The organism is Pseudoalteromonas sp. S8-8 (genome assembly GCF_000497875.1).
In the GTDB taxonomy this organism is placed as follows: Bacteria; Pseudomonadota; Gammaproteobacteria; order Enterobacterales; family Alteromonadaceae; genus Pseudoalteromonas; species Pseudoalteromonas arctica.
Genome location: NZ_AUTR01000026.1, coordinates 1 through 41,120, shown reverse-complemented (window position 1 = coordinate 41,120; position 41,120 = coordinate 1). Strand labels below are relative to the sequence as shown.

At 39.4% G+C, this 41,120-nt stretch carries 47 protein-coding genes; 23 read left to right on the top strand and 24 right to left on the bottom strand.

All coding sequences use genetic code 11. The annotated features are described in order from the left end of the window. Window positions 1-137 precede the first annotated feature (137 nt). Complete coding sequence (gene rsmI, locus L659_RS0108230; protein ID WP_010554279.1) at window positions 138-995, bottom strand: 16S rRNA (cytidine(1402)-2'-O)-methyltransferase; 858 nt, start codon at window positions 993-995, stop codon at window positions 138-140. Between the two features lie 61 nt (window positions 996-1,056). On the opposite strand from rsmI, the gene L659_RS0108225 reads away from it, so the two are divergent. The 4 genes from L659_RS0108225 to dolP are packed head-to-tail and all read left to right on the top strand — an operon-like array spanning window position 1,057 to window position 4,510. Continuing rightward, window positions 1,057-2,934 carry a penicillin-binding protein activator gene (locus L659_RS0108225; protein ID WP_024590202.1) on the top strand — a complete coding sequence of 626 codons (1,878 nt, stop codon included), beginning with the start codon at window positions 1,057-1,059 and terminating at the stop codon, window positions 2,932-2,934. Between the two features lie 19 nt (window positions 2,935-2,953). Beyond that, window positions 2,954-3,325 carry a YraN family protein gene (locus tag L659_RS0108220; protein WP_010554278.1) on the top strand — a complete coding sequence of 124 codons (372 nt, stop codon included), beginning with the start codon at window positions 2,954-2,956 and terminating at the stop codon, window positions 3,323-3,325. A 32-nt stretch (window positions 3,326-3,357) separates the two neighbouring features. Continuing rightward, entirely contained in the window at window positions 3,358-3,951 is a 594-nt protein-coding gene (locus L659_RS0108215; RefSeq protein WP_002957968.1) for an SIS domain-containing protein, read from the top strand. Then, window positions 3,944-4,510: a division/outer membrane stress-associated lipid-binding lipoprotein gene (gene dolP / locus L659_RS0108210; RefSeq protein ID WP_024590201.1), complete on the top strand. Its 567-nt coding sequence runs from the start codon at window positions 3,944-3,946 to the stop codon at window positions 4,508-4,510. Before L659_RS0108215 ends, dolP begins: the two co-directional genes overlap by 8 nt. A gap of 220 nt (window positions 4,511-4,730) precedes the next feature. On the opposite strand, the gene L659_RS0108205 is transcribed toward dolP, so the two are convergent. The 8 genes from L659_RS0108205 to zapE all read right to left on the bottom strand — a co-directional run bounded on the left by L659_RS0108205 (window position 4,731) and on the right by zapE (window position 11,260). Further along, window positions 4,731-5,168, bottom strand: a complete 438-nt coding sequence (locus tag L659_RS0108205; RefSeq protein ID WP_007580339.1) for a ClpXP protease specificity-enhancing factor — start codon at window positions 5,166-5,168, stop codon at window positions 4,731-4,733. Further along, window positions 5,168-5,794, bottom strand: coding sequence for a stringent starvation protein SspA (gene sspA, locus L659_RS0108200; protein WP_002957965.1), 627 nt, complete (start codon window positions 5,792-5,794; stop codon window positions 5,168-5,170). Before sspA ends, L659_RS0108205 begins: the two co-directional genes overlap by 1 nt. Before the next feature lie 80 nt (window positions 5,795-5,874). Further along, window positions 5,875-6,624, bottom strand: coding sequence for a cytochrome c1 (locus L659_RS0108195; RefSeq protein ID WP_007580337.1), 750 nt, complete (start codon window positions 6,622-6,624; stop codon window positions 5,875-5,877). Beyond that, window positions 6,621-7,886, bottom strand: coding sequence for a cytochrome b (locus L659_RS0108190; protein WP_007580335.1), 1,266 nt, complete (start codon window positions 7,884-7,886; stop codon window positions 6,621-6,623). Before L659_RS0108190 ends, L659_RS0108195 begins: the two co-directional genes overlap by 4 nt. Beyond that, window positions 7,886-8,476: a ubiquinol-cytochrome c reductase iron-sulfur subunit gene (gene petA, locus L659_RS0108185; RefSeq protein WP_007580333.1), complete on the bottom strand. Its 591-nt coding sequence runs from the start codon at window positions 8,474-8,476 to the stop codon at window positions 7,886-7,888. Before petA ends, L659_RS0108190 begins: the two co-directional genes overlap by 1 nt. A 581-nt stretch (window positions 8,477-9,057) precedes the next feature. After that, entirely contained in the window at window positions 9,058-9,450 is a 393-nt protein-coding gene (rpsI, locus tag L659_RS0108175; RefSeq protein WP_024590200.1) for a 30S ribosomal protein S9, read from the bottom strand. A gap of 8 nt (window positions 9,451-9,458) precedes the next feature. Then, complete coding sequence (gene rplM / locus L659_RS0108170) at window positions 9,459-9,887, bottom strand: 50S ribosomal protein L13 (protein ID WP_007378318.1); 429 nt, start codon at window positions 9,885-9,887, stop codon at window positions 9,459-9,461. Window positions 9,888-10,171: 284 nt separating this feature from the next. Next, window positions 10,172-11,260 carry a cell division protein ZapE gene (zapE, locus tag L659_RS0108165; protein ID WP_010554277.1) on the bottom strand — a complete coding sequence of 363 codons (1,089 nt, stop codon included), beginning with the start codon at window positions 11,258-11,260 and terminating at the stop codon, window positions 10,172-10,174. 134 nt (window positions 11,261-11,394) lie between these two features. Between zapE and L659_RS0108160 the strand changes: the two genes are divergently transcribed. The 3 genes from L659_RS0108160 to L659_RS0108150 all read left to right on the top strand — a co-directional run bounded on the left by L659_RS0108160 (window position 11,395) and on the right by L659_RS0108150 (window position 14,507). Then, window positions 11,395-11,838: a YhcB family protein gene (locus tag L659_RS0108160; protein ID WP_007580324.1), complete on the top strand. Its 444-nt coding sequence runs from the start codon at window positions 11,395-11,397 to the stop codon at window positions 11,836-11,838. Between the two features lie 131 nt (window positions 11,839-11,969). Further along, on the top strand, window positions 11,970-13,322 hold the full coding sequence (locus L659_RS0108155) for a Do family serine endopeptidase (protein WP_010554276.1): 1,353 nt from the start codon (window positions 11,970-11,972) through the stop codon (window positions 13,320-13,322). A 102-nt stretch (window positions 13,323-13,424) separates the two neighbouring features. Further along, window positions 13,425-14,507 (top strand): trypsin-like peptidase domain-containing protein, encoded by a 1,083-nt coding sequence (locus L659_RS0108150; RefSeq protein ID WP_024590199.1) that lies wholly within the window; start codon window positions 13,425-13,427, stop codon window positions 14,505-14,507. 100 nt (window positions 14,508-14,607) lie between these two features. On the opposite strand, the gene murA is transcribed toward L659_RS0108150, so the two are convergent. The 7 genes from murA to L659_RS0108115 are packed head-to-tail and all read right to left on the bottom strand — an operon-like array spanning window position 14,608 to window position 19,272. Then, window positions 14,608-15,867 (bottom strand): UDP-N-acetylglucosamine 1-carboxyvinyltransferase, encoded by a 1,260-nt coding sequence (gene murA, locus L659_RS0108145; RefSeq protein ID WP_007580318.1) that lies wholly within the window; start codon window positions 15,865-15,867, stop codon window positions 14,608-14,610. Between the two features lie 13 nt (window positions 15,868-15,880). After that, complete coding sequence (locus tag L659_RS0108140) at window positions 15,881-16,138, bottom strand: BolA family protein (RefSeq protein WP_024590198.1); 258 nt, start codon at window positions 16,136-16,138, stop codon at window positions 15,881-15,883. A 5-nt stretch (window positions 16,139-16,143) separates the two neighbouring features. Further along, the gene (locus L659_RS0108135) at window positions 16,144-16,437 is read right to left on the bottom strand and encodes an STAS domain-containing protein (protein ID WP_010554274.1); all 294 of its coding nucleotides are present in this window, start codon (window positions 16,435-16,437) and stop codon (window positions 16,144-16,146) included. Further along, entirely contained in the window at window positions 16,430-17,110 is a 681-nt protein-coding gene (locus tag L659_RS0108130; RefSeq protein WP_007580315.1) for an MlaC/ttg2D family ABC transporter substrate-binding protein, read from the bottom strand. The genes L659_RS0108135 and L659_RS0108130 overlap by 8 nt, the downstream gene beginning before the upstream one ends. 5 nt (window positions 17,111-17,115) lie before the next feature. After that, the gene (gene mlaD, locus L659_RS0108125; RefSeq protein WP_024590197.1) at window positions 17,116-17,664 is read right to left on the bottom strand and encodes an outer membrane lipid asymmetry maintenance protein MlaD; all 549 of its coding nucleotides are present in this window, start codon (window positions 17,662-17,664) and stop codon (window positions 17,116-17,118) included. A 13-nt stretch (window positions 17,665-17,677) separates the two neighbouring features. Continuing rightward, window positions 17,678-18,457 (bottom strand): lipid asymmetry maintenance ABC transporter permease subunit MlaE, encoded by a 780-nt coding sequence (gene mlaE, locus L659_RS0108120; protein WP_024590196.1) that lies wholly within the window; start codon window positions 18,455-18,457, stop codon window positions 17,678-17,680. Beyond that, on the bottom strand, window positions 18,457-19,272 hold the full coding sequence (locus tag L659_RS0108115) for an ATP-binding cassette domain-containing protein (protein WP_081709149.1): 816 nt from the start codon (window positions 19,270-19,272) through the stop codon (window positions 18,457-18,459). The genes mlaE and L659_RS0108115 overlap by 1 nt, the downstream gene beginning before the upstream one ends. Before the next feature lie 255 nt (window positions 19,273-19,527). Here L659_RS0108115 and L659_RS0108110 point away from each other — a divergent pair, with 255 nt between their 5' ends. The 13 genes from L659_RS0108110 (at window position 19,528) to L659_RS0108050 (ending at window position 29,446) form a co-directional block, all read left to right on the top strand. After that, complete coding sequence (locus tag L659_RS0108110; protein ID WP_024590194.1) at window positions 19,528-20,496, top strand: calcium/sodium antiporter; 969 nt, start codon at window positions 19,528-19,530, stop codon at window positions 20,494-20,496. Window positions 20,497-20,499: 3 nt separating this feature from the next. Continuing rightward, window positions 20,500-21,471, top strand: coding sequence for a KpsF/GutQ family sugar-phosphate isomerase (locus L659_RS0108105; protein ID WP_024590193.1), 972 nt, complete (start codon window positions 20,500-20,502; stop codon window positions 21,469-21,471). After that, window positions 21,472-22,023, top strand: coding sequence for a 3-deoxy-manno-octulosonate-8-phosphatase KdsC (gene kdsC / locus L659_RS0108100; RefSeq protein WP_007580311.1), 552 nt, complete (start codon window positions 21,472-21,474; stop codon window positions 22,021-22,023). Beyond that, window positions 22,020-22,574, top strand: a complete 555-nt coding sequence (gene lptC, locus L659_RS0108095; protein ID WP_024590192.1) for an LPS export ABC transporter periplasmic protein LptC — start codon at window positions 22,020-22,022, stop codon at window positions 22,572-22,574. Before kdsC ends, lptC begins: the two co-directional genes overlap by 4 nt. Next, window positions 22,564-23,109: a lipopolysaccharide transport periplasmic protein LptA gene (gene lptA, locus L659_RS0108090; RefSeq protein WP_024590191.1), complete on the top strand. Its 546-nt coding sequence runs from the start codon at window positions 22,564-22,566 to the stop codon at window positions 23,107-23,109. The genes lptC and lptA overlap by 11 nt, the downstream gene beginning before the upstream one ends. After that, complete coding sequence (lptB, locus tag L659_RS0108085) at window positions 23,106-23,831, top strand: LPS export ABC transporter ATP-binding protein (RefSeq protein ID WP_007580304.1); 726 nt, start codon at window positions 23,106-23,108, stop codon at window positions 23,829-23,831. Before lptA ends, lptB begins: the two co-directional genes overlap by 4 nt. 69 nt (window positions 23,832-23,900) lie before the next feature. Continuing rightward, window positions 23,901-25,400 (top strand): RNA polymerase factor sigma-54, encoded by a 1,500-nt coding sequence (locus L659_RS0108080; protein WP_007580303.1) that lies wholly within the window; start codon window positions 23,901-23,903, stop codon window positions 25,398-25,400. A 25-nt stretch (window positions 25,401-25,425) separates the two neighbouring features. Then, the gene (hpf, locus tag L659_RS0108075) at window positions 25,426-25,713 is read left to right on the top strand and encodes a ribosome hibernation promoting factor (RefSeq protein ID WP_007580301.1); all 288 of its coding nucleotides are present in this window, start codon (window positions 25,426-25,428) and stop codon (window positions 25,711-25,713) included. 4 nt (window positions 25,714-25,717) lie between these two features. Continuing rightward, the gene (gene ptsN / locus L659_RS0108070; protein WP_024590190.1) at window positions 25,718-26,170 is read left to right on the top strand and encodes a PTS IIA-like nitrogen regulatory protein PtsN; all 453 of its coding nucleotides are present in this window, start codon (window positions 25,718-25,720) and stop codon (window positions 26,168-26,170) included. Window positions 26,171-26,188: 18 nt separating this feature from the next. Next, window positions 26,189-27,034: an RNase adapter RapZ gene (rapZ, locus tag L659_RS0108065; protein WP_024590189.1), complete on the top strand. Its 846-nt coding sequence runs from the start codon at window positions 26,189-26,191 to the stop codon at window positions 27,032-27,034. 42 nt (window positions 27,035-27,076) lie between these two features. Next, complete coding sequence (locus L659_RS0108060) at window positions 27,077-27,349, top strand: HPr family phosphocarrier protein (RefSeq protein ID WP_002957937.1); 273 nt, start codon at window positions 27,077-27,079, stop codon at window positions 27,347-27,349. A gap of 130 nt (window positions 27,350-27,479) precedes the next feature. Beyond that, window positions 27,480-28,838, top strand: a complete 1,359-nt coding sequence (gene mgtE / locus L659_RS0108055; RefSeq protein WP_010554268.1) for a magnesium transporter — start codon at window positions 27,480-27,482, stop codon at window positions 28,836-28,838. 56 nt (window positions 28,839-28,894) lie between these two features. Further along, on the top strand, window positions 28,895-29,446 hold the full coding sequence (locus L659_RS0108050) for a protein disulfide oxidoreductase (protein WP_024590188.1): 552 nt from the start codon (window positions 28,895-28,897) through the stop codon (window positions 29,444-29,446). A 457-nt stretch (window positions 29,447-29,903) separates the two neighbouring features. On the opposite strand, the gene L659_RS0108045 is transcribed toward L659_RS0108050, so the two are convergent. Next, on the bottom strand, window positions 29,904-32,081 hold the full coding sequence (locus L659_RS0108045) for a YgiQ family radical SAM protein (protein ID WP_007580292.1): 2,178 nt from the start codon (window positions 32,079-32,081) through the stop codon (window positions 29,904-29,906). 130 nt (window positions 32,082-32,211) lie between these two features. Then, window positions 32,212-34,401, bottom strand: coding sequence for a bifunctional diguanylate cyclase/phosphodiesterase (locus tag L659_RS0108040; RefSeq protein WP_024590187.1), 2,190 nt, complete (start codon window positions 34,399-34,401; stop codon window positions 32,212-32,214). Window positions 34,402-34,512: 111 nt separating this feature from the next. Here L659_RS0108040 and L659_RS0108035 point away from each other — a divergent pair, with 111 nt between their 5' ends. After that, window positions 34,513-35,094 (top strand): SRPBCC family protein, encoded by a 582-nt coding sequence (locus L659_RS0108035; protein ID WP_007580289.1) that lies wholly within the window; start codon window positions 34,513-34,515, stop codon window positions 35,092-35,094. Further along, window positions 35,063-35,950: a TIGR03899 family protein gene (locus L659_RS0108030; RefSeq protein WP_024590186.1), complete on the top strand. Its 888-nt coding sequence runs from the start codon at window positions 35,063-35,065 to the stop codon at window positions 35,948-35,950. Before L659_RS0108035 ends, L659_RS0108030 begins: the two co-directional genes overlap by 32 nt. A 33-nt stretch (window positions 35,951-35,983) precedes the next feature. Here the strand turns inward: L659_RS0108030 and L659_RS0108025 are convergent, their stop codons facing one another. The 6 genes from L659_RS0108025 to L659_RS0108000 form a co-directional block, all read right to left on the bottom strand. After that, complete coding sequence (locus L659_RS0108025; protein ID WP_024590185.1) at window positions 35,984-36,751, bottom strand: TIGR04219 family outer membrane beta-barrel protein; 768 nt, start codon at window positions 36,749-36,751, stop codon at window positions 35,984-35,986. 3 nt (window positions 36,752-36,754) lie between these two features. Next, window positions 36,755-37,741 (bottom strand): DUF2333 family protein, encoded by a 987-nt coding sequence (locus tag L659_RS0108020; RefSeq protein WP_007580283.1) that lies wholly within the window; start codon window positions 37,739-37,741, stop codon window positions 36,755-36,757. 8 nt (window positions 37,742-37,749) lie between these two features. Continuing rightward, entirely contained in the window at window positions 37,750-38,259 is a 510-nt protein-coding gene (locus L659_RS0108015) for a copper chaperone PCu(A)C (protein WP_024590184.1), read from the bottom strand. 79 nt (window positions 38,260-38,338) lie between these two features. Further along, window positions 38,339-38,665, bottom strand: a complete 327-nt coding sequence (locus L659_RS0108010; RefSeq protein ID WP_024590183.1) for a hypothetical protein — start codon at window positions 38,663-38,665, stop codon at window positions 38,339-38,341. A gap of 172 nt (window positions 38,666-38,837) precedes the next feature. Continuing rightward, a complete protein-coding gene (locus L659_RS0108005) occupies window positions 38,838-39,044 on the bottom strand; it encodes a PspC domain-containing protein (RefSeq protein WP_010554259.1) in 207 nt (68 codons plus the stop codon). A 9-nt stretch (window positions 39,045-39,053) separates the two neighbouring features. After that, window positions 39,054-39,734 (bottom strand): PspA/IM30 family protein, encoded by a 681-nt coding sequence (locus L659_RS0108000; protein ID WP_024590182.1) that lies wholly within the window; start codon window positions 39,732-39,734, stop codon window positions 39,054-39,056. A 307-nt stretch (window positions 39,735-40,041) separates the two neighbouring features. Here L659_RS0108000 and L659_RS0107995 point away from each other — a divergent pair. Continuing rightward, window positions 40,042-41,120, top strand: a 1,079-nt coding sequence (locus L659_RS0107995) for an IS4 family transposase (protein ID WP_024589926.1), incomplete at its 3' end; no start/stop codon positions are given.

The following is a 41,120-nucleotide window of genomic DNA, read 5'->3' as shown; positions in this document are numbered from 1 at the left end:
CCCCCCAGCCGTTAGCTGGCACTCTGCCCTATGGAGCCCGGACTTTCCTCCCCCTGATCATTTTCGTCACAGGCAGCGATCATCTTGGCTGACTCGGCGCGCAGTATACATGAGGCTAATACCAAGCGCAGTAAAATTTACTCTTTTTCTTCAATAATTGTTTTATATAAAGCGTTTTTCTTCATACCAAAGTATTCAGCAACCACACCACACGCCTTTTTCATTGGCATTTCACTTTCAAGAAGTGCCAGCATTTTGCGCGCTTCAGGCGGAACATCGTCTATTTGCTTTGGTTTGCCCGGAAGCATAAGCACTATTTCGCCGCGCTGCTTGGTAGGATCATCAGTTAAAAACTGTTTAAGCTCACTTACACTACCATTAAAAAATGTTTCAAAGGTTTTGGTTAGCTCTTTAGCAAACACAACTTGCTGCTCATCACCAAGGGCTAGTGCTAAATCATCAAGACTTGCCATAATACGGTGCGTACTTTCGTACATTATGCTGGTAATACCTGAGTTAACAGCTTCGGTAAAAAAGTCTTGGCGAGCTTTACTTTTAGCTGGCGTAAAACCAATAAACTGAAAGCGGTCGGTTGGTAAACCTGAACAACATACGGCTGTAATTGCAGCACATGCACCTGGAACAGGTGTAACATGAGCGCCTTGTTCGCGACATAAATTTACAACAGCGTAGCCTGGATCACTAATTAGCGGTGTACCAGCGTCAGATACTAAAGCAATATTTAAACCTTGATTAAGTTGATCAATAATTTGTTGTGCTTTTTGCTTTTCGTTGTGGTCGTGTAATGCAAACGTTTTTGCCTTAATTCCAAAGTGGCTAAGTAGCTTGCCGGTATGGCGAGTGTCTTCAGCAGCTATTAAGTCAACTTGCGATAATGTCGCAATGGCACGGTGACTTAAGTCGTCATAATTGCCAATTGGGGTGGCAACAATGTAAAGAGTGCCAATTTTCTGTGAATTCTCCTCATTTAACATTGAGGTCTCCTGCGTCAGTCAGTAATATAAGCAAATCGCGTTAACGTATTGGGAAATCATTGTGCGACTTAAACTAGTTAGTCTATTAATTATATTGTCAGGGTTATCGGCGTGTAGCACAACCGAAAAACCAACTAAAAACAGCGATAACGTAAGTAACCGCACTAATGCACTGCAAAATCAGGCAACCAGTGCGCAATCTATCTATCAATTGGCGAAAAACCGCCAAGGTGCCGATAAAATACAGTTATTGTATAGCGCCCGTGATGCAGCAATTAGTGAGCAAAACTGGCCTTTATTGGAGATAATTGGGAATGAGCTTGAATTAACCGCAAGTGTTGATCAAATCCAGAACCGTCTTTATATTGCATTTGCACAAAAACAACAGAATAAAAATGATCAAGCTTTGGTTATTTTACAGTCGCTAGACGGACAACTGACTCAACCTGAGCATTTTGCTTGGCATCAGTTTTTAACGGCCAGCATTTACGCATCGCAAAATTTTTCTAAAAAAGCTGCACCCTACTTTTTTAGAGCCTCTGAAACAGCAACAAAAAATAATATAGAAATCCCTCAACTTAATCAAAATTTGTGGGATAACTTAAAGCAACTTTCTTCTTACGCGCTTGAACGCTTTAACCGTGGTTCGGTTATTCAGCAAGGGTGGGCTAACCTAGCGTTATATCATCAAGTATATGCAAGTAGTGGCGTAGAGTTAGATCAAGCGATCAACAATTGGCGCAGACGCTATATTGGGCATCCGGCTTTTACTGTATTACCTGAACAAGATGAAATGCTTACTGAACTTGCTCCTATCAATATAGAGCGCTTAGTTGTGCTGTTTCCACAATCGGGCCCTAACGAACGTTTAGGTGATGCCCTTAAAGCTGGCGTATTAGCTGCACTTGATACGCAAAATATCAACGACACTATTTTTATTGATGAAAACCTAAGTACAGAAGAAATTGCAGCGCAACTTGAAGAAATAAAGCCTGACTTTGTAATTGGTCCTCTACTTAAAGCAAATATTGATAAACTTGCCAATGCACAAACTCTTATTGATACTCCGGTACTACATTTAAACACCTTTGATGGTGAGCGAATTTCGCTTCAGCATTATTACTTTGCACTAAACCCTGAGCACGAAGTACAACAAGCCTTAGAACACTTTTTAACTAAGGGCTATCAAAAACCTATGTTGCTTGCACCAAATAACGCAAATGGCCAACGCTTGGTTGATTACTTTAACTTACAGTGGCAACGCTATAGCGAAACCAAGCCGCAAATAGGTTTTTATAACGATAAAAAAGATATGCCCAATACAATTAACAGCTTGTTAGAAGTTGATAAATCAAAAGAGCGCATAAAAACGATTAAAGCACTATTTAAACAGGAAGTAGAAAACGAAACCCGTTCGCGTAGTGATATAGACGTTATTTATATTTTGGGTGATGCAATAGAAACACGCTTAATTAAACCCTACCTCGATGTAAACGTAAGTACATTTGCAGATCGTATTCCACTTTATGCCAGCTCTAAAAGTCATAGTAAACAAATTGACAGTACTGACAAAGGCGACTTAGACGGCCTATACTTCACTGAATTGCCGTGGATGCTCGATTCGCAAATTAAACAACATAACTTACGCCAGCAGTATGATTCGTTATGGCCAGAGCAAGTAGATATTAGCCAGCGCTTATTTGCAATGGCGTACGATGCTGTATCAATATTACATGACATCAGGCAGTTAAGCGTAATGCCAGGCAATCAATATAGTGGTTTAAGCGGTAAGTTATCTGTTAATACCAGCGGCCATATAGAACGCACGCTCGACTGGGCTCAATATACAAACCGTCGCATTAAGCCTGTGCAATTAGAAACACAACGCCCTGTTCCATTGTTTATGCAATCAGCGGGTGACATACAAACTATCAATTAAACTTAATTAAGGGGGCGGCATGTCGTGGTTTAAAGAGCTGTGGCACAATAGTCGCGAAAAAGGCCAGTATTATGAGCTTGAAGCGCAAAAATACTTAGTTACTCAAGGGCTAACACCCATTGAACGTAATTATTACTGCCCCTTTGGTGAGCTTGATGTCATTATGAAAGAAGGCGATACCCTTGTATTCGTTGAGGTTAAGTTTCGCAAAAATAATGCTCGTGGCGGTGCCAACTATGCGCTTAGTCCACAAAAACAAGCTCGATTAAAACGTAGTATTTATCATTACTTAGCAGCTAAAAATTTAACTAACCAAGCTCTAAGAATTGATTATGTAGCCATTACAGGAGAAGCATCTCCTAATATTAATTGGCTTAAAAATGTATTTTAAACGCAAATACAAAGATAAATTATTGGTAGGCTATGCAAGACACAATTAAAGAAATTTTTACAGAAAGCATTCAAGTTCAAATCGCTGCTGGTGAAGTGCTACCTAGTGCTCTTGAGTCAGCTGCATTTACTATTGCACAAAGTCTGATCAACGGAAATAAACTCATTTGCTGCGGTACTGCAAATTGCCACATGCTCGCTCAGCATATGGCGGGTGTATTGGTTAATCATTATGAAACCGAACGTCCCTGCTTACCTGCAATTGCTCTATCGCAAGAAAACGTTAATCTTGGGCAAAGTACTCAAGTAGACGATCACGATACATTTGCTCGCCAAGTCCGCGCTTTTGCCCAGCAAGGTGATTTATTGCTTGTACTGGCTATAAACGGTAACGAAAAACATGTTATTTCTGCCGTTGAAGCTGCACTAACTAAAGATATGAAGGTCATAGTTATGGTTGGTGATGATGGTGGCGAGTTGGTAGGCCTACTTGGACCTAACGATGTTGAAATTAGATCGCCATCTAAACGCCCTAGCCGCATTATCGAATCCCATTTAGTTAACTTACATTGTTTAAGCGAACTTGTTGATTTAACGCTTTTCCCTCAGGATGAAAATTATGTTTAAACGCTCTCTTATTGTTTTAGGTACTGTTGTATTACTGCAAGGCTGCGCAGCCGCTGTTGTTGCAGGTACAGCCAGTGCAGTAACTGCAGCGAACGACCGTCGTACTATTGGCTCTCAAATTGACGATAACAATATTGAAATAAAAGCCAGTATTGCACTTAGCGAAGTAGAACGTCTTGAAAAGTTTGCCAATATAAGCGCTGTAAGCGTTAACGGTATTGTTTTACTTGTTGGCCAAGTATCTAACGAAGAAATGAGAAACGAAGCGCAGCGCACCATTGAGGGCGTTTCAGGTATTCGTAAAATACATAACCAAATTCGTATTGGCTCAAATACTGGCATTACTACACAAACTCACGACTCTTGGCTAACTTCTAAAGTAAAAGCCCAGCTACTAACAGCAAAAGACATTAGCAGTAATAATATTAAAGTAGTGACAGAAAATGCTGAAGTTTTTTTAATGGGCTTAGTATCTGACTCTGAGTCAACTCAAGCTGTAAATATTGCCCGCAATGTTTCTGGCGTAGAGCGTGTAATTAAAGTATTTGAATATATGTAATACCAATCTGCTTATATATGGGGTCTATTTAACGTTAAGAAAATTACGCTAGAACTAGGCAAAAATTTTTATATCTAGTTGTTCTAAATAAAAAATTTTTAACGACGTTATAGTGCAATTTAATTCGTTAAATTGATCAAAGATTTATGCAGGTTGGTATAAAGTAAAATACAGACATAAAAAAACCGCTTATTCAGCGGTTTTTTTTGGCATTTACTTATTATTTAATAACGCGTAAATGAGAGCCTTTTTTCTTCTCAGGCTTTTCTGGTGGTGTTTCATCAATAAACTCAGCTGATGAATCAACACTTTCAAGCTCTGGCACAAAATCGTCTTCGTCCTCTAAAAACTCATCTGCGGTAAAGACTGTTCCTTCGCCATTTTCACGCGCGTATATTGCAAGCACAGCACCTAGAGGTACATACACTTGCATTGGCTGACCACCAAAGCGCGCACTGAAGCTAAGTTGGGTTAAGTCTAACGAAAACTGTGTGACCGCTGATGGACTTATGTTTAAAACAATTTGTCCGTCTTGAACAAATTGTGTTGGCACTTGTACATTTGCAAATCCAGCGTCTACCACTAAATGCGGTGTACACTCGTTATCGACTATCCAATCAAAAAAAGCACGTAATAAATAAGGACGATTAGGCGTCATTATAAACGGATCTCACGCTCAGCTTCAGTTAAAGAGGCTTGGAATGACTCACGTTCAAATAAACGGATCATGTACTCTTTAAGCTCTTTAGAACCTGCACCATTAAGCTCAATACCAAACTCTGGTAAACGCCATAATAGTGGAGCTAAATAACAGTCTACTAAGCTAAACTCTTCACTCATAAAGTAAGGTGCTTCGCTAAAAATAGGTGCTACAGCAAGCAATGCTTCTGTTAGCTCTTTACGAGCTTGAGCAGCGTCTGACGTGTTGTTACTGATTTTGTCAGCTAGGCTGTACCAATCAGTATCAATACGATGCATCATTAAGCGGCTACGACCACGCATTACCGGGTAAACAGGCATTAGTGGAGGATGAGGAAAACGTTCATCAAGGTATTCCATGATGATGTTTGCCTGGTATAAACCAAGCTCACGGTCAATCAGTGTTGGCACTGTACCGTAAGGGTTAATTTCGTGAAGTGCTTCTGGCAAGTTATCTTTTTCAGCCAAATGAATATCTACACTTACACCTTTTTCCGCAAGTACAATACGTACTTGGTGGCTATACATACAGTTAGCACCAGAAAAAAGGGTCATTACAGGGCGCTTATTGGCAGCTACGGCCATGCCTATACCTCCATTAAATAACTAAAACAGCAAAAGGGGCTTAAGCCCCTATTGCAAAATTACCTTTAAAAATGTTCAACCTAATGAACATCTCTCCAGTATTCTTTCTTAAGCATAAATGCCAAGATAAACAGGATAATTAAAAATCCTATTACCTTAATACCTAGCGCTTCCGATTCAAGACGTGAAGGTTCACCCACGTACTCAAGGAAGTTTGTTAAATCACGAGCCGCTTGGTCGTATTCATCTATGCTTAATTCGCCCGTACCATCTGTTTCAGTAGCAATAACTTTAGTCACAGTGTGACCATGCTCTTGTACTTCTTTAGTGATAGGTGTTGGTAAACCTTGTAGTTCTTGAAGAACGTGAGGCATACCTACCGATGGGAAAACAATGTTGTTAACCCCAAACGGACGAGATTCATCTTTATAAAACGATTTTAAGTACGTGTAAATATAATCTGGTGATTTTACACGAGCAATTAGAGTTAAATCCGGCGGAGCCGCACCAAACCATTTTGCTGCATCGTCTTTTGTAATCGCGTTAGTAATATGACTACCAACTTTAGAACCGTCAAAAATCAACTGCTCTAAACCAACCTCTGTTGGGATACCGATATCACGAAAAGTACGTTCATAACGTTGATACTGCATTTGGTGACAACCAAGACAGTAGTTCATGAACAACTTTGCACCGCGTTGTAAAGATGGTTGATCAGTAAGGTCGTTGTTCGCTTCCATTAAAGGAACCGATGGACCCGCTGCCATAACCATGTTCGGCAACAAGTTTACTGATAAAGCAAATAAACCAATAATAAGCTTCTTCATCATTTCGTTAACCTCTCTGGCAATGGCTTAGTTTTTTCGTTCTTACTGTATACAAACAACAGTACGAAGAACATAAAGTAAGTCACAGTACAGATTTGAGAAATAATCGTTTTCATATCAGTTTGTGGAGTTGCACCCACCCAACCTAGAAGAACGAAAGTTACAACAAAACCTGCAATGTTCCATTTATGGAAACCACAACGGTAACGAACCGATTTAACTCTACCACGGTCTACCCAAGGTAGTAACGCAAGTACCACAATCGATGCACCCATCGCCGCAACACCGATTAACTTATCAGGGATTGCACGTAAGATTGCATAGAATGGCGTAAAGTACCAAACCGGGAAAATATGCTCAGGTGTTTTAAGTGGGTTAGCTGCCTCGAAGTTTGGACCTTCTAAAAAGAAGCCATTCATCGCTGGCATAAAGAAAACAACCCAACAGAACAATATTAAGAAACCAACCACACCCACAATATCTTTAACTGTGTAGTAAGGGTGGAACGGTATCGCATCAACAATATCTTTTTTGTCAGTGTAATACTCATGAAATTTAAATTTAGGCTTATCTTCTTCAGCTACTGAGCCTTTCTTACGTTTAATCTCAATACCTTCAGGGTTATTTGAACCCACTTCGTGTAGAGCAACAATGTGTAAGAAAACTAAGATTACAATAACCAGTGGTAGTGCAATTACATGTAATGCAAAGAAGCGGTTAAGCGTTGCACCTGATATTACATAGTCACCACGGATCCAAAGTGTTAAGTCATCACCAATAACCGGAATAGCCCCGAATAAGGAGATGATTACCTGTGCACCCCAAAACGACATTTGCCCCCATGGTAATAAATACCCCATGAATGCTTCAGCCATTAATGCTAAGAAAATAAACATACCAAACAACCACAGTAATTCACGTGGTTTTTGATAAGAACCGTAGATCATGCCACGGAACATATGCATATATACAACGATGAAAAACGCTGATGCACCGGTTGAGTGCAAGTAACGTAATAACCAGCCATATTCTACATCACGCATGATGTATTCTACTGAAGCGAATGCGCCTTCAGAAGACGGAACAAAGTTCATCGTTAACCAAATACCTGTTAGGATTTGGTTTACTAGTACCAACATGGCTAATGAGCCAAAAAAGTACCAGAAGTTAAAGTTTTTAGGTGCTGGATACTGTGCAATATGCATGTTCCAAACACGTGTCATTGGGATACGGTCGTCTATCCAACCAATAATCTTACCAAACATTAGGCTGCCCCTTTTTCTTCGCCCACTAAAATAGTGGTCTCATCAAGAAAAGTATAAGGTGGTATCTCTAAGTTTAATGGAGCAGGTACCGATTGAAATACACGGCCAGCCATATCAAATTTAGAACCATGACATGGGCAATAGAAGCCATCATCGGTTCCTTCAACTTTCTCACTAAAGTTACCTTGGAAAAAGCCAGGTGAACACCCTAAATGCGTACAAATACCTACAGCCAGAAAGATTTCTGGACGTAATGAACGGTAATCATTTGTTGATGATTCTAATTGTTGTGGCTCTTGCGAATGCGGATCACGAAGTTGACCTTCATGTTCTTTCATTTGCTCAAGCATTTTTGGGGTCCGTGATACAACCCATACAGGTTTACCACGCCACTCGACACGTATTAATTGTCCCGGTTCAAGTTTGCTGATATCTACTTCTACAGGCGCACCCGCAGATTTAGCTCGCTCACTTGGATTCCAAGACGCAATAAAAGGAACAGCAGCCCCAGCCGCACCAACACCACCTACAACAGAGGTAGCTATGGTTAAAAAGCGACGTCGGCCATTGTCTACAGGCGCATTGCTCATCCACTTATCTCCACTATGATTCTCAACACTTGCTATATTGAGAACATCAGTTACAGCAGGTTAATTATTCGAATTTTTAAAATAGAAGCGATCATAATTAAAACCCTTGATTAAAACAAGGTTATTCAAAGCCCTATGCTCGAATAAAACTAACTTGATCAAAATTTGATTAAGTAAGCTCGAGAATAAAGCCGAACGACTATAATAACGCTTCTGTAAAAACAATATACTGACCAAGATCAACACCACTAAGAGGAAACAGTAAAAAACTGTACATAGTGCGGTTAAACTCACTCATTTTACTTCAATGCCAATTGTAGCAAAAAATTCCACCAATTAACTGATGGATTTAAACTAATTACGATAATTATTTAACTTTTTTGCAGCTATCTGAGTGTTTTTTAACTTTCGTTTGATTAATACGCAGTTATTAATCAATTTGATCATCATTAATTGCTGCAATCACCCAGTATCACCGTCGATATAAATAACTTTATATTAAGTTGCAAATGTAAACATTTTGATTTGAAAACAAAAAACCCAGCATAAGCTGGGTTTTTGAATTCTTGATAACGTATAGATTAACGTTTTGAGAACTGTGGACGCTTACGCGCTTTCTTAAGACCCACTTTCTTACGTTCAACTTTACGTGCATCACGTGTAACAAAACCTGCTTTACGAAGTTGTGAACGTAATGATTCGTCAAACTCCATAAGTGCACGAGTGATACCATGACGGATAGCACCAGCTTGACCAGTTGTACCACCACCAGAAACGGTGATGTAAAGGTCAAATTTTTCAGTCATATCAACTAGCTCAAGAGCTTGATGAACAACCATGCGTGCTGTTTCGCGACCAAAATACTCTTCTAGAGAGCGTTTGTTGATTACGATGTTACCAGTGCCTGGGCGTAAGAATACGCGAGCACTTGAACTTTTACGACGACCTGTACCGTAGTATTGATTTGCCATGATGGTGCTCCTTAAATGTCTAGAACCTGAGGCTGTTGTGCAGCATGGTTGTGCTCAGTACCTGTGTAAACTTTAAGTTTACGGTACATAGCGCGGCCTAAAGGACCACGTGGCAACATGCCCTTAACAGCCTTCTCGATGATCATTTCAGGCTTTGCAGCTTGAAGTTTATCAAAAGTAGTAGACTTAAGACCACCTGGAAAACCAGAGTGTGAATAGTACACTTTGTTTTTGAATTTGTTACCAGTTACAGTAACTTTTTCAGCGTTGATAACGATGATATAATCACCAGTATCTACGTGCGGTGTATATTCAACTTTATGCTTACCGCGTAAGCGATGAGCGATTTCAGTAGCGATGCGACCTAAAGTTTTACCTTCAGCGTCAACTACGTACCAGTCACGTTTTACTGTTTCTGGTTTAGCAACAAACGTTTTCATTTATAAAAATCCAATGTTTTTCAATTAAAACCACAAGTAGTTAATATTAACTACTGCTCTAAGTTTGCTATAACCCCTTCGAGTTTTAGACTTTTGCGCCGCTCACAAGTGGCTAGACTATATGAGGGCATAGAACGCAACGTGGCAGACGCGGGAGTATACCAGCACTTAAAACACATTGCTACTCGCCGGTTGTTTTTTCCACAAGAAATTTTAGAAATAAGAAGTACTATATATGCACCTCTTATTTTTAATGGCTACCTATTACACTTTTACCTACTTATTTAAACCAAATGCTCTCTAGCTAAATACTCTAGAGACTGCATTTCTTGCAAACGGCTTATACAGCGCTTAAATTCAAAGTTTAAGTTACCTTGGGTATAAAGTTCGGTAATAGGTTTTTCAGCCGATATAATTAAAGTTACATGGCGCTCGTAAAATTCATCCACTAAAGCAATAAAGCGTCTAGCGGCATCATCATTAGTTTGCCCAAGCTGTTTTACGTTAGAAATAATCACCGTATTATATAAGCGACTAATCTCCATGTAATCAACCTGACTACGCGCTGTTTCGCATAATTCACTAAACTCAAACATCACCACGCATTTAGCTACTTTTCGCGTTTTGATTAAACGACCTTCTATCTCTATCGGCTCATCTAATTGTCCAGGCTCTGACGATAGCTTATCGAAGTATTCAAATAGGTTTTTATCCGCTTCTTTATCTAACGGACTATGAAAAATTTCGGCTTGCTCTAAGGTACGCAACCGATAATCAATACCTGAGTCTACATTAACTATTTCTGTATTGAGCTTAACCAGTTCTATAGCAGGGACAAAGCGGGCACGCTGCAAGCCATTTCTGTAAAGCTCATCAGGCACTATATTAGATGTAGCAACAAGTACTATACCCCGTGCAAATAGCGCTTCCATTAAGCCACCTAGCAACATAGCATCGGTAATGTCTTGAACAAAAAACTCATCAAAACAAATTATGTCTGTTTCTGCTTTGAAAGTGTCGGCTATTTTTTCTAATGGATTAGCCGTATTGTTTAGTTTTTTAAGCTCATTATGCACTCGGTGCATAAATCGATGAAAGTGCACGCGCATTTTACGTGTGCCCGGTAGTGATTCGTAAAAAGTGTCAACTAAATAAGTTTTACCACGCCCTACTCCACCCCAAAAGTACAAACCTTTTATAGGCGCAGGTTCATCTTTACTAAATAACTTAGCAAAAAAACCTTTTTGTTTTGGCTTTGCCTGAGTTAGGTCATCGTATAGACGTTGTAAATGGCGCACAGCATTTTCTTGTGCTGCGTCGTGTACAAAGTCATCTCGCTTTAAGTCTTGTTGGTATGTTTGCCAAGGAGTCATATCTATTTACAGTTAAAACACAGTTTAATTTGCAAAGCATATTAACACGCATCATAACTCGGGGTATATTACACTTAGTATGATTTATAATTGAATCGGCATTCGTTAGTTATTTTCCCAAAGGGGTAGTTTTTATGGGCACAGTTATGTGGGTAGGTTTAATTGTTATTGCTGCTGTTGTAGCATTTTTTATTGGCGCATTTGTTACTAAAAAACAATTCAAACAAGATGAATTAAAAGAGCAGGCAGAGCAAGCTGAAAACGCGTTAGAGCAGTATCGTCAAGATGTCGCTGATCATTTAGCGAATACTGGCAAGCTCGTAAATAAAATGAAAGAAAACTATGACCAACTGCTTAGTCACGTTGAAGAAACAAACCAACTTCTTTTAGAAGATAGAAATAAAGCACCAGCAGAACCTTATTTTTCTAAAGAAACAACAGAACAACTACAAGCGTCTTTAAAAGAACGTCGTTCAGATCGTTCTTCAGCCGCAGCGCAACCAGCTGATTATGTATCGGGTGAATCAGGTTTATTTGCTGGTCAAAATAAAGTTTCAGAACATTCTAAAGTATCTTGATGAACTTTTTTTAGACCCCATAGTCTTTAGATATAACAGCTTTGTTGTTTTATCTTAATAAACCAAAAAGGGCTGCTTTTAAAGTAGCCCTTTTTGTTTTTGCTTTATCTTAAGTGGAGTTACCCCTGACTATGAAAATGAAATTATCACTTATCAGCGCAGCTATTCTATCTACAAGCTTATTAATGAGCCCTGTAGCGTCTTATGCAAAAATGCCAATTGCAGTAAATGGTCAACAACTACCCACTCTTGCCCCCATGCTAGAGAAAATATCTCCTGGTGTTGTAAGTATCCAAGTTTCAGGCTCTAAAGAAGTACGCCGCCGTGCAGATCCTCTCGAATATTTTTTTGGACAGCAACAGCCTCGCAGTCAAAAACGCCAATTTAGTGGATTAGGTTCTGGGGTCATTATTGATGCTGATGAGGGCTATGTAGTGACTAATAACCACGTAATCCAAGACGCCGAAAAAATGGTAGTTACTCTCGAAGATGGCCGTGAATTTGAAGCTACTAAAATTGGTACTGACACAGAATCAGACATCGCTCTTTTACAAATAGACGCTGATGACTTAACTGAAATCAAACTCGCTAACTCAGATAATTTACGAGTGGGTGACTTTGCTGTCGCTATTGGTAACCCATTTGGTCTTAGCCACACAGTTACATCAGGTATTGTTAGTGCTCTTGGTCGAAGTGGTTTAAACATTGAGGGCTACGAAGATTTCATTCAAACCGACGCAGCCATTAACCAAGGTAATTCTGGCGGTGCCTTAGTTAACCTCAATGGTGAGTTGATTGGTATTAATACCGCTATTTTAGGTGCTTCTGGCGGCAACGTGGGTATTGGTTTTGCGATTCCATCTAACATGATGAAAAATCTAGTCGATCAAATTATTGAACATGGTGAAGTACGTCGAGGCTCGTTAGGCATTTCTGGTCGTCCACTTGATGCTGGACTTGCAAAAGCACAGCAACTTGATGTCAAACAAGGTGCTTATGTAATGCAAGTAATGGACGACACTGCCGCAAGTAAGGCTGGAATTGAAGCTGGTGACGTTATCGTTAGCATAAACGGTGGCGACATTAGTGGCTTTCATGAACTACGTAGTAAAATTGCTACGCTAGGTGAAGGCCGTGAGATAAAACTAGGCATTTACCGCGATGGTAAAATTAAAACAGTGAAAGTAACTCTTGATGGTGCATCAGGTGTTACAGCGACCGGTGAAGAGCTGCATCCTGCATTCCAAGGTGCGACACTTGAAAATGTACAAAAAAACAGTAATAAAGGTGTTGAGGTTACTTCTGTAGATCCTCGCTCACCGTCTGCCCGTGTTGGCCTTGAAGAAGGCGATATTATTATGCAAGTGAATCGTCAACGAGTTGAAACGATTCGCGACATGAATAAAATCATCGACAGTACAAAAGGTAATATAGTACTTGGCGTGCAACGTGGTCGTGAGTCTATATTTATTTTAATTCAGTAATAAATAGCACTATTAATGTAATAAAAATAACAGTGGCACTTGCCGCTGTTATTTTTTTTATGTCATCATAAAGAGATTGCTCACTTACATAATAAGAAAATCGTGCTGAAACTAATAAAATTTATTCTTCCCCCTTTATTTGCAGGCCTAAGTATTGCTTTTTTAGTGGTTTTTTTCAGCCCTAATATGCGAGCTGCTTTACTTCCAAATGTTCCCCTACCAAGCGCAATGAGTTCGAGTCACCTGAGTTTTTCTGATGCAGTTAAACGAGCAGCTCCTTCTGTGGTTACTATTTTTTCAGAAAGTATTTCCAAAGAACCTCGTTATAAAAGAAAAAACACGGTACAAGAGCTAGGCTCTGGCGTCATCATGTCGCAAGACGGTTACATTCTTACCAACTACCATGTTGTTAATAATGCAGATCAAATTATGGTTATTCTAACCGATGGCAGACGCTTTTTTGATGTACAGCTAATTGGTTTTGATACTATTACTGATCTAGCCTTACTTAAAATCAATGCAGATCACCTCCCGGTAATTCCTGTAAATGATAGCTATGTATCCAATGTAGGCGATGTTGTACTTGCCATAGGTAACCCGCTTAATTTAGGCCAAACAATCACGCAAGGCATTATTAGCGCAACGGGTAAGCAAAAAATTACAGACAGTCCGTACAATAACTTATTGCAAATGGATGCGGCTATTAATGTGGGCAACTCTGGCGGCGCATTAGTTAACTCCAATGGTGATTTAGTCGGCATTACTTCTGCGCAGTTTAAAACGCGTGAGAACTTGAATATTCAAGGAATATTCTTTGCGGTTCCTTACTCACTTGCTAAAAAAGTAATGGGTAAGCTCATTCGTCATGGTCGTGTTGTGCGCGGCTATTTAGGCTTTGAAGGCACAGCAGTAGATAGTACCGGCAAGGAAGTAAACGACAGTCTGACCCCTGTTACTGGCATGCGTATTACTAATTTAGACCCTTTGGGACCAGCATGGCAAGCGGGTATTGAAGAGCAAGATATTGTTATTAAAATTGCAGGGCTTTCGGTAGCAAATCCACAAAAAGTGCTGGAAGAAATAGGTAATACAGAACCAGGTAAAGAAATAGAATTTGAGCTTTACCGGAATGGTAAAATAGAAAAAATCATGGTGGTGGTAGCTGAGCTTGAAACAAAGCTTTAATAAAAAATAATACCAACTTCCATAAATCGTCAATAAAAAGGTCGGATAGCAATTTGCGTATCCGACCTTTTTAAAATAGCTTAGCTAGTTAAATATCTACTTAACTACTTCGACGTTTAATATTTGCACCCAACGCACTTAGCTTATCTTCAATGCGCTGATAACCTCTATCAACGTGATAAATACGGTCAACAACCGTTTCACCCTGTGCCACTATACCCGTTAAGATTAAGCTAGCTGAAGCGCGTAGGTCGGTTGCCATCACTTGCGCGCCCGTTAGGCTCTCAGTCTCACCACAAATTGCGGTATGCCCTTCTAAACGAATATTAGCGCCCATACGCTGCAACTCAGGTACATGCATAAAACGGTTTTCAAAAATTGTTTCCGTAATCGTTGCACTACCATTTGCTACTACATTTAATGCTGTAAACTGAGCTTGCATATCCGTAGGAAAACCTGGGTGTGGAGCTGTTTTAATATTCACGGCTCTCAGTTCTCGGCCGCGCATATCAAGATAAATACTGTCGTTATGCACTTCTAGATGTGCATTTGTTGCGCGTAACTTTTCAATCACAGGCTCAAGAGAATGAAAGTCAGTGTTTTTACAAAGTACTTCACCGCCTGCCATTGCTGCAGCGACTAAAAATGTACCTGTTTCTATTCTGTCTGGTAAAATGCTGTGCTCGCATCCTGCTAAACGCTCAACGCCTTCAACTTCAATGCGGCTAGTGCCTGCACCCGTAATTTTAGCGCCCATAGCAATTAAGCAGTTAGCTAAATCAATTATTTCGGGCTCGCGTGCAGCATTATCAAGTATGGTTTTACCATCAGCGAGGGCTGCTGCCATCAATAGATTTTCGGTAGCGCCTACGCTTACCATTTCCATAAAGATTTCAGCGCCTTTTAAGCGACCGTTTACCTTGGCATTAATATAACCATTTTCAACGTTTATTTGTGCGCCCATGCGCTCCAAACCTTGAATATGTATATCAACAGGGCGAGCACCAATAGCACACCCACCAGGTAAAGACACTTGAGCTTCACCAAAACGAGCAACTAAAGGGCCTAATGCAAGTACTGAAGCACGCATTTGCTTAACTAAGTCGTATGGCGCTAATGTTTTATTAACCGTTGCGCCGTCAATCACTAGCGTATCGCCGTGCCAATTAACATCAGCGCCTAGAGTTTTTAATAAGGCTTCAGTGGTCACTATATCGCGAAGGCGCGGTACATTAGTAAATGTACTTTTTCCATCAGCTAATAATGAAGCAAACAAAATAGGAAGTGCGGCATTTTTAGCGCCAGAAATAGTCACTTCACCAGCAAGTGAAGTACCACCTTGAATTACAAATTGATCCATTAAGAGGCCCTATTTATTGCGGTAAAATAAATTTTTGTTCACGCTTCCACTCTACAGGAGTAAATGCACGAATAGATACTGCGTGAATTGTGCCATCTGAAATTGTATTCATTAATGGGCCATAAACTAGCTGCTGCTTTTTAACTTGGCTTAAACCGTCAAAGCATTCACCTACTGCAACAACTTCATAATGACTACCATTGGCTTTTACATGTACTTCAGCTAATTGAAGTTCTTCGCGTAATAATGTTTCGACTTGGCTAGTTTCCATAACTCTCACTCAAATAGGGTTGTAACCTGACCCAATTGCATTAAATTTTGCAATTGCTCAGGTAGGTTTTGCAACTCAAGGCGAATGCCTTGCTGCTTTAATTCTGCAAAAGAGTGAATTAACCAAGCTAAGCCCGCTGTGTCAACCCTAGATACACCACTTAGGTCGAAATAGATGATTTTATGCTTGGTTAATAGCTTGTTGTTCAGAAGCTGTTCATCGCCAATTGAATTTCGAGTAAGCTCACCGTTTACTCGAAAATGTTGCCCATCAACTTGGCTTATTGCCAATTTAGTCATTCGAGTTACTGCCTCTAAACTGAACTGGTAGCTGACTCTTTTGCTCTAAAAGGTTACTTACATTATCAATACCTTGCTGACGCAAAATACCTTGTAGCTCACTTTGTTTTGCATCTAGTAAACTAATACCTTCAGCAATCATATCGTACGCGCGCCATTCACCGTCACGGTCTTCGCGTACTTTAAAATCGATTCTGATATCAGGTTTACCATCTTCAATAATTTTAGTTTTAACGACAACGACATCTTTGCCTTTAAATGCTTGTTCTGCACCAAACTCAACTTTCTGGTTTGTATATTGAGTGAATACACCTGCATAAGTAGCAACTAAATACTCTCTAAACACACCAATAAAGCGTTGAATTTCTTTAATTGCTTTGGCTTTTTCAGCTTCGTCGGTAATTGCACGTACTTTAGATACTTCACTACCTAGTACGCGAAGTGCTGCATATTTGTAGTCGATATAAGGCATTAATTCTTCTTCAACGATTACGCGAAGATGCTCTTGATTTTTAACAATTAATGGCTGATCTTTTTTAATACGTGCGAATGTATTATCGGCAACTTGGCGTACCATTTTATTTGGATCGATTAATTTCACATCTGCTGCACTTACGCTTTGAGTTAGCGTCATTGTGCCAATTGCTACAATAGCTAAAAACTTTTTCAACATAATAATTACTCACTACCTTGGTTGAATAAAAACTGCCCGATTAATTCTTCAAGTACAATAGCAGACTTAGTATCAGTGATTGAATCGCCATCACCTAGTGCTTTGCTTTCTATGCCAAATAAGTCGTCAATTGCTTCGTCTTGCTTGTTTTCAGTCACTGTTTCGCCTAAACAACGTTGCTTAGCAGAATCTGGAGAAATTACAGGGTGAATACCTAAGTACTGCTCACCTAAAATACCCGACGTTAAAATAGAAATTGAGCTTGTGTCTGAAAAACGACATAAGTACTGTGCATCAATAGTCATATTAACGACTGGTAAAAATTCTTGTGGGTGAACATAAATTGATTCAACACGCCCAATTACAACACCGCCTACTTTTACTGGTGCACGTGCTTTTAATGAGCCAATATTTTCAAACTTGGCATTAAGCGTATATGTTTCACCCGAGCCACTAATACCTGAATTGGCGACTTTAAGTGCTAGCATCGCAAAAGCTAAAATGCCAAGTGCTACAAAAAAACCAACTAAAATTTCTAATTTCCGTGAATTCATTATCTATACCCTATTAGCTGGTAAACATTACCGCTGTCAAAATAAAGTCAAAACCTAACACTGCTAATGACGAATGAACAACCGTTTCGGTGGTTGCTTTGCTGATCCCTTCTGAGGTCGGCACACAGTCATATCCTTTATAAAGCGCAATCCAGGTCACCACTATGGCAAATACAAAACTCTTAATAATACCGTTTAGTATGTCTTGCTGAAACGACACTTGTGATTGCATGATTGACCAAAAACTACCTGTATCAACCCCCAGCCAATCTACACCTACTAAATGAGCGCCTATGATTGCTACGGCTGAAAATATCAATGCAAGCAATGGCATGCTTATAAAACCCGCCCAAAAGCGTGGTGCAATAATACGTTTTAGCGGATCGATTGCCATCATCTCAAGTGATGAAAGTTGCTCTGTTGCTTTCATTAAGCCAATTTCAGCAGTCAATGCGCTACCTGCGCGTCCTGCAAATAGTAATGCAGTAACAACCGGGCCCAGTTCTCGCAATAAACTCAGTGCCACTAACGGCCCTAAGCTATCCTCAGCGCCATAACCAACTAATACGGTGTAACCTTGTAAAGCCAATACCATGCCGATAAACAAACCCGACACCATAATAATGAGTAACGATTGCGAACCCACCATATAAAGCTGGCGAACAAGTAACGGTGTGCCTTTTTTAAAATTAGGAACATGCACTAATGCACTAAACAGCATAAAAGCCGAACGGCCAAGAGCCGCAAAGCGTCCTAGCGTTTTATGCCCTAGCTTTTGAAATAAATCCAGCATTATGCTTTTTCTCCAAGTAGTTCGTCTGCATAAGCTTGAGCCGGAAAATGAAATGGTACTGGACCATCCGACAAGCCTTTTAAAAACTGTTGAACTAAAGGGGATTCATGATTACGCATTTCATCAGGAGTACCACAACCAATTACCCCTTGATCGGCGATAATTATAACGTGCTCGGCAATACTCATTACCTCCGTCACATCGTGCGTCACGATTAAAGACGATAAACCCAATACCTCATTAAGCGACTTAATTAGCTTAACCAATACGCCCATCGAAATAGGATCTTGTCCTGCAAATGGCTCATCGTACATGATTAGCTCTGGATCAAGTGCTATAGCGCGCGCAAGTGCAGCACGCCTTGCCATACCGCCGGACAACTCAGAGGGCATTAAATCTTTAGCGCCACGTAGCCCTACTGCTTGCAGCTTCATTAACACAACTAATCGGATAAGGTCTTCGCTTAGCTTTGTGTGCTCTCTTATAGGAAATGCGATATTGTCAAATACCGACATATCAGTAAACAACGCACCACTTTGAAAAAGCATACTCATTTTAGTACGTGCTTCGTATAACTCTTTACGAGACATTTTAGGAATGCTGCCACCTTCAAATAAAATATCACCTGAATCTGGTTTAAGCTGACCACCAATTAAACGCAACATAGTGGTTTTGCCAATTCCGCTTGGCCCCATGATCGCAGTAATTTTACCTTTAGGAACGCTAAAACTCATATTTTTATATATGATTCTATTGCCTCTCGAAAAGCTAACATCCTTGACTTCTACTATTGATTGCGACAAGTCGCTCTCCATAAAAATGTTCACTAGTGCACCTATTTTAAAGCTTTTTTGTCAAAGATGGAAAAAACAATTCGTAAGATTTTGTAATACACCCATGAAAAGGATTATAAGACTCGCTCAAAACAGCTTAACCCCGGCTTAAATTTTTAAATTAGCTGTTTAAAAGCAGCATTGTTACGTAGTTGACCTTACTCTTTTATTTATACTTTCATCTTGGCTTTTGTTACTATTCGCGCCATCCGTATTTTGTATAACTGGCTTAACACAATGGTTACCTCGTTTGTTATTTTAATTCTTGGTTTTGCAGCTCTTGTTTGGAGTGCAGACAGGTTTGTTTATGGCGCTGCGGCTCTTGCTAAAAACTTTGGTGTACCTACACTTATTGTTGGTTTAACCGTGGTAGCTATGGGCTCTTCAGCGCCCGAAATGATGGTTTCAGCCTCTGCTGCTTTAGCTAACAAAACCGACACAGCCGTTGGTAATGCTGTTGGCTCTAACATTACAAACATTTTACTTGTGTTAGGTATCACAGCTTTATTTCGCCCTCTTTCAGTTTCATCAAGTACATTAAAACGCGAAATGCCATTGGTAATGCTCGTGTCTTTAGTTACTTGGTATGTGTTCTCAGATAACTACTTTTCATTTAATGAAGGTGTTGCACTTTTGGTTGGCTTTATCGTATTCATCGGTGGGTTAATTATTGTATCTATGCGTGCAAAAAACCAAGATGATCCATTTGTGTCAGAAGCCTGCGACGACGTCCCTAACGATGTACCTACGAAAAAAGCGGTATTTTGGTTAGTTGTCGGCATGATACTCCTACCTGTTAGTTCTCATTTTTTAATAGGTTCGGCTGTCGATATTGCTAAATACTTCGGCTTAAGCGACTTAGTCATTGGCTTAACAATTATTGCCATCGGTACTAGTTTGCCTGAACTTGCCGCTTCGGTTGCAGGTGTACTTAAAAATGAAGATGATTTAGCACTAGGTAATATTGTTGGCTCAAACATATTTAATATTCTAGCGGTATTACCACTTGCCGGTATTATTAACCCTTCTGCCATTGATCCATCATTAGTAAGCCGAGACGTATTAATTATGATTGCTGCAACACTTGCTCTTATTATTATGTCATTGAACTTTAGAGGTACCCAACGTATCAATAGAGTAGAAGGCGGCTTATTGCTAATAGCGTTTTTGGGTTACCAAGGGTATATTTTTAGTCAAGTAGGGTAAATAATGGCAACGCTAAATTTTATTGAACAAGGCCTTCGCGTTTTAGATGTTGAGCGCCAAGCACTTAGTGACATTGCACAATATGTAGATGAAAATTTTCATAACGCGTGCCAATTAATGTACGACTGCGAAGGCCGTATTATTGTCATTGGTATGGGTAAATCAGGTCATATTGGCAATAAAATAGCGGCAACCCTTGCTAGTACTGGCAGTCCAGCATTTTTTGTTCACCCTGGTGAAGCAAGTCATGGTGATTTAGGTATGATCACTAAAAATGACGTGGTCATGCTTATTTCTAATTCAGGGGAGACCAGCGAAGTTTTAAATATCATTCCGGTTTTAAAACGACTTGGTGCCAAAATGATATCGATGACTGGCAATACGCAATCAACCATGGCGACCCTTGCTAATGTACATGTGTGTATTAAAGTAGAAAAAGAAGCCTGTTCATTGGGTCTAGCACCTACATCAAGTACCACTGCAACGCTTGCGATGGGCGATGCCATGGCAGTTGCATTATTAGAAGCTCGCGGGTTTACAGCTGATGACTTCGCGCTATCTCACCCAGGTGGTAGTTTAGGCAAGCGCTTATTACTTACTTTAAAAGATGTTATGCACAGCGGCGCAAATACACCTATTATTGATGTTTCACAAACAGTTAAAGATGCTCTAATAGAAATGTCAGCTAAAGGATTAGGTATGACAGCCATTGTTGATGAAAATCAGCAACTCGTAGGGTTATTTACCGATGGTGACTTACGTCGCATTTTAGAACAAAGAATTGATATTCATACAACACAAATAGATGTTGTTATGACTAAGTCATGCACTACAGCTACGCAAGATATTTTAGCCGCTGAAGCGCTCAATATTATGGAACGTAAACGTATAAATGGCCTAATCGTCGTCAATGAGAAAAACCAACCTATTGGCGCATTAAATATGCAAGACCTATTAAAAGCAGGAGTGTTATAAATGCAATTTGAAGAACTCTATCAACCGCTGAGCGATGATGCAAAAGCACGCGCTAAAAAAGTAAAACTACTTATATGCGATATTGATGGTGTATTTTCTGATGGCCGTATTTACCTTGGCAATCAAGGTGAAGAGCTAAAAGCATTTAATACAAAAGATGGTTTTGGCATTAAAGCACTTATAAACAGTGGCTTTGAAGTAGCTGTTATTACTGGTCGTCATTCACAGATAGTACAACAACGTATGAGCAGCTTAACCGTACAGCATATTTATCAAGGCCAAGAAAATAAGCTCATTGCCTATCAAGAATTAAAAGATAAACTCAACCTTAGCGATGAACAAATTGCTTATATTGGTGATGACGGTCCTGACATGCCTGTTATGGAGTTAGTAGGCTTTGCCGTTGCAGTAAATGATGCCCACCCACTTATTAAGCGTTTGTCACATTATGTAACGCAAATGCCTGGCGGTTTTGGTGCAGTGAGAGAACTCACCGATTTGCTCATGCTTGAAAATGGTAAAGCATTGACTACACAAGGCACTAGTTCATGAATGCAGCGCGCATAATATTAAGCGTTTTATTCATTAGCTGTATGGTTTGGCTTTGGTACCCTTATTTTACACAAACAAATATTGTGCCTCAGGCTGAGCCTGAAGTTGTTGCTAAGCCTGATTACATAGCTATTGAGCTCAAACAGACAGCCTATGATGAGCAAGGTAAAATTAGCCACAAAGTCACTGCGGCTAAAATGGAGCTATATCAACAATTAGGTTTTACGTTTTTTGAAAAACCTATTTTTACTTTATATAACGAAAAGCAAACGTGGCAAATAAATGCAGACGAAGCAACATTATACGAAGACAAACAATTAATTTTAGAAGGCAATGTGGTTGCCAAAAACTTAACCGATAACGCCATGATAGACAAAATCAATGCTGATAATATTCAGGTAGATATAAAACTATTAACAATGCGTTCGGAGCAACCCGTTATCATCACTGGACCCAATTTAAAAATCACTGGTAAAGGCCTAGAAGCCGACTTAAAAACCGAAGTGATAAAACTAATTAACCATACGCGAACCATATATTATGACCAATAAAATATTAAAATCACTTATTATTCCTACACTTATACTAGCGTTTAATAGTAGTGCTGCAGAGCAAAACACGCAACCGGCTGCAAATCAAATTTCAATAAGCGCCGATAAGCAAGAAGGCCAATTAAAAGCTAATGTCGGGATTTTTGAGAAAAACGTTGAAATTATTCACGGTAACCGCCGTATCACAGCCGACCGCTTAGAAGTACATAAACGCGATGAACTTGGTGATAATAAACAATTATTAATTGCTACAGGTAGCCCTGCGCACTTTGAAGAAAAGCAATCAGATGGCACGACTATGAGCGCCAGTGCTGACGAAGTACGTTATGATGTATCTAAGCGTTTTTTAACGCTTGTTGGTAATGCACAAGTATCGCAAGCGGGACAAAAAATAAATGCTAAAAGCATTACCTACGATATAGAGCAGCAGCTAATCAGTGCCGAAAAAGATGAAAACTCAACTGACCGCGTTCACACAATTTTAGTGCCAATCGAGACTAAAAAAAGTAAAAAAAGCGACAAAGGTCAACCATGAGCACATTAAAAGCAGAGCTATTAGCAAAGAGCTATAAAGGCCGTGAAGTTGTAAAAAACGTCGGCCTTGAAGTCAAAGCTGGCAGTATTGTTGGCTTACTTGGCCCTAACGGCGCAGGTAAAACCACCACGTTTTATATGATAGTAGGACTTGTACCTAGCGACAAAGGTAAAATATCGATAGACGATAACGATATTACTCTTTTACCTATGCATAGTCGTGCTAGATTAGGCATTGGCTACTTACCGCAAGAGTCTTCAATATTCAGAAAGCTGACTGTTTATCAAAACTTAATGGCCATTTTAGAAACGCGCAAAGAGTTAAATAAACAAGCTAGAGAAGACACTCTCGATAAATTATTAGATGAATTTAGCATACAACACATTCGTGATAGCCAAGGTATGGCGTTGTCGGGTGGCGAACGTCGTCGTGTGGAAATAGCACGTGCGCTGGCAGCAGATCCTAAATTTATATTACTGGATGAACCATTTGCAGGTGTTGACCCGATTTCGGTATTAGATATAAAGAAAATAATAGAACATCTTAAAAATCGTGGGATTGGTGTATTAATTACCGATCATAACGTAAGAGAAACCCTTGATGTTTGTGAAAAAGCCTACATTGTTTCTCATGGGGAGCTGATTGCATCAGGTACTCCAGAACACGTATTAAATGATAAAACAGTACGCGATGTTTACTTAGGCGAGCAATTTAGGCTGTAACATTTACGCCATGTCTTTAAGCATCTGCTAGTATTAATTATAACAACATAAAAGGATTGTTAGAGATACATGAGGCAATCACTACAGCTGCGCATGGGCCAGCAACTTACAATGACTCCACAGTTGCAACAAGCTATTCGTTTGTTGCAACTCAGTACATTGGATCTCCAGCAAGAAATACAAGAAGCTCTCGACAGCAACCCGCTATTAGAGGTTGAAGAAGCAGACTATTCAGAAGACGCTGCTGGTAAAAACGAGCAAAAAGCAGATACAGATGACATAACTGTTAGCGCATCTGCCGATGATGCTCCAAGCGAATACGAACAAGATAGTGGTGAAGCACTTGCAAAAGACACGCTAAGTGACGACATGGCTATGGATGTTAGTTGGGATGAGTACATGAGTGCCGCCCCAGCAGCATCATCGGGTCCGATGCCTGAAGACGAATCAATATACCAAGGCGCCTCTACTGAAACGCTCCATGAGTATTTAATGTGGCAGTTACAACTAACGCCATTTAGCCCTACAGACGAAGCGATTGCTATTGCTATTGTAGAAGCCGTCGATGATTCAGGTATTTTAACACTAAGCTGCGAAGAGATTTTAGAAAGCTTCAATCAAGAAAACGAAGATGATAACGAAGTCGAACTTGATGAAATTGAAGCTGTATTAAAACGCATCCAACTGTTTGATCCTGTTGGTATTGCTGCGCGTAGCCTACAAGAGTGTTTATGTATTCAGCTTAACCAGTTTGATAAAGAAACACCTTACATTAATGAAACAAAAATGATTTTAACCGAGCATATTGATTTATTAGCTGCTCGTGACTATCGTACATTAATGAAGAAAACTAAGCTCAAAGAAGAAGAGCTTAAAGAAGTAATGACATTAATACATACTCTAAGCCCTAAACCTGCAGATACTATTGTAAGAGAAGAATCTGAGTATGTTATTCCTGATGTGTCAGTTAAAAAAATTAAAGGCCGCTGGGTTGTTGAGTTAAACCCAGACAGCATGCCTAAAATTCGTGTTAATAGCCAATACGCGGCAATGTCTCGCACTGTAAAATCCAGTGGTGACAGCCAGTTTATTCGCTCGCATTTACAAGAAGCTAAATGGTTTATTAAAAGCTTAGAAAGTAGAAACGACACGCTATTAAAAGTAACAAATTGTATTGTTAAGCAACAACAAGGCTTTTTTGAACACGGTCCTGAAGCCATGAAACCAATGGTTTTAAATGATGTTGCTGAAATGGTAGAAATGCACGAATCAACAATTTCGCGCGTAACAACCCAAAAGTATATGCACACACCCCGTGGTATATTTGAGCTTAAATACTTTTTCTCAAGCCATGTAAGCACCGAAAACGGTGGTGAATGTTCATCTACAGCAATCCGTGCGCTTATCCGAAAATTAATCGCAGCAGAAAACTCAGCAAAACCATTGAGTGATAGCAAAATAGCGGATATATTGGCTGAGCAAGGAATTAAAGTAGCGAGACGTACAATCGCAAAATACCGCGAATCTCTGGCTATTCCACCGTCAAATCAACGTAAAAGTTTGATTTAAGACGCAAAAAAAGAGGGTAATGCTTATGCAACTAAACTTAACTGGTCGTCACGTAGAATTAACCGATTCACTAAGAGACTATATTAATACCAAATTTGCGAAGCTAGAAAGACACTCTGATCATATTAATAATGTTCATGTCATTCTCGATGTAGAAAAATTAAATCAAAAAGCAGAAGCCACCATACACGTAAGCGGTGCTGAGTTATTTGCCTCTACAGAACATCAAGATATGTATGCCGCCATTGACTCGTTGATCGACAAGCTCGATCGACAAGTAATTAAACACAAAGAGAAGCTTGCTCGACACTAATATGATGAAATTAAGCTCACTTATATGCCAGGACTGCAGCAAAGCTGCGGTCCTTTTTAATAGCAAAAAAAGAATTTTAGAGTTCATTAGCGAACTTGCTCACGACAAACTTCCGTATTTACCGCAACAAGATATTCTTAATGCTTTAATGAGCAGAGAAAAATTGGGTAGTACAGGTATAGGGCGTGGCATTGCCATTCCTCATGGAAGAATGAGCGGTGCAGAAGAGCCTTTGGCTTTAGTACTCGTTAGCGAAACTCCAATAAATTTTGATGCAATCGATAATCGCCCTGTTGATATTTTCGTCGCACTCATCGTACCAGATGGCGATAACCAGCAGCACTTAAAGACTCTAGCAACCATTGCTGATAAACTAAACAACAAAGATTTTTGTAAACAGTTACGCAGTGCAAAATCAGATACTGAGCTTTACCAAGTTATTGTCAATCAATCATAGTTTTATAAAGGGTGTTAAATGGAGTTAATTATCATAAGCGGCCGTTCTGGTTCTGGAAAGTCGGTTGCTTTACGCATTGTAGAAGATTTAGGTTATTATTGCGTAGATAATATTCCAGTTAACTTGCTTCCTTCATTAGTTCGCAGTGTGTCTGATAGCTACGATAAAATTGCTGTTAGCATTGATGTACGGAACATCCCTAAACAACAAGATGAATTTAACGATATTCTTGAATACTTGCCAGGCTTTGCAAACCCTACGTTATTTTATTTAGATAGCGACGATCAAACATTGATAAAACGTTTTTCTGAAACTCGTAGATTACACCCACTATCAATTGACTCGTTGCCTCTTGATTTAGCCATCAAAAAAGAAAAAGAATTACTTGATGTATTAATCACCCGCGCCGACTTTATGATAGACACGACTGATTTGAGTGTTCATCAACTCGCTGAATCTATTCGTGAAAAGATTTTAGGTAAAAAAGATAAACAACTGATTGTCACTTTTGAATCGTTTGGTTTTAAACACGGCATACCAAAAGAAGCAGATTACGTATTTGATGCACGCTTTTTACCAAATCCACATTGGGAACCTGAATTAAAACCTTTAAATGGGTTAGATCAACCCGTTAAAGATTATTTGGCCAATCACAGCATAGTGCAAAAATTCACATGGCAAATTCAAACATTTGTACAAACGTGGTTACCGCACTTAGAGCGAAATAACCGCAGTTATTTAACCATTGCCATTGGGTGTACAGGCGGGCAACATCGCTCTGTATATTTAGCGCAAACTATCGGTGAAAGTTTTGCAATGACACATCCCAATGTGAAAATTCGCCATCGCGAACAAGAAAAATAATATAGCTGAATAATCACCTGTTCAGCTTAGGTAGAGTAAGTTATGCATTGTGAAGACACTTTTTTAATAAAAAACAAATTAGGATTGCACGCCAGAGCAGCCACCGTGCTTGCCCAATTGGCAGTGCAGTTTGATGCGACAATTACATTATTTCAAGATGACAAAGAAGCCGCAGGCGATAGCGTACTTGCACTAATGTTACTTGAAAGTAGCCAAGGAAAAGAAGTAAAAGTTGTATGCAAAGGCCCCGATTCTGAGCAAGCTTTACATGCTGTTGGAGAATTAATAGCACAACGTTTTAATGAACAAGAATAAACAGTTATAAAAATAATGCTCGCATTACTAATGCCCCAATTAAAACAGATATATAAAATAAATACGGTTAGTGACGCCAGTTAACTCACCTCTCCCCATAAAGTAATATAAAAATTTATAAAGGACGCCAATGCCTGAAGCTTTTGAACAAGATTACCCACTACAGCAACTAAAACAGGTGACTAAGTCACTCAATAGTGGTCAATTTGTTCAAGTTAGGCGCATGCTCGCAAAAACAGCTCCTTGTGATACCGCATTATTACTAGAATCATCACCGCATAAAATTCGCCGACTCCTTTGGCAGTTGGTTGATCCTGATGTGCAAGGTGATGTTCTTGAAGAACTATCAGAAGATGTTCGTTTAGGCATTATTGCCCAAATGGAACCTAAGCACATTGCAGCCGCAACAGAAGATATGGGCCACGATGACTTAGGTGAAGTATTACGTAGTCTGCCGGACACCGTTTATAAAGACGTTGTTAGCGCGATGGACATTCAAGACCGTGAGCGTGCAACACAAGCACTTTCGTATCAAGAGCGTTCTGCTGGCGCGCTAATGAACACCGATACGGTGACCATCCGCCCTGACGTTACGCTTGATGTTGTACTTAGATATATTAGGCTACGCGGCGAGTTACCAGAAGGTACCGATGACTTGTACGTTGTTGATAAGCATAACTGCTTTATAGGCGCTTTATCGCTGAGTACATTATTAACTAACCCGCCAGAAAAAATTGTTCGTGATTTAATGGATGAAGATTGTGAATCCATTCCAATCTCTATGGATGAAAGTGAAGTCGCGCAATTATTTGAACGTCATAATTGGATATCGGCCCCCGTAGTCGATGATAACGATCAGCTCCTTGGCCGTGTCACTATCGATGACATCGTTGACGTAATCCGCGAAGATGCTGAGCATAGTTTATTGGGCTTAGCCGGCCTTGATGATGAAGAAGATACCTTTGCGCCAGTACTAAAAAGCTCTAAAAAACGCTCAGTTTGGTTAGGTGTCAACTTACTAACTGCACTTGCAGCTGCTTTTGTAGCTAGCTTTTTTGAAGGCACTTTAGATGTTTTACCTATTTTAGCTGTACTTAACGGTATTGTCCCTTCTATGGGCGGTGTTGCAGGTAGCCAATCATTAACGCTTGTTATTCGTGGTATTGCGGTAGGTCATATAAATCAAACTAACCAACGCTTTTTAATGATGAAAGAGCTTGCTATTGGCGCGTTAAACGGTGTTTTGTGGTCGTTGTTAATTGCAGGTGTTATTGCCCTATGGCAGTGGGACTTTATGCTTGGTGGCGTACTCGCCTTCGCTATGTTTATGAACTTAGTGGTGGCAGGTGTTGCTGGTGCGAGTATCCCTATTATTCTTAAAAGAATGAATATAGACCCAGCACTTGCAGGGAGTGTGGTGCTAACCACGGTGACAGATATTGTGGGTATATTCGCCTTTTTAGGTACTGCTACTTGGTTGCTGGTTTAAATTAGAAACTTTTGCAAATAACTAAAGTAAAAAACACTTAGGGTAAAGCTGCAACTATGACAACGGATACCAAAAATAAAAAAGACACACCTAAAAAAACGCCAAAACAAAAAGGCCTATCAATATTAAAAAGTGTGTTGATATATGGTCTCATATTTTTCGTAATTTATAACGCTGTAAATTGGTGGCGACAACCTGTTATGCCAGCAAATCCTCAATTACAATTAATAGATTATAAAGGGCAAAACATTGATTTAGCAGCAATGAGCCAAGATAAACCAACACTTGTCTATTTTTGGGGAACTTGGTGCCCTATTTGTAGTATTACCTCCCCTGCCATAAACAAACTCGCGAACGAGAATAACTACCCTGTAGTGAGCATCGCAATAAAATCAGGTTCGGATCAAAAAATACATGAGTATCTAAATGATCATGGCTACAGTTTTATCACTGTCAACGATCAACACGGTGAGATATTTGCCGATTGGCAAGGGCAAGTCACGCCATCTTATATAATCTTAAAAGATAATAAAATGACGCAAGGGCTAACAGGCATTCAGCCGTTATGGTCACTTAAATTACGTTTGTGGTTATCATCAACGTTTTAAGAAAAAACTAACTGCAAGTATATAGACACTAAATACGTGCTATCTCAAGAGGGGTTTCTAAAAGCTCGCTCTTTATCACCTACAATAATATAGATAATAAAGAGCAAGGTTTACTTAATTTACGCATGAAAAGGGTTTAAAAACCCTTAGCGTAATTAAACTAATCTACTAGGGCGTGTTGATCTTTGTGGATTGAAATTTGTTCAATCTAGGGGCGATTAAATCGCGGCGCGAGGTTTGTAACCTAGTGGGCTAAGTAAAAACCGAGCAACAAAGAGTTAATCGTCCCTAGAAAGAACCCAAAGGGCAGCGCATGTTTGGTATTTATGCTGCGTTATCGCCTATTCATGGGGAATAACCACACTACATAGGCTCCGCCTTGCCTAAAAACCAAACATACTGCTGCAAATTCACCCACCAAAGATCAACACGCCCTAGTTATTAATAGATTGAATCACTAACGTGTACTTTGACGATTACCGCCTACTTTTGGTTTAGTGTTTGCCTTTTTAAATTGGCTAAAACCGGTATGTCGCGTTAGTGCCGGACGTCCGCCTTTACTGCCACCTTTACCTGCTTTTTCATCACGCCCTTCTTCAGGCACTAAACAGTTAGGCCCTTTACCAATTAAATTAGCTTTACCCATTTTACGCAGTGCTTCACGTATCATCGGCCAACCTGCTGCATCATGGTAGCGTAAAATAGCTTTATGTAATCTACGTTGACGAGCACCTTTAGGTACTGGAACAACTTCTGTATTGTTTTTTATATTACGTAAAGAGTTCATTTCTGTGTGGTAAATAGTCGTCGCATTAGCCATCGGTGATGGGTAAAAATTTTGTACCTGATCAAGCTTAAAGTCGTTTGATTTAAGCCATAAAGCCATGTTTACCATGTCTTCATCTTTTGTCCCTGGGTGAGCAGATATAAAGTAAGGAATTAAATACTGCTTTTTACCGGCTTCTTTAGAGTACTTATCAAATAATTCTTTAAATTGATCGTACGCCCCCATACCTGGTTTCATCATTTTTGATAATGGACCATCCTCTGTATGCTCTGGCGCTATTTTTAAGTAGCCACCTACATGATGCGTTACTAATTCTTTAACGTAACGCGGGTCGCGTACAGCTAAGTCGTAACGAACACCAGAAGCAATCAATACCTTTTTGATACCCTTAACTTCACGTGCTTTTTTGTATAAGTCTATTGTTGGCGTATGATCTGTATCCATATGCTTACAAATTTCAGGATACACACATGATAAACGTCTACAGGTACTTTCTGCCTTTTTGCTCGTACAACGCAGTTTATACATATTTGCAGTTGGACCACCTAAATCAGAAATAACACCAGTAAAACCGGGTACTTTATCTCTAATCTGTTCAATTTCTTCAATAATTGATTCTTGCGAACGGCTTTGAATAATACGCCCTTCATGCTCCGTAATTGAGCAAAACGAACACCCACCAAAACAACCGCGCATAATATTAACTGACGTTTTTATCATGTCGTAAGCAGGAATTTTAGAGTCGCCGTAACTTGGGTGAGGAATACGCTGATACGGTAAACCAAACACAGCATCCATCTCATGTGTTTCTAATGGGTATGCTGGCGGGTTTACCCAAATAGAACGATCGCCGTGTCGCTGAAACAGTGCTCTTGCACAACCAGGATTTGTTTCTTGATGTAGAATACGCGAAGCGTGGGCGTATAAAGGTTTGTTAACACTTACTTGCTCATAAGCAGGTAACTTAACGTAGGTTTTTTCCCACGGTTTAGGTCGCGCAGGCTGAACCATAATTGGTTTTGCAGCTTCTGCCTTTAAGTCTATACCCGCTTGTTTAAATTCAGATTTACTACAGCCAACATCATCAGCGCCGTATGGATTTGGAATAGGGTCGATTTTACCAATTTTATCTATAGCGGTGGAGTCACTTCCACGCCAACCTGGTAAAGGTTCTTTTCTGATAACAGCCGTGCCGCGAATATCTTGAATAGTATCCATTGTTTCGCCTGCGGCAATACGGTGTGCAACTTCAACTAACGGACGCTCTGCGTTACCGTAAATTAAAATATCAGCTTTTGCATCAAACAAAATACTACGACGTACTTTTTCTTGCCAGTAATCATAATGAGCTATACGACGAAGACTCGCTTCAATACCGCCAATAACAATTGGGATACCTTTGTATGCTTCACGGCATTTTTGCGAGTAAATCATTACGGCGCGATCTGGACGTTTACCACCTACGTTATCTGGCGTGTAAGCATCATCGTGGCGCATACGCTTTTCAGCTGTATAGCGATTGATCATCGAATCCATGTTGCCAGCTGTTACACCAAAAAATAAATTCGGTCTGCCTAGTTCCATAAATGCATCTTTAGAGTCCCATGCTGGCTGGGCAATAATACCCACTCTAAAACCTTGCGCTTCAAGTACACGGCCAATTACCGCCATACCAAAACTAGGATGATCGACGTACGCGTCGCCACTAATTATTATTATGTCGCAGCTATCCCAGCCAAGTGCATCCATTTCTTCACGTGTAGTTGGTAAAAATGGCGCGGTGCCATAACATTCAGCCCAGTATTTAGGGTATGAAAATAAGGCGCGCTTAGCTTTGAGTGTGCTCATAATTGTGGCCGTAGAATAACAAAAGGCGCGAATTATACCCTACTAAATTGTTTATATATACAAAGTAGTCAAAGCATATCGCGCCTTAAATTCTAAATCGTTCATTAGCTTAAATAATAAGTTAACCTTTTTAGCGTTTATTTATAAATTCTATTAATTCATTTTCAGGCATGGGTTTAGCATACATAAAACCTTGTACTTCATCGCATCCTAAATCTTTTAAGAACTGGGCTTGCTCTTGTGTTTCGACCCCTTCAGCAATCGTTTTTAAGCCCAACTTAGCACCAAGTGATATAACTAAGGCAGCAATAGCGCCAGTGTCGTCATTTGGTAAATCTTTAATAAATGCACGATCTATTTTCAACCGATCCAAAGGTAAACTTTGAATGTAACTCAGCGACGAAAAACCAGTACCAAAGTCATCAATAGCAACTTCCATTCCGAGTTCTTTTAGCTCACTTAGCGTACTAATAACCGTTTCCAGCTCATCCATTACTACGCTCTCGGTGATTTCTAATTCTATGTTTTTTGGCTTAACACCATATTTTAACAATGTATTTTTAACAGTTTGCGCATAACCTTTTACTTTAAACTGTGGAACAGACACATTAACTGCAATACAAATTTCTGTGCCCATATTTTCTAGGCGCTTTTGCTGTTGGCAAGCTTGTTCTAATACCCACTGCCCTATATCAACAATTAAGCCCGCATCCTCTGCAAGTGGCACAAACACAGCCGGCGATATATACACGCCATCACTTGCCGGCCAGCGTAATAATGCCTCACATCCAATTAGCGATAAGTCATCTAGTGAAAGTTGAGGTTGGTACCATACCTCTAATTTATTTCGAGCAAAGTCATGACGTAACTGCCTAATAATCCCTATCCGCCAAGCCATCTTATCTTGCATATCAATATTGTAATAAACGCCTTCTTTATGCTTTGCTTTTTTAGCTTGGTCAAGTGCAATATAAGCAACTTTCAGTGTATCAATACCGCTACTTTGAAAGTCTTGTTGTTGGCATAAGCCCACTCTAAAATCGATAGGGAGTAAATGTTCTTCTGCGTAAAATGAAATACCTAATTGCTCATTCAACTTTTTTAAGTCAAATTCGTCTTGGCGAATAATAAAACCAAAAACATCAGCGCCAATACGTGATAGTAATTTAGCTGTTGGGTAATTTTCTCTTAACCTTTGCACAATGCCAATTAATACTTTATTGCCGACCTCTTGCCCTAAGCCGTTATTAATATCTGCAAAATTAACTACATCAAGTAATACAAATACATGATCGTTCACGTGTGGCTTTTGATAACTCACCACACGCTCAATAAAGTTAGTACGATTTGAAATACCAGTAAGCACATCTTTATAAGCAGCATCTCTTAACTTTACAAATAACCTTATGTTATCAAGTGCTACACTTACATTAGTTAAGAAAATTTCAGCAAATTGTAGCTGTGCTTGTAAGGGAATGTGGTCGCACTCTATATATAAAGCCGCTTTTCGATGCTTACTTTTTAATATAAATGTTGAACTTGAGTCTATGTGTTGGTGCTTCGACAAACCAAAACACGACTCAACTTGTTCAAATACTTTGCTATCAACATTAATTAATTTTTTACCAAAATAGCTTTCGTAATGCCCGCAACCACCTAAGACCTGAATAAAATCATCGCCATCTAACTTACTGCAAACAAGCCCTCTAGGTGAACATTTTAAAATAATACTCATGTGCTTGATGATTTCTTTGCATAATTGCTTAACATCAGTAAGTCCTAAAATAGACTTTGATGCTGAAACAATCGTGTTCATTGCATCACTTTGATATTCAAGCTGACATACCTGCTCGTATGAGCGAATAGCGGTTATAAGCGAAGTTACTAACTTAGAACGAGTCAGCTCTGTTTTCGTTTTATAGTCATTTATGTCGTATTCTCGTATTACTTTTTCTTCTGGTGTAATACCTGCTTGCCCTGTTCTTAAAATAATTCTTACATGTTGATTATTTAATTCGTCACGCACCCTTTTTACAACCTGCAAACCGGCATCGTCAGTTTCCATAACAACGTCTAAAAAAATAACCGAAATATTTTTATTTTTAGCTAGCACTTCTATTGCTTCTGCACCCGAATAAGCATCGTGAAATCGCAAGCCAGCCCCTAAAAACTCAACGCCAGACAAAGCTAATTTTGTTACAGAATGAATCTCAGGTTCGTCATCAACAATTAAAATATCCCAAAACTTAGTCTGCTCAACAACAGCATCGTCTTCAAAATCTTGTTCAAAAAATAAAAAATCGTTTTGATCTGACGACATTCGCTCTCCTAAGTAGCAATCAATAAATTATTTTTGGTTTATAATCTAATTCATACTATAGTCGATTAATAAAAAGTTGTTGTATTTCAACTTGAAAAACTAATAAAAGGTGTGCTTATTAAACCATTAAAAATATTAATCAAATGCGTACTGTTATTACTATTAGTATTGGCACTGGTAGGGCTAATACTGCCTCAAAGTTATAGTGTAAATAAAACAATCGAAATTAATGCCAATCTTAAAGTAATAAAGCCGCTTATCACCGACTTTAGCCAATGGCAAAAATGGTCTCCATGGGAAAAAGTAGACCCCAGCATACGTTTTACTTTGGGCGAACCCAGTTCTGGCCTAGGGGCTCATCAGTCTTGGAAAGGAAAATGGGGGTATGGTGAAATGATCATAACTTCGGTAAGCCAAAATAAAGTCAGCTTCAACATACTTTTAAATGCTGAGCATATTATTAGAGGCACTTTTAACCTTAGCGAGCAAAACGGTATAGTTACGTTAATATGTAATATTAAAGGTCAAACAACTGCTCCTTTAATATCTGGTTACACTGCAATTTTGAGCGAGTACGTACTCAGTAATACAGTTTCACTGGGTTTAAATAACCTTCAAACTGTTGCACAGCTTAGTGATCCACAAAGGATAATGCACAGTCATGACAGTCAAAACAGCACAGGCGAGAATTAATCTTGCCAACATCATCGAGTCCTTGCTTGGTTACCCTATAACAAAAGTAGGTAGTAACGGTGTACTACCTACTAACGAGCAAAGTTACGATATTAAGGGCAAAATTAAGCCGCTTTATCATATCAACAGTGAAAACTCTGTTTTAGCTCGCGCTCAAAAGCGCCAAGATTTATTACTCATTAAACAACAACAAAATATAGAATCAATTTTAGCAGTGGCTATGGGATTTTGCCCTGATGTAGCAAGTAGTAAACAGCCCGATGTTGATTGGGTAGAGCATTTTATAGCTCTGTGTGAAGATACTTCTAATGAATCAATGCAAATTTTATGGGCAAAAATTTTAACAGGAGAAACACTCAATCCTGGTACGTTTTCAATTAAAAGCCTACAAACTTTAAAGCATATGACACAGCGAGAAGCAGACTCTTTGCAAAAATGTGTGTCGCTCTCAGGCTATAACGAAAAAGACGACAGCCACTTTATATTACTCGGCTTTTACAAAAAACCATCGTTGTTTGATTTGCTACGAAAAGGCAATAAAGTATCTTTAAATTTAGGAAAAACGGGTATTAGCTTTCCTGATATTTTAACGCTCATGGATCTTAATTTACTGTATAGAAAAGAAATTGAATCTGCAGTGCTTAAAGCGGGGCAAGAACTTACCCTTTCATTTTTATCGCAAAAAGTAACGTTAAAAGCAAAGAGTAGTGATTTGGTATTAAGCTATTACAAATTTACTCAAACAGGTGATGAGCTATCTAAACTCATTAATTTCCCTGTCAATAAGGTCTATAAGCAGTTGATTAATAATGCGCTAGAGGGAGAGTTTGATTTAGCGTGGCACGCAATAAAATAATATGCCACGCTTTGTTTAATTAGAAAATACTAATTAAAAATGAACTTGAATACCCGCAAATGGGCCAGATGCATCAATATCAGTAGTAATATCATCTACATCATCAAGTTCTAATACCATAGAGCGGTAACCTGCTTTAACAGCAACATCTACTGCTAGGTTATCAATAAGTTCCCACGCTACGCCTACTTGGTAATCTTGTACTTTACTGTCGTCAATAGCCAAAAAGCTACCTTCAAAAAATACACTTAAACCAGTAAATGGTAAGCCAGCTTCGGCACGGCCGTATGCAAGAGGAACAAAACCAGAGAAGTCTTTGGTTTCAGTTTGAGAAAGCTCTTCTTCAGGATCATAGCTTACTGTAATTTCACCGTCGAACTGCTTAACATTTAAACCTAAGTCAATTGAGATTAAATCGTTATCAAAAATTTCATAATAAAGAATATAATCAATGTGCGACAAATCACTAACAGTATTTACTTTTCTGTTTGTATCGAAGGTACTGCCATTAAAGCTAAACGTATCACCAATAACCGCATCACCATTAAGCTCAAGCTCTGTATACTTTAATTTAATGTTTGGAACTAGTGGCACTGGGTGCTCAAGCGCTGCGTAATAACTTACAAATGTTTCATCCTCAAAATCAAAATCTTGAGATGATTTATCTTTATAAGAAAATTGACCATCGTTATCTGACTTCCACCCATCAACACCTACATATAAACCTAGTAGAGTGTCAGCTTGCGCTGCAGGTGCTAAACATGCCATTGAAAGGGCTGCTGCTAAACAATACTTTTTCATTTTTTATCCTTGAGCTAGTAGTTCGCTAAGTTCGATTAAAGCCGCATTGGCTCTAGAAATATAATTTGCCATAACTAAAGAGTGGTTAGCAACATAGCCAAAACCATTCCCGTTTAAAATAAGTGGGCTCCATACTGTTTCTTGAGTTGCCTCAAGTTCACGTATGATTTGTTGAACGCTTACACGTGCATTTTTCTTTTCAAGTACATCAGCAAAGTCGTACTCTATCGCTTGTAAAAAATGTAGTAACGCCCAAGTAGCACCGCGCGACTCGTAAAATACATCGTCAATTTCTAACCACGGTGTTCTTACTTGCTGCTGCAGTGGAGCAAGAGTTGCTTGTTTATTAGATGAATTACCCGCTAAATCGGTGTTCACTTTTTCTTGACCTACACTGGCACTTAAACGCTGGCTTAAACTACCTAAACGTTTTTCAGCTTCTTTAAGCCAACTACGTAAGTTATCTGCTCGTGCATAAAATTGACTATCACGCTCATGCTCGTTAGCAATTTGTCCACGATATACCATTAAGTAGTCAATACCTTTTTGGTACTCACCTTCAGCACTTGGCCATGCCCATGCTTCAGAGCTTATATTAAACTGTGGCTGCGCCTTTTTAAGTGCTTCATGTTCCGTAGACTGTGATTGCGAACGGCTAAAATCTTTTCGCATAGAAAGCGATAAATCACGTACCATTTCTAGTGCGCCATATTCCCACGCTGGCATATCATCCATAATAATACTTGGTGGTATTACATCATTTGATAAGTAGCCACCGGGTTTATCTAGTAAGGTATTTGCTACTGTAATTAATGTAGAAGTAGTTACATAACCCGTAACTATTTTTTCATTACGAAGCTGCGCTTGCTCTTTGGCGTTTGCAACAACATCAAAACGTGAAGGCTCAGTGCTCCAATAAACAGCAATTGCGTAAAATATGATAAGCAGTAAAACAACTATTCCTGCTATTTTTCCTTTGTGTTGCGACATGTGTACTCCTAGTGATGAGCGTGTTGAGTAGATGGTTTTGACTGCGTAGCTTGCGCTTCAAGCGACACGACTTGAGCATTAGTGAACAAGCGATTACCGTCACTAAAATATAGCGTGAGTTTGCGTTCTTGCCCTACTTTTAATGGCTCTTGTGGTTCAAATACCATTAAATGATAACCGCCAGGTTGAAAACTGACACTTTCGTGCGCTTTAATTTCAACTGATTCAACTTGTTGCATTTTCATCATGCCGTCTACATGTGAATGCTCGTGTATTTCAACACGCCCTAAGCCATCAATAGTTGCCTTAGTTAAAGTTGCTGCGGCTCCACTGTGATTTATTAGCGTTAAATAACCTACAGTTGAAGTACTGCCAGGTAAAAACTCTCTAATTTGCGCGTTAGTTACTTCGAGCACAGCCACATCAGAACCATGATCGTGCCCTGAGTGCGCCGCCAACGATGACGAAAAAAAACTAAATATTAATGCAGAAGCCATCGAAAAACATAGTTTCGTCATCATTCTTATCCTTATGAAAACTTTAAATTACAGGCTAAATTTAACATAGTTAACCTATAATAGTCAGTCAAATTAAGGATTAAGAGGCTACTTTTTTGTTATCGGCAACAAGCCAACACAACACTGCAACAAATAGTAACGGCCATGCAATCATTATAGATCCGAATAAAAGCGCTAAAACAGTCCCTGCTAATGCCACTACACCCGCACCAACTAATCCCATAGTAATTAAAGCCACTACAGCAACTACAGCAACAATTGCGGCCAAAGCACCTACAAGCTCGAGCCCAGCCCAGCTAATATCAGCAATCCATAACGGCAACTGCCAGGAATCAATCTGCACAAACGTTATTAAATCAGTAAACAGTAATAAATAGATAATTACACATACTGCCAAATCTTTCATAGTAATTCTCCTTATACCAACCAGCTTATATATGAGGTCTATTTAACGATAAGAAAATTGCGCTATAACTAGGCAAAAATTTTTATATCTACTTGTTCTAAATAAAAATTTTTAACAACGTTATAGAGTGATTTAATTCGTTAAATTGTTCAAATATTTATGCCTATTGGTATTAATACTCTTTATTTTCAAGGCAGCAATGCGCTATAAAATAACCAAGTGCAATTGCAAACGGAAAACTCAAAAACAACAAAATAGTAACTACGCGTGTTGCCCATACAGGAAAGTCCAATCTACGAGCTAAACCACTACAAACACCCGATATTTTTTTATTTAGAGTATCTTTATACCAACCTCGTTGACGATTAAAGCTGTTCATAGCAATCTCCTAAGCAGTTTGTTTTAAATTAGTATTTAAGTTCGCTTTTAAGCGAGCCAGTTCAGCATCAATTTTTTCATTTTTAACTAACGACTCAATTTGGGCACTCGTAGAGCTTGCTGTATCAGTCAGCTCATAAGCCTCTACTTGAGCTTCAATACCTTCAACACGCTGCTCTATTTGTTCAAAACGAGACAACGCATGAGCTACTTTATCGCTTTGTAGTTGCGTACTGATTCGCCCTCTAGCAATAGCAACATTATGACGCTGCATTAACTGAGCTTGCTTAGTTTTAGCCATAGCCATTTTTTGCTGCAGACGCTCACAATCAACCTTAATTTTTGCAATAGACTCTTGCAGTGTTTCTAGTTGAGTTTGCTTATTTTCAATACTTTCGTTAACGCGCTGCTTTTCAAGTAAGGCAGACTTAGCAAGGTCATCACTGCCCTTCTCAACCGCACGTTCTGCTTTAATTTGCCAAGCTGCTAATTCTGTTTTTTTAGTATCAATTTGGCGATTAATTATTTTCTCTTCACACAATAAAGCGGCTGCTGTACTACGGCACTCATTCAACGCATCTTGCATCTCGGTAAGCATCAAGTTTAAAAGTTTTTCTGGGTCTTCAGCTTTATCAAGCATAGCGACAATGTTTGATTGAATTACATCATTTACGCGGTTAAATATTCCCATGGTATTCTCCTGTTGATTTTTAATTAATTTCAACAAGGAGAATCCAAGAGTTGTGCCAAGTTCATCAAAACAAAAATAAAACATTTAAAATCATAGTGATAAACAACAAGCACTCTAGTTTTTAGTGACTTCCAGCTGAACAACATAGAGTGTAATTGGCCAATAAATTATGATTTTGACTAATTTTTAGGATCAAAAAAACCACTCGAAAGTTAACACCGATCAGTTAAGGTATTTTTGATCGGTTGACTGATCTTTTGGTTGCTTCACAATACCCTTATCATCTTTTGATTATGAGGGTATTTTTATGCTTAGTCATTGGTTACTTGATACGGATATATTCGCCACTCCTGACTCTTTATCTACATTTCAGAAACATATCCCTCTTGAGTGGATTTCTAATGTGCTCGAGCAGACCGATAAAGCAAGTATTCGCAAACGTAAGTTACCTGCTGAGCTTGTCGTCTGGCTTATCATTGCAATGGGTCTTTTTCGCGACCGCTCTATTAGTGACGTTGTTGAGAAGTTAGATTTAACACTCACTGATACCCTGGGCGATACGGTTGCTCCAAGTGCTATTCCTCAAGCGAGACAGCGCCTGAGTAGCGACCCCCTCCAAGCCTTATTTCACCTATGTGCAGCCCGTTGGACACAAGAAGAAGATGCTGATGATACGTGGTATGGACTCCGGTTATTTTCTGTTGATGGAACGCAATTTCGTGCACCTGATACACCTGCTCTTGCTGAGCACTTTCACTATATTAAGCACAGTAAAAACCGTCATACAGAATATCCTATTGTACGCCTATGCGCCTTAAGCTCCTTGCGTAGCCGGTTGATACACCACGTTGCCTTCGGGCCCAGTTATCAAGGTGAGGTGAACTACGCAAAGCAGTTATTTGGTCATGTAAGTGATAACAGTCTAACTATTTTTGACCGATGTTATCTCAGCGCTGAGCTACTGATTAATTGGCGTAAGCAACACCCACAGTCGCACTGGATGGTCCCGATTAAAAGCAACACGCAATACACCGTCATTGAATCTTACTCTGAGCATGACTTCAAAGTAGAGATGAGTGTATCTGCGCATGCCAGAAAACAAGACCCTTCGCTTCCTGAGTGCTGGCAGGCCAGACTGGTTCTTTATCCTGAGCCAATGGGGCCTGGAAAAATAAAAGGTCTGCTGTGCTCTTTGGATGATAAACAGGCTTTTGGTGCACAGGCCATTCTTGATGTCTATTTCGAGCGCTGGGAAATTGAAAATAGCTATGGAGAAATAAAACACCAGATGCTTGAGGATAGTATTCTTTTGCGTAGTCAGACTGTGGATGGAGTCAATCAAGAGCTATGGGGTATATTGCTAGCCTACAATTTAATTCGAGTAGA

Excerpts from the sequence above, each read along its gene's own strand:
- L659_RS0108060 (WP_002957937.1), top strand. The coding sequence starts at position 27,077 with ATGCATTGTGAAGACACTTTTTTAATAAAAAACAAATTAGGATTGCAC.
- L659_RS0108130 (WP_007580315.1), bottom strand. The coding sequence starts at position 17,110 with ATGTTGAAAAAGTTTTTAGCTATTGTAGCAATTGGCACAATGACGCTA.
- L659_RS0108135 (WP_010554274.1), bottom strand. The coding sequence starts at position 16,437 with ATGACTAAATTGGCAATAAGCCAAGTTGATGGGCAACATTTTCGAGTA.
- L659_RS0108110 (WP_024590194.1), top strand. The coding sequence starts at position 19,528 with ATGGTTACCTCGTTTGTTATTTTAATTCTTGGTTTTGCAGCTCTTGTT.
- sspA (WP_002957965.1), bottom strand. The coding sequence starts at position 5,794 with ATGGCCGTAGCTGCCAATAAGCGCCCTGTAATGACCCTTTTTTCTGGT.
- kdsC (WP_007580311.1), top strand. The coding sequence starts at position 21,472 with ATGCAATTTGAAGAACTCTATCAACCGCTGAGCGATGATGCAAAAGCA.
- murA (WP_007580318.1), bottom strand. The coding sequence starts at position 15,867 with ATGGATCAATTTGTAATTCAAGGTGGTACTTCACTTGCTGGTGAAGTG.
- L659_RS0108220 (WP_010554278.1), top strand. The coding sequence starts at position 2,954 with ATGTCGTGGTTTAAAGAGCTGTGGCACAATAGTCGCGAAAAAGGCCAG.
- L659_RS0108195 (WP_007580337.1), bottom strand. The coding sequence starts at position 6,624 with ATGATGAAGAAGCTTATTATTGGTTTATTTGCTTTATCAGTAAACTTG.
- rapZ (WP_024590189.1), top strand. The coding sequence starts at position 26,189 with ATGGAGTTAATTATCATAAGCGGCCGTTCTGGTTCTGGAAAGTCGGTT.
- L659_RS0108155 (WP_010554276.1), top strand. The coding sequence starts at position 11,970 with ATGAAAATGAAATTATCACTTATCAGCGCAGCTATTCTATCTACAAGC.
- L659_RS0108190 (WP_007580335.1), bottom strand. The coding sequence starts at position 7,886 with ATGTTTGGTAAGATTATTGGTTGGATAGACGACCGTATCCCAATGACA.
- rsmI (WP_010554279.1), bottom strand. The coding sequence starts at position 995 with ATGTTAAATGAGGAGAATTCACAGAAAATTGGCACTCTTTACATTGTT.
- lptC (WP_024590192.1), top strand. The coding sequence starts at position 22,020 with ATGAATGCAGCGCGCATAATATTAAGCGTTTTATTCATTAGCTGTATG.
- L659_RS0108000 (WP_024590182.1), bottom strand. The coding sequence starts at position 39,734 with ATGGGAATATTTAACCGCGTAAATGATGTAATTCAATCAAACATTGTC.
- L659_RS0108015 (WP_024590184.1), bottom strand. The coding sequence starts at position 38,259 with ATGACGAAACTATGTTTTTCGATGGCTTCTGCATTAATATTTAGTTTT.
- mlaE (WP_024590196.1), bottom strand. The coding sequence starts at position 18,457 with ATGCTGGATTTATTTCAAAAGCTAGGGCATAAAACGCTAGGACGCTTT.
- L659_RS0108030 (WP_024590186.1), top strand. The coding sequence starts at position 35,063 with ATGACAGTCAAAACAGCACAGGCGAGAATTAATCTTGCCAACATCATC.
- mlaD (WP_024590197.1), bottom strand. The coding sequence starts at position 17,664 with ATGAATTCACGGAAATTAGAAATTTTAGTTGGTTTTTTTGTAGCACTT.
- L659_RS0108005 (WP_010554259.1), bottom strand. The coding sequence starts at position 39,044 with ATGAACAGCTTTAATCGTCAACGAGGTTGGTATAAAGATACTCTAAAT.
- hpf (WP_007580301.1), top strand. The coding sequence starts at position 25,426 with ATGCAACTAAACTTAACTGGTCGTCACGTAGAATTAACCGATTCACTA.
- mgtE (WP_010554268.1), top strand. The coding sequence starts at position 27,480 with ATGCCTGAAGCTTTTGAACAAGATTACCCACTACAGCAACTAAAACAG.
- L659_RS0108040 (WP_024590187.1), bottom strand. The coding sequence starts at position 34,401 with ATGTCGTCAGATCAAAACGATTTTTTATTTTTTGAACAAGATTTTGAA.
- L659_RS0108140 (WP_024590198.1), bottom strand. The coding sequence starts at position 16,138 with ATGGAAACTAGCCAAGTCGAAACATTATTACGCGAAGAACTTCAATTA.
- L659_RS0108215 (WP_002957968.1), top strand. The coding sequence starts at position 3,358 with ATGCAAGACACAATTAAAGAAATTTTTACAGAAAGCATTCAAGTTCAA.
- rplM (WP_007378318.1), bottom strand. The coding sequence starts at position 9,887 with ATGAAAACGTTTGTTGCTAAACCAGAAACAGTAAAACGTGACTGGTAC.
- lptB (WP_007580304.1), top strand. The coding sequence starts at position 23,106 with ATGAGCACATTAAAAGCAGAGCTATTAGCAAAGAGCTATAAAGGCCGT.
- L659_RS0108025 (WP_024590185.1), bottom strand. The coding sequence starts at position 36,751 with ATGAAAAAGTATTGTTTAGCAGCAGCCCTTTCAATGGCATGTTTAGCA.
- L659_RS0108205 (WP_007580339.1), bottom strand. The coding sequence starts at position 5,168 with ATGACGCCTAATCGTCCTTATTTATTACGTGCTTTTTTTGATTGGATA.
- ptsN (WP_024590190.1), top strand. The coding sequence starts at position 25,718 with ATGAAATTAAGCTCACTTATATGCCAGGACTGCAGCAAAGCTGCGGTC.
- L659_RS0108160 (WP_007580324.1), top strand. The coding sequence starts at position 11,395 with ATGGGCACAGTTATGTGGGTAGGTTTAATTGTTATTGCTGCTGTTGTA.
- L659_RS0108115 (WP_081709149.1), bottom strand. The coding sequence starts at position 19,272 with ATGGAGAGCGACTTGTCGCAATCAATAGTAGAAGTCAAGGATGTTAGC.
- petA (WP_007580333.1), bottom strand. The coding sequence starts at position 8,476 with ATGAGCAATGCGCCTGTAGACAATGGCCGACGTCGCTTTTTAACCATA.
- dolP (WP_024590201.1), top strand. The coding sequence starts at position 3,944 with ATGTTTAAACGCTCTCTTATTGTTTTAGGTACTGTTGTATTACTGCAA.
- L659_RS0108010 (WP_024590183.1), bottom strand. The coding sequence starts at position 38,665 with ATGAAAGATTTGGCAGTATGTGTAATTATCTATTTATTACTGTTTACT.
- L659_RS0108045 (WP_007580292.1), bottom strand. The coding sequence starts at position 32,081 with ATGAGCACACTCAAAGCTAAGCGCGCCTTATTTTCATACCCTAAATAC.
- zapE (WP_010554277.1), bottom strand. The coding sequence starts at position 11,260 with ATGACTCCTTGGCAAACATACCAACAAGACTTAAAGCGAGATGACTTT.
- lptA (WP_024590191.1), top strand. The coding sequence starts at position 22,564 with ATGACCAATAAAATATTAAAATCACTTATTATTCCTACACTTATACTA.
- L659_RS0108020 (WP_007580283.1), bottom strand. The coding sequence starts at position 37,741 with ATGTCGCAACACAAAGGAAAAATAGCAGGAATAGTTGTTTTACTGCTT.
- L659_RS0108050 (WP_024590188.1), top strand. The coding sequence starts at position 28,895 with ATGACAACGGATACCAAAAATAAAAAAGACACACCTAAAAAAACGCCA.
- L659_RS0108105 (WP_024590193.1), top strand. The coding sequence starts at position 20,500 with ATGGCAACGCTAAATTTTATTGAACAAGGCCTTCGCGTTTTAGATGTT.
- L659_RS0108080 (WP_007580303.1), top strand. The coding sequence starts at position 23,901 with ATGAGGCAATCACTACAGCTGCGCATGGGCCAGCAACTTACAATGACT.